55 protein-coding genes and 1 pseudogene are annotated in these 46,237 nt (G+C 67.5%); 26 read left to right on the forward strand and 30 right to left on the reverse strand.

Features of this window, described 5'->3' with window-relative positions; genetic code table 11:
• Nucleotides 1–394: pseudogene (locus A3ES_RS50050) on the forward strand (IS1634 family transposase); the annotation flags it as partial.
• Nucleotides 395–509: 115 nt separating this feature from the next.
• On the opposite strand, the gene A3ES_RS0139420 reads toward A3ES_RS50050, so the two are convergent.
• Genes A3ES_RS0139420 through A3ES_RS50055 form a run of 4 tightly spaced genes read right to left on the reverse strand, consistent with a single transcriptional unit; the run spans nucleotide 510 to nucleotide 4,944 of the window.
• Nucleotides 510–1,367, reverse strand: coding sequence for a MaoC/PaaZ C-terminal domain-containing protein (locus A3ES_RS0139420; protein WP_020392353.1), 858 nt, complete (start codon nucleotides 1,365–1,367; stop codon nucleotides 510–512).
• Between the two features lies 1 nt (nucleotide 1,368).
• Nucleotides 1,369–2,712 (reverse strand): 3-oxoacyl-ACP reductase, encoded by a 1,344-nt coding sequence (locus A3ES_RS0139425; RefSeq protein WP_020392354.1) that lies wholly within the window; start codon nucleotides 2,710–2,712, stop codon nucleotides 1,369–1,371.
• 13 nt (nucleotides 2,713–2,725) lie between these two features.
• Nucleotides 2,726–4,003 (reverse strand): acetyl-CoA C-acetyltransferase, encoded by a 1,278-nt coding sequence (locus tag A3ES_RS0139430; protein WP_020392355.1) that lies wholly within the window; start codon nucleotides 4,001–4,003, stop codon nucleotides 2,726–2,728.
• Complete coding sequence (locus A3ES_RS50055) at nucleotides 4,000–4,944, reverse strand: TetR/AcrR family transcriptional regulator (RefSeq protein ID WP_020392356.1); 945 nt, start codon at nucleotides 4,942–4,944, stop codon at nucleotides 4,000–4,002. The genes A3ES_RS0139430 and A3ES_RS50055 overlap by 4 nt, the downstream gene beginning before the upstream one ends.
• Nucleotides 4,945–5,065: 121 nt before the next feature.
• Between A3ES_RS50055 and A3ES_RS0139440 the strand changes: the two genes are divergently transcribed.
• The 7 genes from A3ES_RS0139440 (at nucleotide 5,066) to A3ES_RS0139470 (ending at nucleotide 11,297) form a co-directional block, all read left to right on the forward strand.
• Nucleotides 5,066–6,382, forward strand: coding sequence for an acyl-CoA dehydrogenase family protein (locus A3ES_RS0139440; protein WP_020392357.1), 1,317 nt, complete (start codon nucleotides 5,066–5,068; stop codon nucleotides 6,380–6,382).
• A gap of 123 nt (nucleotides 6,383–6,505) precedes the next feature.
• A complete protein-coding gene (locus A3ES_RS0139445; protein WP_020392358.1) occupies nucleotides 6,506–7,822 on the forward strand; it encodes an MFS transporter in 1,317 nt (438 codons plus the stop codon).
• Nucleotides 7,823–8,149: 327 nt separating this feature from the next.
• Nucleotides 8,150–8,461, forward strand: coding sequence for a hypothetical protein (locus A3ES_RS0139450; protein ID WP_020392359.1), 312 nt, complete (start codon nucleotides 8,150–8,152; stop codon nucleotides 8,459–8,461).
• Nucleotides 8,462–8,589: 128 nt separating this feature from the next.
• Nucleotides 8,590–9,012, forward strand: a complete 423-nt coding sequence (locus A3ES_RS50060; protein ID WP_020392360.1) for an RNA polymerase sigma factor — start codon at nucleotides 8,590–8,592, stop codon at nucleotides 9,010–9,012.
• On the forward strand, nucleotides 8,999–10,453 hold the full coding sequence (locus A3ES_RS0139460; protein WP_020392361.1) for an MFS transporter: 1,455 nt from the start codon (nucleotides 8,999–9,001) through the stop codon (nucleotides 10,451–10,453). The genes A3ES_RS50060 and A3ES_RS0139460 overlap by 14 nt, the downstream gene beginning before the upstream one ends.
• Nucleotides 10,454–10,635: 182 nt before the next feature.
• A complete protein-coding gene (locus tag A3ES_RS0139465; RefSeq protein ID WP_020392362.1) occupies nucleotides 10,636–10,851 on the forward strand; it encodes a hypothetical protein in 216 nt (71 codons plus the stop codon).
• A gap of 149 nt (nucleotides 10,852–11,000) precedes the next feature.
• The gene (locus A3ES_RS0139470) at nucleotides 11,001–11,297 is read left to right on the forward strand and encodes a metal-sensitive transcriptional regulator (RefSeq protein ID WP_020392363.1); all 297 of its coding nucleotides are present in this window, start codon (nucleotides 11,001–11,003) and stop codon (nucleotides 11,295–11,297) included.
• Between the two features lie 232 nt (nucleotides 11,298–11,529).
• Here A3ES_RS0139470 and A3ES_RS0139475 read toward each other — a convergent pair whose 3' ends face one another.
• Complete coding sequence (locus A3ES_RS0139475) at nucleotides 11,530–12,054, reverse strand: carboxymuconolactone decarboxylase family protein (protein ID WP_020392364.1); 525 nt, start codon at nucleotides 12,052–12,054, stop codon at nucleotides 11,530–11,532.
• A 29-nt stretch (nucleotides 12,055–12,083) separates the two neighbouring features.
• Here A3ES_RS0139475 and A3ES_RS54645 point away from each other — a divergent pair, with 29 nt between their 5' ends.
• Nucleotides 12,084–12,227: a hypothetical protein gene (locus A3ES_RS54645; protein WP_020392365.1), complete on the forward strand. Its 144-nt coding sequence runs from the start codon at nucleotides 12,084–12,086 to the stop codon at nucleotides 12,225–12,227.
• An 8-nt stretch (nucleotides 12,228–12,235) separates the two neighbouring features.
• Here A3ES_RS54645 and A3ES_RS0139485 read toward each other — a convergent pair whose 3' ends face one another.
• Both A3ES_RS0139485 and A3ES_RS0139490 read right to left on the reverse strand, forming a co-directional pair.
• On the reverse strand, nucleotides 12,236–12,484 hold the full coding sequence (locus A3ES_RS0139485; protein WP_020392366.1) for a KUP/HAK/KT family potassium transporter: 249 nt from the start codon (nucleotides 12,482–12,484) through the stop codon (nucleotides 12,236–12,238).
• A 278-nt stretch (nucleotides 12,485–12,762) separates the two neighbouring features.
• A complete protein-coding gene (locus A3ES_RS0139490; protein WP_157630998.1) occupies nucleotides 12,763–13,455 on the reverse strand; it encodes a GntR family transcriptional regulator in 693 nt (230 codons plus the stop codon).
• Between the two features lie 107 nt (nucleotides 13,456–13,562).
• On the opposite strand from A3ES_RS0139490, the gene A3ES_RS0139495 reads away from it, so the two are divergent.
• Nucleotides 13,563–15,458: an alpha-L-fucosidase gene (locus A3ES_RS0139495; protein ID WP_020392368.1), complete on the forward strand. Its 1,896-nt coding sequence runs from the start codon at nucleotides 13,563–13,565 to the stop codon at nucleotides 15,456–15,458.
• Nucleotides 15,459–15,596: 138 nt separating this feature from the next.
• Here the strand turns inward: A3ES_RS0139495 and A3ES_RS0139500 are convergent, their stop codons facing one another.
• From A3ES_RS0139500 to A3ES_RS50065, 7 genes are all read right to left on the reverse strand, one after another.
• Nucleotides 15,597–16,121: a hypothetical protein gene (locus tag A3ES_RS0139500; protein ID WP_020392369.1), complete on the reverse strand. Its 525-nt coding sequence runs from the start codon at nucleotides 16,119–16,121 to the stop codon at nucleotides 15,597–15,599.
• A 51-nt stretch (nucleotides 16,122–16,172) separates the two neighbouring features.
• On the reverse strand, nucleotides 16,173–17,336 hold the full coding sequence (locus tag A3ES_RS0139505) for a nitric oxide synthase oxygenase (protein WP_020392370.1): 1,164 nt from the start codon (nucleotides 17,334–17,336) through the stop codon (nucleotides 16,173–16,175).
• A gap of 183 nt (nucleotides 17,337–17,519) precedes the next feature.
• The gene (locus A3ES_RS0139510) at nucleotides 17,520–18,077 is read right to left on the reverse strand and encodes a hypothetical protein (protein ID WP_020392371.1); all 558 of its coding nucleotides are present in this window, start codon (nucleotides 18,075–18,077) and stop codon (nucleotides 17,520–17,522) included.
• Nucleotides 18,025–19,329 carry a globin domain-containing protein gene (locus A3ES_RS0139515; RefSeq protein ID WP_020392372.1) on the reverse strand — a complete coding sequence of 435 codons (1,305 nt, stop codon included), beginning with the start codon at nucleotides 19,327–19,329 and terminating at the stop codon, nucleotides 18,025–18,027. Before A3ES_RS0139515 ends, A3ES_RS0139510 begins: the two co-directional genes overlap by 53 nt.
• A gap of 305 nt (nucleotides 19,330–19,634) precedes the next feature.
• The gene (locus A3ES_RS0139520) at nucleotides 19,635–19,853 is read right to left on the reverse strand and encodes a hypothetical protein (protein WP_020392373.1); all 219 of its coding nucleotides are present in this window, start codon (nucleotides 19,851–19,853) and stop codon (nucleotides 19,635–19,637) included.
• Nucleotides 19,854–20,059: 206 nt separating this feature from the next.
• Entirely contained in the window at nucleotides 20,060–20,482 is a 423-nt protein-coding gene (locus tag A3ES_RS0139525) for a PPOX class F420-dependent oxidoreductase (protein ID WP_026163617.1), read from the reverse strand.
• A 24-nt stretch (nucleotides 20,483–20,506) separates the two neighbouring features.
• Complete coding sequence (locus A3ES_RS50065; protein WP_020392375.1) at nucleotides 20,507–20,833, reverse strand: hypothetical protein; 327 nt, start codon at nucleotides 20,831–20,833, stop codon at nucleotides 20,507–20,509.
• A gap of 205 nt (nucleotides 20,834–21,038) precedes the next feature.
• Here A3ES_RS50065 and A3ES_RS0139535 point away from each other — a divergent pair, with 205 nt between their 5' ends.
• Nucleotides 21,039–22,280 (forward strand): EstA family serine hydrolase, encoded by a 1,242-nt coding sequence (locus tag A3ES_RS0139535; RefSeq protein ID WP_040456683.1) that lies wholly within the window; start codon nucleotides 21,039–21,041, stop codon nucleotides 22,278–22,280.
• Nucleotides 22,281–22,334: 54 nt separating this feature from the next.
• Here A3ES_RS0139535 and A3ES_RS0139540 read toward each other — a convergent pair whose 3' ends face one another.
• Genes A3ES_RS0139540 through A3ES_RS0139555 form a run of 4 tightly spaced genes read right to left on the reverse strand, consistent with a single transcriptional unit; the run spans nucleotide 22,335 to nucleotide 24,717 of the window.
• Complete coding sequence (locus A3ES_RS0139540; protein ID WP_020392377.1) at nucleotides 22,335–23,096, reverse strand: isocitrate lyase/PEP mutase family protein; 762 nt, start codon at nucleotides 23,094–23,096, stop codon at nucleotides 22,335–22,337.
• A gap of 7 nt (nucleotides 23,097–23,103) precedes the next feature.
• Nucleotides 23,104–23,913: an SDR family NAD(P)-dependent oxidoreductase gene (locus A3ES_RS0139545; protein ID WP_020392378.1), complete on the reverse strand. Its 810-nt coding sequence runs from the start codon at nucleotides 23,911–23,913 to the stop codon at nucleotides 23,104–23,106.
• Complete coding sequence (locus tag A3ES_RS0139550; protein WP_020392379.1) at nucleotides 23,906–24,271, reverse strand: ArsR/SmtB family transcription factor; 366 nt, start codon at nucleotides 24,269–24,271, stop codon at nucleotides 23,906–23,908. The genes A3ES_RS0139545 and A3ES_RS0139550 overlap by 8 nt, the downstream gene beginning before the upstream one ends.
• Nucleotides 24,268–24,717 (reverse strand): SRPBCC family protein, encoded by a 450-nt coding sequence (locus tag A3ES_RS0139555; RefSeq protein WP_020392380.1) that lies wholly within the window; start codon nucleotides 24,715–24,717, stop codon nucleotides 24,268–24,270. Before A3ES_RS0139555 ends, A3ES_RS0139550 begins: the two co-directional genes overlap by 4 nt.
• A gap of 268 nt (nucleotides 24,718–24,985) precedes the next feature.
• Between A3ES_RS0139555 and A3ES_RS55290 the strand changes: the two genes are divergently transcribed.
• Nucleotides 24,986–25,162: a hypothetical protein gene (locus A3ES_RS55290; protein ID WP_020392381.1), complete on the forward strand. Its 177-nt coding sequence runs from the start codon at nucleotides 24,986–24,988 to the stop codon at nucleotides 25,160–25,162.
• Between the two features lie 115 nt (nucleotides 25,163–25,277).
• Nucleotides 25,278–25,547, forward strand: coding sequence for a cytochrome c oxidase assembly protein (locus A3ES_RS55775; protein WP_020392382.1), 270 nt, complete (start codon nucleotides 25,278–25,280; stop codon nucleotides 25,545–25,547).
• A 219-nt stretch (nucleotides 25,548–25,766) separates the two neighbouring features.
• Here A3ES_RS55775 and A3ES_RS0139570 read toward each other — a convergent pair whose 3' ends face one another.
• Nucleotides 25,767–26,438 (reverse strand): response regulator, encoded by a 672-nt coding sequence (locus A3ES_RS0139570; RefSeq protein WP_020392383.1) that lies wholly within the window; start codon nucleotides 26,436–26,438, stop codon nucleotides 25,767–25,769.
• Complete coding sequence (locus A3ES_RS50070; protein WP_020392384.1) at nucleotides 26,435–27,616, reverse strand: sensor histidine kinase; 1,182 nt, start codon at nucleotides 27,614–27,616, stop codon at nucleotides 26,435–26,437. Before A3ES_RS50070 ends, A3ES_RS0139570 begins: the two co-directional genes overlap by 4 nt.
• A 165-nt stretch (nucleotides 27,617–27,781) precedes the next feature.
• Here A3ES_RS50070 and A3ES_RS54650 point away from each other — a divergent pair, with 165 nt between their 5' ends.
• From A3ES_RS54650 to A3ES_RS0139585, 3 genes are read left to right on the forward strand one after another with little or no spacing between them, the layout of a single operon-like run.
• Complete coding sequence (locus tag A3ES_RS54650; RefSeq protein ID WP_020392385.1) at nucleotides 27,782–27,934, forward strand: hypothetical protein; 153 nt, start codon at nucleotides 27,782–27,784, stop codon at nucleotides 27,932–27,934.
• Nucleotides 27,927–28,661 carry an ABC transporter ATP-binding protein gene (locus A3ES_RS0139580; protein ID WP_020392386.1) on the forward strand — a complete coding sequence of 245 codons (735 nt, stop codon included), beginning with the start codon at nucleotides 27,927–27,929 and terminating at the stop codon, nucleotides 28,659–28,661. Before A3ES_RS54650 ends, A3ES_RS0139580 begins: the two co-directional genes overlap by 8 nt.
• Entirely contained in the window at nucleotides 28,658–31,102 is a 2,445-nt protein-coding gene (locus A3ES_RS0139585) for an FtsX-like permease family protein (RefSeq protein WP_020392387.1), read from the forward strand. Before A3ES_RS0139580 ends, A3ES_RS0139585 begins: the two co-directional genes overlap by 4 nt.
• Before the next feature lie 74 nt (nucleotides 31,103–31,176).
• Here the strand turns inward: A3ES_RS0139585 and A3ES_RS0139590 are convergent, their stop codons facing one another.
• The 6 genes from A3ES_RS0139590 to A3ES_RS0139615 all read right to left on the reverse strand — a co-directional run bounded on the left by A3ES_RS0139590 (nucleotide 31,177) and on the right by A3ES_RS0139615 (nucleotide 35,767).
• Entirely contained in the window at nucleotides 31,177–32,223 is a 1,047-nt protein-coding gene (locus tag A3ES_RS0139590; RefSeq protein ID WP_020392388.1) for a cation diffusion facilitator family transporter, read from the reverse strand.
• A 24-nt stretch (nucleotides 32,224–32,247) separates the two neighbouring features.
• A complete protein-coding gene (locus A3ES_RS0139595) occupies nucleotides 32,248–32,634 on the reverse strand; it encodes an ArsR/SmtB family transcription factor (RefSeq protein ID WP_063746045.1) in 387 nt (128 codons plus the stop codon).
• A 98-nt stretch (nucleotides 32,635–32,732) separates the two neighbouring features.
• A complete protein-coding gene (locus A3ES_RS0139600; RefSeq protein WP_020392390.1) occupies nucleotides 32,733–33,305 on the reverse strand; it encodes a dihydrofolate reductase family protein in 573 nt (190 codons plus the stop codon).
• Between the two features lie 89 nt (nucleotides 33,306–33,394).
• On the reverse strand, nucleotides 33,395–34,183 hold the full coding sequence (locus tag A3ES_RS0139605; protein WP_020392391.1) for a MerR family transcriptional regulator: 789 nt from the start codon (nucleotides 34,181–34,183) through the stop codon (nucleotides 33,395–33,397).
• Between the two features lie 15 nt (nucleotides 34,184–34,198).
• Nucleotides 34,199–34,975, reverse strand: coding sequence for an ABC transporter permease (locus tag A3ES_RS0139610; RefSeq protein WP_020392392.1), 777 nt, complete (start codon nucleotides 34,973–34,975; stop codon nucleotides 34,199–34,201).
• Nucleotides 34,976–34,984: 9 nt separating this feature from the next.
• Nucleotides 34,985–35,767, reverse strand: a complete 783-nt coding sequence (locus A3ES_RS0139615; RefSeq protein WP_020392393.1) for an ABC transporter ATP-binding protein — start codon at nucleotides 35,765–35,767, stop codon at nucleotides 34,985–34,987.
• Nucleotides 35,768–35,988: 221 nt separating this feature from the next.
• Between A3ES_RS0139615 and A3ES_RS50075 the strand changes: the two genes are divergently transcribed.
• Genes A3ES_RS50075 through A3ES_RS0139645 form a run of 6 tightly spaced genes read left to right on the forward strand, consistent with a single transcriptional unit; the run spans nucleotide 35,989 to nucleotide 38,909 of the window.
• Nucleotides 35,989–36,444 (forward strand): DUF4383 domain-containing protein, encoded by a 456-nt coding sequence (locus tag A3ES_RS50075; RefSeq protein ID WP_237745182.1) that lies wholly within the window; start codon nucleotides 35,989–35,991, stop codon nucleotides 36,442–36,444.
• A gap of 15 nt (nucleotides 36,445–36,459) precedes the next feature.
• Complete coding sequence (locus A3ES_RS0139625; RefSeq protein ID WP_020392395.1) at nucleotides 36,460–36,696, forward strand: hypothetical protein; 237 nt, start codon at nucleotides 36,460–36,462, stop codon at nucleotides 36,694–36,696.
• Nucleotides 36,697–36,727: 31 nt separating this feature from the next.
• A complete protein-coding gene (locus A3ES_RS50080; RefSeq protein WP_020392396.1) occupies nucleotides 36,728–37,021 on the forward strand; it encodes a BON domain-containing protein in 294 nt (97 codons plus the stop codon).
• A gap of 57 nt (nucleotides 37,022–37,078) precedes the next feature.
• Complete coding sequence (locus A3ES_RS0139635) at nucleotides 37,079–37,780, forward strand: arsenate reductase/protein-tyrosine-phosphatase family protein (RefSeq protein WP_026163619.1); 702 nt, start codon at nucleotides 37,079–37,081, stop codon at nucleotides 37,778–37,780.
• Entirely contained in the window at nucleotides 37,777–38,511 is a 735-nt protein-coding gene (locus A3ES_RS0139640; RefSeq protein ID WP_026163620.1) for an aquaporin, read from the forward strand. Before A3ES_RS0139635 ends, A3ES_RS0139640 begins: the two co-directional genes overlap by 4 nt.
• Entirely contained in the window at nucleotides 38,508–38,909 is a 402-nt protein-coding gene (locus tag A3ES_RS0139645) for an arsenate reductase ArsC (protein ID WP_020392399.1), read from the forward strand. The genes A3ES_RS0139640 and A3ES_RS0139645 overlap by 4 nt, the downstream gene beginning before the upstream one ends.
• Nucleotides 38,910–39,129: 220 nt before the next feature.
• Here the strand turns inward: A3ES_RS0139645 and A3ES_RS0139650 are convergent, their stop codons facing one another.
• Nucleotides 39,130–39,501 carry an ArsR/SmtB family transcription factor gene (locus tag A3ES_RS0139650; protein WP_020392400.1) on the reverse strand — a complete coding sequence of 124 codons (372 nt, stop codon included), beginning with the start codon at nucleotides 39,499–39,501 and terminating at the stop codon, nucleotides 39,130–39,132.
• Between the two features lie 101 nt (nucleotides 39,502–39,602).
• Between A3ES_RS0139650 and A3ES_RS0139655 the strand changes: the two genes are divergently transcribed.
• Both A3ES_RS0139655 and A3ES_RS0139660 read left to right on the forward strand, forming a co-directional pair.
• A complete protein-coding gene (locus A3ES_RS0139655) occupies nucleotides 39,603–41,027 on the forward strand; it encodes an FAD-dependent oxidoreductase (protein ID WP_020392401.1) in 1,425 nt (474 codons plus the stop codon).
• 88 nt (nucleotides 41,028–41,115) lie between these two features.
• A complete protein-coding gene (locus tag A3ES_RS0139660; protein ID WP_020392402.1) occupies nucleotides 41,116–42,366 on the forward strand; it encodes an MFS transporter in 1,251 nt (416 codons plus the stop codon).
• Here A3ES_RS0139660 and A3ES_RS0139665 read toward each other — a convergent pair.
• The gene (locus A3ES_RS0139665) at nucleotides 42,363–42,719 is read right to left on the reverse strand and encodes a YciI family protein (RefSeq protein WP_020392403.1); all 357 of its coding nucleotides are present in this window, start codon (nucleotides 42,717–42,719) and stop codon (nucleotides 42,363–42,365) included. The two genes, A3ES_RS0139660 and A3ES_RS0139665, sit on opposite strands and share 4 nt — an antisense overlap.
• Nucleotides 42,720–42,836: 117 nt before the next feature.
• On the opposite strand from A3ES_RS0139665, the gene A3ES_RS0139670 reads away from it, so the two are divergent.
• Both A3ES_RS0139670 and A3ES_RS0139675 read left to right on the forward strand, forming a co-directional pair.
• The gene (locus tag A3ES_RS0139670) at nucleotides 42,837–43,229 is read left to right on the forward strand and encodes a hypothetical protein (protein ID WP_020392404.1); all 393 of its coding nucleotides are present in this window, start codon (nucleotides 42,837–42,839) and stop codon (nucleotides 43,227–43,229) included.
• Nucleotides 43,162–43,953, forward strand: coding sequence for a tetratricopeptide repeat protein (locus A3ES_RS0139675; RefSeq protein ID WP_020392405.1), 792 nt, complete (start codon nucleotides 43,162–43,164; stop codon nucleotides 43,951–43,953). Before A3ES_RS0139670 ends, A3ES_RS0139675 begins: the two co-directional genes overlap by 68 nt.
• Nucleotides 43,954–44,918: 965 nt before the next feature.
• Here A3ES_RS0139675 and A3ES_RS51945 read toward each other — a convergent pair.
• Both A3ES_RS51945 and A3ES_RS57330 read right to left on the reverse strand, forming a co-directional pair.
• On the reverse strand, nucleotides 44,919–45,908 hold the full coding sequence (locus A3ES_RS51945; protein WP_237745183.1) for an HNH endonuclease signature motif containing protein: 990 nt from the start codon (nucleotides 45,906–45,908) through the stop codon (nucleotides 44,919–44,921).
• The gene (locus A3ES_RS57330; RefSeq protein ID WP_026163621.1) at nucleotides 45,838–46,227 is read right to left on the reverse strand and encodes a DUF222 domain-containing protein; all 390 of its coding nucleotides are present in this window, start codon (nucleotides 46,225–46,227) and stop codon (nucleotides 45,838–45,840) included. Before A3ES_RS57330 ends, A3ES_RS51945 begins: the two co-directional genes overlap by 71 nt.
• Between the last annotated feature and the right edge of the window lie 10 nt (nucleotides 46,228–46,237).

Below are 46,237 nucleotides of genomic sequence, written 5' to 3' on the forward strand. Positions count from 1 at the left end.
CGACCTCGACCTGCGCCCGATCTACCACCGCCTCGAAGACCGGGTCCGCGCCCACGTGCTCATCGTCATGCTCGCCGCCTACCTGACCTGGCACCTGCGCCGATCCCTGGCCCCGCTGACATTCACCGACGAAGATCGACCCACACCCACCGACCCCGTCGCCCCCGCACAACGCTCCGACGCCGCGACCCGCAAGGCCTCCCGCCGAAAAGACCACACCGGCCAACCCGTCAGGTCGTTCCGTGCACTGCTCGACCACCTGGCCACCCTGACCCGCAACGACATCCAATACGGCCCCGACGGACCCGTCGTACCCACCCTGGCCATCCCCACCAACACCCAACGCCGCGCCTTCGAACTCCTCAACACCGTCATCCCGCTGACCCTGAAGTAGACAGAACCCCCACCCGCACAAACCACGAACCCCCTGCTCAGCAGGGGGTTCGCCATGTCACAGCAGACGTAACTTCGGCCTAACCGACGCCCGCGCCCGCCGGTGTCGCGCGGGCTCAGCGTGGCTGGAGTTGGCCGATCAGGTGGGGGAGGGAGCGGTCCTTGTTGTAGAGAGCGAAATCGACCGCAGCGCCCTTGCGGAGTTGGCCGAAGTTGACTTGGGAGGGCAGCAGCAGCGGCTTACGGAAGTCGACGCGGACTGTGTAGGCGTCGGGGAGTCCGCCGGCTCGCTGGACGGAGGCGAGGGCCGCCGCCTTGGCCCACATGCCGTGGGCGATCTGGCGCGGGAAGCCGAATGCCTGGGCGGTGAGCTTGAAGAGGTGGATCGGGTTGCGGTCGCCGGAGGCAGCGGCGTACCGGCGGCCGAGATTCCCATGCAGGTCCCAGACGGCCGTGGGCTCCAGCGCCAGGTCGGGGAGCAGATCGGCGTGGGCCGACGGGGTGCCGGTGGAGCGGCTCAGCAGGGTGGTCGAGTCGGTCCAGACGACCTCATCGTCCACGCTCACCGAGCTGAGGATGTCGAAGACCGTGCCCTTCGGGTGCGGGCGCTCGGGGCTGCTGTGCACGTTGATCGCGAGCTCGGCGTGCATCGGCAGCGGCTTGAGCTGGGTGATCGTGTTCGACAGGTGCACGATGCCCATCGGCTTGTACGGGAACGACGGATCGGACATCAGATCCAGGTGCAGCGGGAAGGCAAGCACGTGTGGATAAGTGACCGGCAGCGCCGGCCCCGCGCTGAACCCCGTCACCTCCCGGTACGCCGCCAGGTGGTCCTGGTCGACGGCCGCGCGCGGCAGCTCCAGAGTCAGCCCATCGATGTCCGGCTCGTACTCCGCTTTGCGCAACGTCGCCTTGACCGTCCGCGCGTATAGCGATCCGAAGCCCGGCGAATCGTCGTACCGGCGGGTGGGCATCTCAGGCTCCGAGCATGCTCTGGCCGCAGACGCGGACCACATTGCCGGTGACTCCCGCCGAAGCCGGATCGGCGAACCAGGCGATCGTCTCGGCGACGTCGACCGGCTGCCCGCCCTGCTGCAGCGAGTTGACCCGGCGGCCGATCTCGCGGATCGCGAACGGCACCCGCGCCGTCATCTCCGTCTCGATGAAACCGGGAGCGACCGCGTTGATCCGGAGCTGCCGATCGGCAAGCCGCGGTGCCAGCGCCTGGACCAGCCCGATCACGCCGGCCTTGGAGGTGGCGTAGTTCGTCTGGCCGTTGTTGCCCGCGATGCCGGCGATCGAGGAGACGCCGATCACCGAGCCGCCTTCGTTCAGCCCGCCGGACTCCAGCAGGTGCGCGGTGATCCGCTCGGGTGCCCGGAGGTTGACGTCGAGCACCGCGTCCCAGGTGTCGGTGCGCATGTTGGCGAGGCGCTTGTCGCGGGTGATGCCCGCGTTGTGGACGACGATGTCGAGTCCGCCGAGGTCCGCGCCGGCCGCCGCGATCCGTTGTGGTGCGTCGATCGCGGTCACGTCGAGCAGCAGTTCGTTGCCGCCGATCTTGGCGATCACCTTGCGGAGATCGTTGGCGTTCTGCGGTACGTCGACGCCGAGCACGGTCGCGCCGTCCCGCGCGAGGGTCTGCGCGATCGCGGCTCCGATGCCCCGGGCCGCGCCGGTGACGAGTGCGACCTTGCCGGCCAGGGGAGCGGCCGGGTCGTTGCCGACCAGCTGGCCGGTACCGATCCGGACGACCTGGCCATCGACGTACGCCGACTTGGCCGACAGGAAGAAGCGCAGGGTCGAGTCGAGCTGGTCCTGCGCGTCCGGCGCGACGTAGACGAGGTTGACCGTGGCGCCGCGCTTGACCTCCTTGCCGAGTGACCTGGTGAAGCCTTCCAGGGCACGCTGCGCGATCTGCTGCTCGGGCGTCGCGGACAGCTCCGGAGTACGGCCGACGACGATCACGCGGCCCGCAGTACCGAGCTGGCGGATGAGTGGGGAGAAGAAGCGCTGCAGGGAGGTGAGATCTGCCGTCGAGGTCGCGCCGGTGGCGTCGAAGACGAGTGCCTTCGGGCGCAGCGTGCTCGACGCGACGCCTTCGGCCGCAGTACTGAAGGAGGCGCCGATGTCGCGCAGCAAGGCCTGGATCGCCTTGCCTGTATCGGTTTCGCCGATCGCGCCGAAGACCACCTGGCCGTCGATCACGGCCGAGCCCTCGGTCCAGCGCGGCAACGGGGTCGGGTCGGGAAGCCCGAGGTTCTTCACCAGCGTGCGGCCCAGCGGCGTACGGGTGAAGGTCTGGTAGCGATCCGTCATCTTCGGTGTGCTCCTACTTCTCGAGGATGGCGACTACGCCCTGGCCACCGGCGGCGCAGATCGAGATCAGGCCGCGGCCGCCGCCGTTCTCGTCGAGCTGCTTGGCCAGTGCGGCGACGATCCGGCCGCCGGTCGCAGCGAACGGGTGACCCGCCGCCAGCGAACTGCCATTGACGTTCAGCTTGTCACGGTCGATCTCGCCCAGCGGCGCGTCCAGGCCGAGCCGTTCCTTGCAGAAGATCGGGTCCTCCCATGCCTTCAGGGTGGACAGCACCTGCGACGCGAACGCCTCGTGGATCTCGTAGTAGTCGAAGTCCTGAAGCGTCAGGCCGGCTCTTTGGAGCATCCGCGGTACGGCGTAGGCCGGGGCCATCAGGAGGCCTTCGGCGCCCTTCACGTAGTCGACCGCCGCGGTCTGCGAGTGGGTCAGGTAGGCGAGGGGCCGGAGTCCGTGCTCGGCGGCCCACTCGTCGGTCGACAGCAGGACCGCGGAGGCGCCGTCGGTGAGGGGAGTGGAGTTACCGGCTGTCATCGTCGCCGTCTCGCCCTTGCCGAACACCGGCTTGAGCTTCGCGAGCTTCTCGATGGTCGTGTCCGCGCGCAGGTTCTGGTCCTTCTCGAGGCCCAGGTACGGCGTGATGAGGTCCTGCTGGAAGCCGCGGTCGTAGGCGGCGGCCAGGTTGAGGTGGGAGCGGTACGCGAGCTCGTCCTGCGCCTCGCGGGTGATGCCCCACTCGAGCGCGGTCAGGGCGGCGTGCTCGCCCATCGACTTGCGCGTCCGGGGCTCGGCGTTGCGGGGGATCTCCGGGACGATGTCCTTCGGGCGCACTCTGCTCAGCACTTTGACGCGGTCCTGCAAGGATTTTGCGCGATTGATGTCCAGAAGGACGTTGCGCAGTGCGTTGTTGACGGCGATCGGCGCGTCGGACGCGGTGTCGACGCCACCGGCGATACCGGCGTCGATCTGGCCGAGCGCGATCTTGTTGCCGACCAGGATCGCCGCCTCCAGCCCAGTGCCGCAGGCCTGCTGGATGTCGTACGCCGCGGTGCTGGGCGCGAGTTTCGAGCCGAGGACGACCTCGCGGACCATGTTCCAGTCGCGGGCGTGCTTGAGGACGGCTCCGGCGACGACCTCGCCGAGCTCCTGGCCGCCGAGGCCGGTGCGGTCGACCAGGCCGTTGAGGGCGGCGGTGAGCATGTCGGAGTTCGACGCGTGCCGGTAGGTCTTGTCCTGCCGGGCGAACGGGATGCGGTTGCCGGCGACGACAGCCACCTTGCGGGTCTCAGTCACTGGTTCTCTCCTGCGGTGCTTGAGGTTGAGCGCCTGGCGGTGGCTTTGCCGGTCGACTTCATACTGCTGGTGTTGCCTGTACTGCCGGTGCTGGTCGTGCTCGTTTTACCGGTGTTGCCTGTACGGCCGGTGTTGGTCGGGTTGCTCGCGCTGGTTGCCTTGGGGGCGGCGCCGGGTTTGGCTGCTCCGTTGGTGGTGCGCTTTGGCGCCGCCTTGGCGGGCGTAGTACCGGCGAGTGCTTTGCGGCCTACCGCGGTCGCCAAGGTGGCGGTGATCGCCGTGGAGCGGACGGTGGCGATGTCGGCGTGGTGCACGACGGGGTGGCCCGGGGCTGAGTCAGTGCCCGACTCCTGGCGCGAAACGATGAGGCCCATCCGCGCCATGTGCATCGCGCCGAGGGTCTGGGTGTAGAGATGGTTGGCCAGGTAGTCGGTGTCGACCTCGTCGAAGACGCCTGCCCGCTGGCCGGCCTTCAGGATGGCCGAGATCCGGTCGAGCGCGCTCGCCATCGCGGCGCCGAGCTTGAGCATCACCGGCTCGGTGATCTCACCGAAGAGTTGCTCGCCGGTCCGCCGCAGCAGGCTCATCGCGCAGTCGGCGAAGGCCGGATACTCCAGGCAGTAGTCGACGAAGACCTCGCTGAGAGAGCGCAATCTGTTCATCGGCGTACGGCGTGGTCCGTCGACTTGCTGGAGGCGCTCGTCCAGTTCGCCGAGGTAGTCGACCAGCGTCAGCGCGAAGAGCTCTTCCTTGCCGGCGAAGTGCCGGTAGATCAGCGCCTTGTTGATTCCGACGCGCTTGGCGATGTCGTCGATCTGGGCGTCGATCGTGCCGCGCTCGTCGAACAGCTCGCGGGTAGCCCGGATGATGTCGCGCTCGCGGTCGCGACGACGCTCCGCCGTGGTCCGGCGGCGTCCGATCGCGAGCAGCGCGGAGCTCATGCACCGATCTTAGTCATACTGGTACCCCTGGGTGCAAACGATAGTTACACTCGTGGGTAACATCACCACCGTTACGCCACCCCTGCAGTGCTTGTCATCGTTGTCGGAGGAATCGCAGATCATGACCGAGTCTCCCGTAGTGTCGGCCGATGTGATGGCCCTGGCCGGCGAACTCGCCGCCGAGCGCTCCAAGCCGGGCTGGAGCACCTTCTCGCTCGCCCTGAACGACGATCAAAAGGAACTCCAGAGCTGGGCCCACGACTTCGCCGAGTCGGTGATCCGCCCGGCCGCCTCCGAGTGGGACGAGCGCGAGACGACTCCGTGGCCGGTGATCCAGGAGGCCGCGAAGATCGGTTTGTACGGGCTGGACGCGAACATCAATCTCTTCATCGACCCGTCCGGCCTGCTGATGCCCGTGGTCCAGGAGGAACTGTTCTGGGGTGATGCTGGCATCGGCATGTCCCTGGTGGGCACCGGCCTCGCCAGTTCCGCGATCTTCTCCAACGGCACCCCCGAGCAGTGGAGCCAGTGGCTGCCCCGCTGCTACGGCACCCCGAACGACGTGGTGGTCGCCGCCTTCTGCTCCTCCGAGCCGGGCGCGGGCTCGGACGTCTCCGCGATCCGCACGCGCGCGACGTACGACGAAAAGGCCGACGAGTGGGTCATCAACGGCCAGAAGGCCTGGGCCACCAACGGCGGCATCGCCGACGTCCACGTGGTCGTCGCCACCGTCGACCCGTCGCTGGGCACGAAGGGCCAGGCGGCTTTCGTCGTACCGCGGACTGAGGTGAAGGGGCTCGTACAGGGCACGAAGCTTCGCAAACACGGCCTGCGCGCGTCCCACACCGCCGACGTGTTCTTCGACAATGTCCGGATCCCCGCCGCCAATGTCCTTGGTGGCAAGGAGAAACTCGACGCTCGCCTCGCGAAGGCCCGCGCACCCAAGGACGGCGACCGCGCCCGCAACGCCTCCATGGCCACCTTCGAGATGACCCGCCACATCGTCGGCGCCCAGGCGATCGGGATCGCGCGCGCGGCGTACGAGTTCGCCCTGGACTACGCGAAGGGCCGCGAACAGTTCGGCCGCCCGATCATCGACAACCAGGGCATCGCCTTCAAACTCGCCGACATGGCGATGGAAATCGACGCCGCCCGCCTCCTCGTCTGGCGGGCCGCCAACATGTCAGCCGCCCTCATGCGCGGCGAAACCCCCGACTACCGCACCGGCGAAGGCTCCATGGCCAAACTCAAGGCCGGCGAAGTAGCAGTCAAGGTCACCGAAGAAGCCATCCAAATCCTCGGCGGCAACGGCTACACCCGCGAATACCCAGTAGAACGCATGCACCGAGACGCCAAGATCTACACCATCTTCGAAGGCACCTCAGAGATCCAGCGTCTTGTGATCTCGCGCGCCATCTCGGGGATGCGCATCCGCTGATGTTCTCACAGGGCTGAGGCCTGATTCCAGCGTTCCGAGACCCACCTCAGCTCGCTCGGATACCCGCATGGGGTATCGTGTGATCGCTCTGACGAGATACGGCAGGAATCCAGGAGATACGTCATGCGCTTGTTCGCCATCCGCGAATATCGTCACTTGTTCAGTGCCCAGGTCATTGCGCTCTTCGGCACGGGGCTAGCGACGGTCGCTCTCGGCCTGCTCGCCTACGAACTGGCAGGTCCGAATGCCGGCGCTGTCCTTGGTACGGCGCTCACGATCAAGATGGTCATGTATGTCCTGGTCGCGCCAGTGGCCGCCGCCTATGCGGACCGCCTGCCGAGGCGGATGTTCCTCACCCTGCTCGACGTGGTTCGTGCCGTGCTGGTACTCGCGCTGCCGTTCGTCAGCGAGATCTGGCACATCTACGTCCTCATCGGCGTCCTGCAAGCCGCATCGGCTGCGTTCACGCCGACGTTCCAGGCCGTCATCCCCGACATCGTGACCGAGGAGTCCGACTACACGCGTGCCCTGTCCGCCTCTCAAGTGGCCTACACGATGGAGAGCCTGCTTAGCCCCGTGCTCGCGGCAGTGGCACTGACGTTCATGTCCTTCGACTTGCTGTTCGTTGGCACGTCGGTCGGATTCCTGGCGTCCGCGCTGCTGGTGCTCTCGACCCGCGTACCCAATGCCCGGCCAAGCGGTCACACCCGAGTTTGGGACCGGTTGGCATCAGGGATCAAGACGTTCGTCACCACGCCGCGGTTGCGGGGCATCATGGCGCTGAATCTGGTGGTCGCCGCCGCCGGGTCAATCGTGGTCGTCAACACGGTCAACTACGTCCGCGACGAGCTCGGCGGCACCCAGGCCGATGTCGGTTGGATGCTCGCAGCCTCCGGCGGCGGCACATTGCTGGTCGCGCTGGTCCTGCCCCGGCTGCTCGACCGGATCGCCGAGCGCACGGTCATGATGGCCGGTGCCGCTGTACTCGTCGTCGGAGTGCTCGCCGCGGTAGCGATGACCGTCACCGGGCTCGCCGCCTGGGCGATCACGGCGCCCATCTGGGTGATCATCGGCGCCGGTATGGCGCTGATCGTCACCCCGACGGGGAGGGTGATCCGCGCCTCGACTACGCCGGCGGGGCTACCCGCGGCGTTCGCGGCCCAGTTCTCGCTGTCGCACTTGGCATGGTTGATCACCTACCCGATCGCTGGATGGATCGGAACGAGCTCCGGCTTTGCTCCTGCCTGGTCCATTCTTGCTATCCTCGCCACGATCGGCGCCGTGACGGCCCTGGCATTGTGGCCGCGCGTTCGCACCGCCGTCGCCGCTCCGCTCGGGGATGCAGGCGAGGCTAGCGGCGGCCGAGCGCTTCGGGAGCGGACGGACAGCATGCAAGGCACCCTCGCGGCCTGCCAGTGCGCGTGCGTGCGCACCGTATAGGTCATCGCCAACGAACTCGCCGCGGCCTGGCGGTGCTTGGCGTGCTCGCTGGTGTGTTGGAGAGCGCGAAGTCCGGCTGCGGGTACCCGACGACCAGAACAAACTCGGCGAGACCCGGCCGCCCGGCTATTGCGGCCCGCGTCAACGCCCCAGGCCAAGCTGCAGAAACCGTGTCGCTAGACGCACAACAGCGGCTGCGATCCAGCGCGTGCCCACCAGGCCTCCCCGTAGCCTCCAGCGCAAAAACAACGATTGGCCAGGTCGGCCGGGATATCCGTGGTCGGGCGGAACTGACCGTTTGGCGCCGGACTGGAATGATTGGGCGTTATGGGCGACCTGGTCATCGCGAGCAACCCGGATCCGGACTCCCGGCTGCCATATGTGATCCAGGCGCCGTACGGCAACGGGCTGGTACTTCGCGCTGGCGACACGTGGCCGCGGACGAAGGCGGTGTACTGCCACCCGCTGGATGAGTGGCCGGCCGAGGCCGTGGTGCTCGAACGGGTGCCAGTCAAGTCCTGCCAGCGCCGCGGCGCGGCCGTCGACTTGGCGCTGGACCGGGCCAGGGAGAACCGGTCGCAGTTTGTGTTCACCACCGCCCGCGGCCGCGAGGTGGTGTTCTGGCAGGGCCCGACTTGACAGACAGCCCAGAACCCTAACTTCGCGGCATTGGGTCTAGACGCTGGTGTGCAGGAGTGTCCGGCTGCCACGCTGAGGGGTGCGGGGGCGGATGTGACACCGCACGCCGGAGATGAAGGGGAGCAGGCATGAAGGGGTGGCTGTCGCGAGCGGTGGCCAACACGGCCCTGCGGGGTGAGGAACGCTGGAACCGGATCGCGCGCTGGAGCCGTTGGCTCCCCGCGAAACCTGCGGTCGATGACGACAAGTTCCGCGGCGCCGATGACCCATATCACCGGCACTGGCGGGAGTTCCCCGACCCGTGGCGGCCGGTCGACCCGTCGGACCCGGCCGTGCGGAAACGGCTCCGCGACGCGATGGAGGAGCTGCCCCAGACGTGGAAGGGGGTCGTGGAGCGACGTGACGTGCAGGACCGCGAGCCGGCCGAGGTCTCGGCCGAGCTAGGGATCACGCCGGAGCAGCAGCGGGCGATCCTGAATCGGGCCCGCGCCTTCCTCCGCGAACGACTCGCGCAACTATTGGCCAGGGACACACCCCGTGAGCGGCGCTGAAGTTATCGCGGCGACGCCCCGCACACTTGCCCGGCGGCTGCTGCCACTGGAGATCGCCGTCGGTTTGCAGGGGCTGATCCTGTGGGTCGCGGTCGAGAAGCTGTTCATGACCCAGATCGGGTTCGACGCCGCCTCGATCGGCGTGATGGCGGCCGCGTACGCCGCTGTCGTCCCGCTGCTGGAGGTGCCGTCCGGCATCCTCGCAGACCGCTGGAGCCGCAACTGGGTGATGGTGTGCGCCAGCCTCGCGCTCGCGGCCAGTTCGCTGCTCGGCGGGCTGAGCACCAGCGTGACCACCTATGTCCTGGCGGCGATGATCCTGGGTGTCTACTTCGCGATGAACTCAGGCACGGTCGACAGCGTCGTGTACGACGTTGTCATGGAGGAGACCGGCTCGAGCGACCTGTACGAGACCTGGATCGGCCGGGTCCGGATGGTGGAGAGCAGCGCATTCGTGGTCAGTGCCCTGGTCGGCGGGGTGCTCGCCGAATGGACCTCCGCCAGGTTCACCTACTTCGCCTCCGTCCCGCTCATCGTGCTGGCAGTGCTGGCCTTTCTGCGGTTCGACGAGCCGCGCCTGCACCGCTCCACCGAGCCGGTCTCGCTGCGCAGCCACGTCGCCCTGACATTCCGGACGATGACCCGGCAACGGGACGTGGTCCGCGTCCTGCTGCTGGCTGCGCTGGTCGCGCTCGTGTCCCAACTGGTTTTCGAGTTCGGCCCAGTGTGGCTGGTCGTCCTCGCCGCTCCGGCGGTGCTCTACGGCCCGTACTGGGCTGGGCTCGTCTCGACGTTGGGCCTGGGTGGATACCTGGTCAGCAGGTTGCGTCTGGAGCGTCGCACCACCGTGGTTGTACTCGCTCTCCTGGGCCCGCTCGTAGCGGCGACGCTCGCTCTGAGCCAGTCGCTGGCCGTCGTGGTAGTCGCTCAGATTGTCCTCGCGCTGGTCCTCGCGGTTGTCGGGATTCACGCGGGCCGCCTCCTGCACGACTCGGTTCCCTCGACGATCAGGGCAGGCGTCGCGTCGGGGGTGGGGACGCTGTCGTGGGTACTGTTTGTGCCAGTCTCCCTGGCGTTCGGATGGTTGGCGCGCGAGCAGGGCGTCCACCGGTCAGGGTGGATCCTGACCGGAACGGCAATGATCGTGAGTCTCCTGCTCGTCGTTTCCGCCGTTCGGAGAGCGCCCGTGGCCGCCGAGGCGGTCGCCGCTACGGAGCGCGCGCCAGCGCCTGAGGACCTGGCCTGTCGGGAGCTGGTGGACCTGGTCACCGACTACTTCGACGGCGTCCTCGAGCCAGGCTGGAGGGCCGGGTTCGAGAAGCACCAGGACGACTGCGACGGCTGCACTGAGTACGTTGCCCAGCTCCGCATCACGCTCCAGGCACTCAAGGGACTGGACCGCGCCGAAGCTGCCCGGCCAGCCGACGATCCCCCTCACTGAGTACCGGGATGAGGCGTGGTCGGAGGACGAGCACCGCCGTCTCCTGGCCTGCTCTCCTGGCCAACTGGCAAACCACTCCCGGTGCTACGGCGCCAGATTCCACGAGGCGCTGACCGGAAACCGCGCATGCCCGGACCGAACGACAACGTCTGGTCGCCCGCATAGGTCTAAGGGTTCGGGGTATGCCCAGATTCGCCGCGTTCGATACCGCGCGCTTGCGCGGGGCCAGCACGCCCGGTCGGCTGCCGTGGTCGGCGCGTGCGGTGACGCTGCTGCGGGTGGACACCACGGGGGTGGTCGATCAAGCCAAGACCCCAGCGGAGAAACGGCTCCTGCTGGTCTCGGCGACCAGCAAGGATCTCGTGCTGGTCGCGTGGCCGGGTCAGTGGAGCCAATAAGTTCCTCCGTACGCCGGCCGACCTGGTTAATCGTTGTTTTCGCGCTGGAAGCTACGGGGAGGCCCACTACGAAGGGGCGAACATGTCGCCGGGATGGTGACTCGCCGGTTGGGTATCGTGCGGTCAGTCGGCAAGAGAGGTGAGTGGGGATGGCGGAAAAGGTGCGGCACGGGTACATCGGGGACAAGGACGCGTACCTGAGGCGGCTGCGCCGGATCGAGGGGCAGGCGCGCGGCCTGCAGCGGATGGTCGACGAGGAGAAGTACTGCATCGACATCCTTACCCAGATCACGGCGATGACCAGGGCGCTCGAGTCGGTCGCCCTCGGCCTGCTCGATGACCACCTAGCGCACTGTGTCGTCGATGCCGCGGCCGCCGGGGGAGCGGAAGCCGGCCTCAAGCTCAAGGAAGCCTCCGACGCGATCGCCCGCCTCGTTCGTTCCTGACTCATCGGTCGAGGGCGCCGTACTGACCCCGGCGGTGTTGCCCTGGGCATGATTCTGGGTGGAGTGTCGACGGGGGTCGTTGTCGTGGCCCTGGGCGTCCTTGCCGCTGCCGGAGCCGTCACCGCGGCTGTTTCGTTGATCTGTTCGCCGCGGTGGCGCCGCCGGCTAAGCGGGGTGGAACCCAACGTGGTGGCGAGCCGCCGAACTGTGGGACGTGCGGTGCGCCTGGTTCTCAGTTCACCGGTGTCAGGTGGAGTCCGGCGAGGAGGTTGAAGGATCCGGTCAGCTGGTTGAGGACGACGATGCCGACGACCTCGGCGAGGATGCGGTCACTCCATCCGGCGGCCTTCGCGGCTTCGATGGTGTCGTCGGTGATGGCGGAGGGCTCGGTCAGGACCTGGACCGCCAATGCGAGCAGCGGGGTCTCGCGATCATCGGTGGAGATGGCCTGGCGGGCCAGCGTGATGTCGGTCTCGGTGAGGCCGACGGACCGTCCGGCGTCGGCGTGGGCCTGCTGGCATACGTCGCAGCCGATCCATTCCTGCAGTGCGATCGAGATCTTCTCGCTGAGTGGCCTGGGGAGTTTCGTCCGCTTCATCGCGCGGGAGAAGTCCAGATAGCCTTGGAGGAGTGCGGGGGAGTGGGCCATGGTGGCGACCATGTTCCCCACGCTTCCCCTGCGCTCGATGATGTCGCTGAGCAGCTCGGCGGACTTGCCGGGTGCTTCGGCTGGTGTCAGTGGCTCGATGCGTGGCATGTCGTCCTTCTTCCTGGTTGCCCGGGGCAATGCACGCGGGGGAGTTGCTGACCCGCCGCGCTGCCACAACTCGCGATCTGCGAGAACTCCAGCGAATCTCCGACGCCGGCTACGACGAGGCCGAGGATGTCCTGAACCGGCTGCTCGCCGCCCCACCGGCGAAGACGAGCTGACCCGCCGATCAGACGTCGATGCGCGAGCCCATGATGACCACGCGGTCGCGGGGTAGCCCGAAGTACTCGGCGGCGTCGGCGGTGATGCTCGAGGTGGCGACGAAGAGGCGCTTGCGCCAGCGTGTCATCCCGGGGGCATCACCGAGCCCGAGCTCGATCGTGGACAGGAAGTAGGACGTGTCGTCAAGATCGATGGAAAGCTCGGGACTGCTCTCGGCGGCGAGCCGCAGGACCGTTGGTACGTCGGGAGCCTGCATGTACCCGAAACAGCGGCACAAAGCCCGCGATCGCCGTCGTGCGAGTGAATCCCGGCTACTCGCCGAGCCCGGGGCACCCCGGCACGGCAACGGTCCTCGGACTCCTGTGCTCATGACCTGACGACAGCTGGGGACCGCACTGCACTCACGCCGTGCGGTCCCCAACCGAGAAGCCGCTTACCGTAAGTGGGTGGTGCTCAGGGGCTTGCGCGCCCGAGGCGGATATCGAACGCTGACATGATCTGTGGCATACGGACTCGAAGCTCGACGCGTTCTGGTCAGTCCTGGTCGTAGGCGGCGAGGAGGCGGGTTCGGGAGTTTTCGAGGTGGATTCGCATGGCTTGTTCGGCGCCGGTCTGGTCGTGGTCGCGGATCATGTCGCTGACGGCCTGGTGCTCGCCGGCAGTGACTTCGGCGATGCCGTGACGGAAGTAGAGCCGGTACGAGTGGACGTGCGCGCGCAACCGGTCCAGGGTCTCGGCGATGAGCGGGTTGCCGCTGGCGTTCGCGATCGTGCCGTGCAGTTTCGCGTCCTCCTCGGCGAACTCGCGGTACGCCTGGTAGCTGTCACCGTGAACGGCAGGCGCCATCGCCCGTACGGCGTCGTCGATGTCCTGGCGGTCGCGCTCCGTCGCGTTGGCTGCGGCGCGGGCGGCGGCCGTGGGTTCGAGCAGGAGCCGGAGGTCGTAGAGGTCGAGGAGCGCGTCGCGGCCGAGCAGCGGTGCGACGAGGTAGCCCGCGTTGGGCCGCCGAACCACCAGGCCCTCGGCCTCGCACCGGAAGAGCGCTTCGCGGACCGGAGTCTGTGAGACCTCCAGTTCGCGGGCCAGGCCGTCGATCGACAGCCTGGTGCCGGGCTCCAGGGCGTTGTCCATGAGTAGGCGTTTGAGTGATTCGTACACGCTCTCGCGCAGCATCAACCGGGGTGCGGGCCGCAACCTCGGCGCCTGATCTTGATCTCGTTCGCGCACGGTCTCCTCCTGCCCCGGCCATTGACACCGGCCTGCGCAGCTTCTAATTTCCAATATCGTATCCGATTTTCGGGTGACTCGCCGTCAGCGACTGAAAGGCCACTCCGATGCCGAAACCTGATTCTCCCGCCGAGGGCTTACGGCGCCGTTCGATCATTCTGGGCGCGCCCGCGATCGGTGTCGCCGCCACTTTGCTCGGCTCGACTGCCACTCAGGCCCACGCCGCGCCGGTCGCGAGCGGGTCCGCCGCGACCGGGCAGCGGGTGGATGCGCAGGAGGCTCTGGCACGACTGCGTTTTGGCTTGTTCGTGCACTTCGGGCCGGCCAGCCTGACCGGTCGGGAGACCGGCTGGGGTCGGCAGGCGTATCGGGCCGGCAAGCCGAACGAGACCGCGCCGTACAACGATCCGACCAAATTGTTCGATCCGGTGTACGACGTGGCGTACAAGTCGTTCCTGCCGGCGAAGGGGTGGGCCGAGGACCTGGCCGATGTCGCCGTGTCTGCCGGGATGAAGTACCTGGTCCTGACCAGCAAGCACCATGACGGATTCCCGATGTTCCGGGCCAGGAACATCGCGGACTCGTTCTATCCGGACCTCGCGACTACTCCACTGGGGAAGTCCAAGCGTGATCTGGTCGACGAGGTCGCGATCGCCTGCCGCTCCCGCGGGATCGAGTTCGGGCTCTACTACTCCGGTTGGGACTGGACGAATCCTCTGGTCGTCGCCGGCAAGCACGCTAGCTACTACGACTACATGATGAGCCATCTGAAGCAGCTGATGAGCGACTACGGCGACATCTCCTTCCTCTGGTACGACGGGATCGCGCCCACCGACCTGAGTGTGTACCGGCCGCCGACGCTCCACTCGGTACCACGCAACCTCCAGCCCGGGCTGCTGGTCAACAATCGCGGCTACGCGCTCAACTGGGCGGATCCGCAACCGACGCTGGCCGGTGACTACTCGACCCCTGAGCAGCGGGTCGGGTCGTTCGACGTGGCGAGGGCCTGGGAGTCGTGCATCACCATCGGGGACCAGTGGTCCTGGCGGCCGAACGAGTCGGTGAAGTCTCTGGAGACGATCGTCAAGACGGTGATCTCGACGGCGACCGGCGACGGGAACCTCCTGTTCAACGTGGGGCCCAAGCCCTCGGGCGAAGTGGACAAGCCGCAGCGCGAGCGGCTGGCCGAGGTCGGTCAGTGGATGAAGTCTTACGGTGCGGCGATCTACGGCACGCGCGGTGGACCGATCCGGCCGAGCGGTCTCGCGGCGACCACTTTCAAGGACGCCACGATGAACGTGTTCTTGTTCAAGCGGCCGGCCAGGGACAAGAATCTCCTGACGGTGCCGAATCTGAACAACCCGGTGGTCTGGGTGAAGACACCCAAGGGCCAAGCTGTTCCGTTCACGGTCAGGAGCGACGGCCAGGTCGACCTCAACCTGACCGGACTCGACATCGCCGCCGGACCGGTGGAACTGGTCCACGTCAAGTACCGCGACCCGCTGTCGCACGAGTACCTGGGCGCCGAGTTGATCGCCGATCCTGTGCGTCCGGGCAACCTGGCCCTGAACAAGCCGGCCACCCAGATCTCCACCGACTACGACGGCGACGCCGCCCGAGCCGTCGATGGCAACACCGACGGCACCTACTTCAACAACTCCGTCACCCACACCACCGTCGACGCCAAGGAAGCCTGGTGGCAGGTCGATCTCGGTGCTTCGGCCCCGATCGGCGACGTCGAGGTCTACAACCGAACCGATGGCGGTTTCGGGTCCCGCCTCAGCGACTTCTGGGTGATGATCTCCGACAACCCCATCACCGCCCAGGACCTGGCCACCGCCCGCACCGGCCCCGGAGTCAGCGCCAAACGCCAGGCCGGTACCGCCGGTACTCCCACTACCCTCAACTTCGGCGGCGCCTCCGGCCGGTACGTCCGCGTCCAACTCGAGAACCAGAGCGGGCCCTTGTCCCTCGCCGAGGTCAGCGTCTACAAGCAGGCCTGACGAGCTGGACACTGCTGGCGAGAGTCAGTTCTGCGCCGCGTCGCAGGTGAGGAGGTCGTTCTGTAGGCGGTCCTGCCGCCGTCGCGGCTCGCTATGGATGGCCGCCGTTGCTGTAAGCAAGCAACGGTGGGTTGGGGTTTAGCGGGCTTGGCGGCGGCGGGTCACGTCGATGATGATCAGCGTGATGCTGAGCAGACTGGCCAGGGCGAATATTCCGACGGCGCGTGCGATCACGGGGAACATCTTGTCGACGGCGGCGCGATCGCCTACGTAGTACGGGATGGTTTTGTCGGCGTTGGTGCAGGTGACTGTGACGGTCTGGGGTGGGACGGCGGACTTGGAGTGGGCGATGACGTAGTAGCTCGGGCCGCTCACGGAGTAGTTCTCGCGTTTTAGCGGGGCCTTCAGGGGGATGTCGGCGCCGGTGGCGTCCTTGGCCTGGCAACTCGGTGTCTGGCCGAGCGCGGTTGTCGAGATGGTCAGGCCGTCATGGTTCAGCCGGATCACGCCGTCTCCGAGCGGCACCGGTTCGTGCGGCATCACCGTCGCCAATCGCGACATGAAGATTCCGCTCACAACAAGGCCCACTGCGAAACAGGCGATGGCGATCCACAGCAGGGGCCGGCGATTCACGGCCGGCTGGACGCCGGGGTGCAAAGTCATAGCCCGAAGACTAGTGCTCTCGCTAAGAGTCGTTGGGGGCGTCTCGGTGGGTCAAAGGAAGGCGGGTGGGCCGCCCTGGAGGGCTCGGTGGATGGCGTCTGGGTCGGCGAAGAAGTTTGGGACAAGGTTCTGGGCGTCGTAGTAGCGGTGGAAGACCGGGGTTTGCGAGCTGGACATCGGTGGCACGATCCAGGTCCAGTCGGCGGGGCAGCGGCGGCCTGCGCGCTCCTCCCTCTCCAGGTGGATGAGGAACCTGCGGGACTCGGTGTGGTGGTCGGTGATGGTCACGCCGCTCACGCGGAACGAGTGCAGTACCGCGCGGTTGATCTCGACCAAGGCCTGGTCTCGCCACAGGGTCGCCTCGTCCGAGGTGTCCAGCCCCATCCGTTCTGCAACCTCCGGGACCAGGGCGTAGCGGTCACTGTCGCCTAGGTTGCGGGCACCGATCTCCGTGCCCAGGTACCAACCGTTGAAGGGTGCAGCCGGGTAGGAGACACCGCCGATGACCAGCCGGTTGTTGCTGATGACCGGGACCGCGTGCCACCGCATGTCCAAGTCGGCGAACCAGGCCAGCTCAGGGTGCTCGAGTGGGACCTCGTGTACCGCCTGTGCGGGGAGCTGGAACAGCTGCGGTCCCTCCTCGACTGTCTCCACTACGAGCGGGAGCACGTCGAACGCTCCCGGGAGTTCGGGCGGCCGCCACCCGCGCTGGATCAGTTCGCTGGTGAAACTTCGGTAGCGGGGATCGCCGAGGACACGCCCGTTGGGTTGCTCGTACCCGGCGTACCGGACGAGTTGCTCGTTCCAGATCCTGGGGGCAGGCCGGAATGGGGTCTCGGGAGCGAAGACGCTGATCATCGGCCGGATCTGTCCGCCGTTGTGAGCCGCGCGTAGATGCTCGAAGCAGTGCCCGGCAACGCCGCCGGCGTCCGAGACGGTTCGCAGGTCGCGCACCTGCAGGCTGCGCCAGTACAGCCGACCGATGCACCGTGCGTTGTTGCGCCAGGCGACGCGGGCGCCGAAGGCCAGCTCCTCGGCGGTGTGCCAGTAGGTTCCGGTCATGTCGATCTCGCGCATCACCGCGGCGACCCGCGCCCCCATCCGTCCGGCCTTGGGGTTCTCGGCTTGAAAGAGCTCGAGGAACTCCTTGGCCGCGGCCCGAACCGTGTCGGTGTCGACGCTCCCGGGGATCGGCTCGGGGACTGGCCGGCTCACCGGATGTACAGGCCTCGCCCGGATCCTCCCGGGACCTGGTGACGCCCGACGGCCGGTCCTGCCCGACGGCCTGTCGCCGACCTGGAGAAGCTGTTCTCCGGCGTGGACCGCAACGATGTGGCAGGCGCAGATCCGAGCGACCAGGAAGAGGATTGCCAGGCTCAGTACTACGACGGTCACCGGTCAGTCCGAGCCCGGGGAATCCGGACCGCTCCCGTTTCGGAAGCGGAGCTGCCGGTCGCTCAAGTCGTCGTGCAAGGGGTCGGTCCGATGGGGCGCTGCGGACCCCGGCTTGCCGGACTGAGGCGTGCTCCCGAGCTGGTCGACCTCGGTGGCGAACGAGTTCACGATCGACTGCATCTGCGCCTGGGCTGTTTGTGCGTACGAGCGAACCTGCTGCCCGGCCGTGTCCATAGCCTCCGCGACAATCCTGCGCTCGTGTTCACGCGCCTGACCGATGCGCTCGCGGGCGTCCTTGCTGACGTCCTGAACCATCTCCTCGACCACGAGCTGTGCTTGGCTGAACATTTGGACGACCTGTTCGTTCACGCGGTCGCCGGCCTGCTCGTGCTGGTCCAGTTCCGCCTGCACGCGCTGCAACTCCGCCCGCCCGCGCTGCAGCTCGGCCTGGAGACGTTCGTTCTTTGCCCAGCTCTCGCCGAGCTGTCTCTGGGTGGCCTGCACCTGGTCAGCCAGCAGATCGAGGTACTCGTAGACCTTGCCCGCGTCGAGGCCGCGCATCCGCCGTTGGAACGCCTTGTCCCTGATCGACTGGGGTGTTTGCTGCGGAGAGTCGTGGCGGCGTTGGTTGTTGATCGTCACTTGCTGTCTCCTGACCTGGTCGCGCCGGCCCGACGGCGTGCTCGCCCGCGGCTGCGTAGTAGAAGTGCTCGTACTTGATGTGCTCGGGATGCATACCGGCCGCGGCCAGCTGCTCCAGCGTGTGCGCGACCATCTGCGGACCACCGCACACCATCGCCGTACGCCCGTGCAGCAGTTGCCGGGCTGCGACCGTGCCGACCTTCCCGCGCGTCCCGGGATAGGACGGGTCGTCGGACACGACTTCCGTGTAGTCGAACCATGGCCGCTTCTGGGCCAGTTCTCGCAGCCGCGGGCGGTCGTAGAGGTGCCAGGGCATCCGGACGCCGTGGAGCAGATGGACCAGAGGCCCAGTGCCCGACCGTTGCCATTCGTGGTCGATCTGTTCGAGGACGGCCAGAAGCGGAGCTAGACCAGTACCGCCGGCGACCAACAGCAACTCCCTCGCGTGGCCTTCCCGCAGAGTCAGCCGCTCGCCGACCGGCGCCCCCAGCTTCACGGTGTCGCCGGCCTTCAGAGACCGCACCACGGTCGGGCTCACCTGGCCGCCGTCGATCTGTTGCACGTGCAGATCGATGGAGCCGTCCGGACGTGGGGCGTTGGCCGGGCTGAAGTACCGCCACTGCCGGGGGCGTTGCGGGATCTCCACGGACACCGACTGGCCGGGGAGGAACTGGAACGCCCGCCTCGGCCGGACAGTCAGCAGCGTGAGGTCCATGGTCCGCCGCTCGGCAGAGATCACGTCGGCGTCCCACCAATCAGGGCTGGACTCCGATGACGTCTCCGCCGCCTCGACCATGATCCGCGCGACGACCTGGTACGCCGCCGTCCAGTGCGCGGCGAGCTCCTCGTCCCACTCGGACCCCAGGAAATGCATCAGGGTCGCGCACAGCGAGGCGCCGACCGCGTTGTAGTGCTCGGCTACGACGGCGTACTTGCGGTGGTCGCGGCCGAGGTGCTGCAGGAAGTCCGCATCATGCTCGATCTGGTCGGCGTGGCTGACGATTCTGCCGAGTGCGCTGACGAACTTGTCCCGCTGGTTGGACATGGACAGCGGGAACATCGTCCGCACCTCGGGATGAGACACGAAGATGTGCGAGTAGAAGTACAGCGGCACCTGATCTCCGTGCTTCGTGACCTGGTCCCAGCTGCGTTGCAGGGCGTACGCGTCCATCGGGCTTCGCTATCCGGCTCGGAACGGCGGCTCCTCGAGGGAAGCGGACGGACCATCAGTGGGGGCCATATGCTCCGGGTCGTCGGCAGCTCGAGCCGACAGGTGGTGCGTTGACAAGGGTTCCCTCCCAATTCAGGCCCCGAGTCCAGTCCTCCGACCTACCCGACCTACCCTCGGGCCAGCGGGTTGAAACCGTTGATCGGACTCAATCGTCTCGAAATCTCGTCACGAGCATTTATAGTTGCCCTAGGCAACTACCTGGCAAAACCGGTATGGTCCGGACGCTCGCGCAGACCTGTCACCGGCTAGCAAACGCTTCCCTGTTGGGCGGACTGGGTTGCTGAGGTTGGGTCGTTGGTGGTGAGGCGTGCGGTGGCGAGGCCGACGAGGGCCCGTGCCTCGATGTAGGGGTAGACGTTGCGGGCGATCGCCAAGCTGTCCTCGAACCACTGGGCGGCCGCGGGCGCGTCGCCGAGGGCGAGGTGGGCTTGCGCGACGGTGGCTGCGGTTTGGGCTGTTGCCACCCGATGTGGTGGTCCAGGTGCGCGGCAGCCGTCGTCCATCCCGTGGCGACCGCGAACTGCCCGCCGGCCAGACAGTCGGAGTGATCCGCCAGGACAGAGCGGGATCCAGCGCCGTTGTCAGCTGATCAAAATGTGCCGGCAGCTCTGGGGCTGGCCTGGACTGGAGATTCATCAGCCCGAGCGCCGTGGCCCGGGTATGGATGGTGTCAGCCGAGGCCGGAGCGGGCTATTACGTTGGTGATGGTGATGTGGACTGCGGTGAAGCCTTCCTGGGCGAATGATTCGGCGATGGCTTCTGCGGGGTGGGTGGGGTAGTAGCGGTCGGCGATGGCTGTGGCGACGTGTTTGAGCTGGTCTGGGTCGGCGGAGACTCGTGCGTGGCCCTCGATGGTCACGAAGCCGTAGGGTTGCTGGTCGTCGCTGACGCAGACCGCGATGCGTTGGTCGCGGGCGAGGCTGTTGCCTTTGACGCTGCCGGGGGAGAGGGCGAAGGCGAGTTCGTCGCCGTCGAGGGTGAAGCAGACCGGGGTGACGTGGGGGCGCCCGTCGGCGCGGGTGAGGGCTATGTGGGCGAGCTTCGTTCCTGTGGTGACGAAGGATCGCCATTCGGTCGTGGTCATTGTTTCCATGAGGTGTGTTCCTTTCGGTCGCAGCTAGGGGCGCCAGCGGGTCGCGATGAAGCCGGATTCCTTGCCGAAGGCAAATACCTGCGCCGGCTCTACGGAGTAGACGTGCCGGTGGTCGGTGGCGTCGCCCGGGTCGTAGAACTCGCCGTCTTTGACGATCGGGCGCCACCACGGGTACTTCGCTGGAAAGAGGTCCGCGACCTGCTGTAGTTGGGCTGCGTTCCGGATGAGGTGGGCGGTGCCTTCGAGAACCAAGTCGACCTCAGGCCCGGGCGCGGTGACCGCGCAACTGAGCGTTGTCAGGGGTGTGCCGCGGGGGCTGGAGAGCTGCTCGGGAGTCGGGTGCGTCGTCATATCAATGACGCTATGGCGCGACGGTGCATTGAGAAAAGCAATGGTTTCCGATCAAGTCGATCGCTATTGACGATGCTGCGGCCCACTTGCTGAACGATGAGTTTCCGCATGGCGTTCATTCTGGTCTAGCCCGGGGTTAAGGAGGCGGGTGCCGTGTCAGCGCGGTGACTGGGTGGTGTCAGGACGGTTGGCGATGGTTGTCGGCATGAACACAACGAGTGGTGCAACCGTGCAGGGACACGTTGAGGACGGCTGGGGGAAGGTCGCGGATGCGTTCCGGGCGAACTTCGACGGAAACCCCGGTGAGGCGGGCGCGTCGTGTTGCGTCTACGAAGGAGGGCGGCCGGTCGTCGACCTGTGGGGTGGCTTCGCCGACACAGAGGCCAAGCGGCCGTGGAACGAGGACACCATCGCCCAGGTCGCATCCACGACCAAGGGTGCCACCGCGATCTGCGCGCACATGCTGGCGCAGCGCGGTGAGTTGGATCTGGATGCGCCGGTGGTCAAGTACTGGCCGGAGTTTGGTGCTGGGGGCAAGGAGCAGATTCCGGTGCGTTGGTTGCTTTCGCACCAGGCCGGTCTGCCGGTTGTCGATGGACCGTTGACGCTCGAGGAGGCGTACGAGTGGGATCCGGTGATCCGGGCGCTCGAGGCGCAGAAGCCGTTGTGGCAGCCGGGAACCGAGCACGTCTACCACGCCATGACGTATGGCTACCTGGTCGGTGAGGTCGTACGCCGTATCTCGGGGAAGTCGCTCGGCACCTTCTTCGCTGACGAGGTGGCTGGGCCGCTCGGTCTGCAGGCCTGGATCGGGTTGCCCGAGGAGCAGGAAGAGAAGGTGGCGCGGATCGAGTACGCCGCTCCGTTCACCCTGGAGGAGATGACCGAAGGCATCCTCGAGACCACCCGGCTGGACGCGGACACGGTCAACCAATGGATGACCTCGGTGTGGGGTGAGGGTTCTGTCCAGGCCAGCGCTGCCACACTTGGCGGCGCCTTCGACCCGACCTCGGACTACTTCACCAAGCGTGCTTGGCGTGCGGCCGAGGTTCCGGCCGCGAACATGGTCGCCGACGCGCGTTCGGTGGCGCGGATGTACGCCGCCACGGTGAGCGATGTCGACGGCATCCGGCTGCTGGAGCCGGCGACGGTCGAGCGGGCGATCGAGGTACAGACCGACAAGACGCGGATGCACGGGCTGCCGCCGGGGCTGGACCTCCCGGCTGACCGCTCCTTCTACATGTCGCTCGGGTTCTGGCGGTCCTGCCCGCCGCAGCCGATGCTCGGCCCGAAGTCGTTCGGCCACCCGGGCTCCGGCGGATCGATCGGCTTCGCGGACCCCGATGCCGGTGTCGGATTCGGTTACGTGATGAACCTCTGGTCGTTCCGGGTCGGCGAGCCACGGGCGTCGAGCCTGGCCAACGCGGTCAAGGTCTGCCTCGGCTGACGGCGTACTGAGGTGGCCGTGGGAGGTGAGCAACACACCTCCCACGGCCGCCCTCTACTTCCGCGCCTCGAGGAGCGTCTGGAGGTCGGTGTGTAGGTGGTCGAGGGCGCTGCGGTACAGCTGAGGACCGACGGAGACCCGGGCTACGCCTAGTGCGCGGAGCTTGGACAGCGAGCCGCCCTTCAGGGGAAAGCCTGCGTTTACCGGTGCGTCGACCTCGGTGAGGATGGCGCGGAGGTCGTTCGGGGTGGCTCCGGGAGGGAAGATGCAGTCTGCGCCGGCTGACCAGTAGGCCTTGGCTCTGGTGATTGCGTCGGGGCGCTGCTGGTTCTCGGGTAGGGGAGAGGTGTGGAAGAAGGAGTCGATTCGGGCGTTGATGACCAGCGGTACGCCGATGCGGTCGGCGGCTGCACGCATTTTGGTGATGTAGGTGGCGCGTACGTCGACGTCGAGTAGGCCGCCGTTGGCGTGATCCGTGTCCTCGATGTTGCAGCCGACTGCTCCGATGTCGATCAGGAGTTCGGCCAGCTCCTCGGCCGGCATCCCGTAGCCGGCCTCGGCGTCGACGGTGACCGGTACGTCGACAGAGGCTGCGATGCGTTGAGCGACGTACAGCATCTCGTCGCTCGGGGCGCCCTCGCCGTCGTCGTAGCCCAGAGCGGCGGAGATCGCGTTGCTCGCGGTCGCGATCACCGGGAAGCCTGCGTCGACGACGGCGCGGGCGCTGCCCACGTCCCAGGCGTTCGGCAGTACCAGCGGGTCGCCCGGGATGTGCAGGGAACGAAGCAGCTTGGCCTTGTCGGCTTGATCAGACATAGGGGCCTCAGTCAACCAGTGCGCCGGCGGACAGATTGGCGATCGTTCCGGTCATGACTCCAGCTCGGTCCGAGGCCAGGAACGCGGCCGTCTCCGCGACTTCGGTGAGCGTAGGCAGCCGCTTGAGCAGCGTCCCCTGCGCCATCCCACCTTCGAGGAACTCCTGGACAGACTGCCCGGCGCCTGCAGCCATTGGCTCGAAGAGGTCACTGGTGTAGGAACCCGCTGCCGGCGCATCGACGACAGCGTGCGGACGGATGCCGATCACTCGGATGTTGCGAGGTGCCAGTTCGGCGGCCAGTACTCGCGAGAAGGCCTCCTTGCCGGCCGCGCTCACGCTATGTCCCAAGATGCCGCCGACAGCCAGCTTGGAACCCGGCTCGGACAAAGTCAGGATGACGCCAGGACGGTCGCCGCCCATGTGCCGCGCTACCGCCTTGCTGGTGATGAACAGCGTCCGCAGAAAGCCATCGACCGGACGCATGAACTCCTCCAGCGAGAGGTCCGCCAGGAAGGTTCCCTGGTCGTGCATCACACTCACGGCGTTCACGGCGATGTCGATACTGCCGGCCGTCGCCGCGACCGCTTCGGCGTGCTTTTCGACCGCCTGCTGATCGAGTACGTCGACTTGCGCGGTCTCGACCTTTCCGCCCGTGGCGGCGATCTCATCCGCCACGGCGTCGAGTTTCGCCTGCGTCCGCCCGGCGATGAAGACCCTCGCGCCTTCCCGGGCGAATACTCGTGCGATCGCGCCGCCGATAGCGCCCCCGCCGCCATAGATGACAGCGTTCTTGTCGCTGAGCAGTAGCTCACTCATCTGTGTTCCCCAAAGGTGATTGATTCTTCGTCTGACGCTGGATCTGTTCCGCCAGGCGCTTGATGCGGTTCAGCCGCGTATCCCAGGTCTTGCCGACCTCATTCAGTTGGCGTACGGCGCGGGCGAGTTGCGCCTCGTCGACCTCGTACCGCCGCTCGCGTCCCATCGGGGTCGCGTGCACGAGGCCGGCGCGATCGAGGACGCCCAGGTGCTTCGTGACCGCCTGGCGCGTGATCGGGAGACAGTCGCTGAGGCTGGTCGGAGTACCGACTCCTTCCGCGAGCAGCAGGTCGAGCAGGCGACGCCTGATCGGGTCGCCGATCGCCGACCAGAGTTCGTCGTCGACGGCAACGGTCATCGCGGCACCACGGAAGGAGCGTAGGTCTGCAGCCTGGGCAGGAACAGGTCCCAGCCGCGCTCGTGGTCGTGGAAGGCATCCTCGAGTACTGCGGCCTCCCAGCCCTTCTCCCGGAAGCCGCTCTCGGTCAGGCGCAGAATCGTGCCGTCGCCGGAAGGCTCGAGCTCGAAGGTGACGAGAAGAGAGTTGCCTGCATCGGGCACCTGACCAGCAGGAGCGACCCAGCGGAACGTGAACTTGCGGGGCGGATCCATGTCGACGACCTTGATCACCTCCACCGCGGCGCGGTCACCCCACACCACTTCGCCGACCGAGCCTGGTACGGGCTCGAACGACGCGTCATCGGGCCACCACATCTTGATGTGCTCGGGACGACTCACCACGTCGAACACGATCTCCGGTGCCGCGTCGATTCGGATCTCGCGCTCCAGCTTTCCGAACTCCACTACAGACCTCCAATAAGCAACCAACGGTTGCGCATGACTGTAGTAGTCGCGCCGGCGATCCGCAACCCAATGTTGCGCGATGGGTGGCGCGGCTGCCCGGGCTCAGAACCCCGCGACATCTAAACTCCTCGAGCGAACGGGACGACAGGAGCGTCCTGGAGGAGAAGGCGGAGGAAGATGCCCTACGCGAACGAGCAGGACCGGTACGACGCGATCCGGGTAGCCACGATCGCTAAGCTGAGGTCGCGGCGGGCGACAGCCTGCCCGAGTGCATGACCAGCGTCGTGATGGCCGCCGGCCGCTCGCAGCCGTGATCAAGCTGGGTGGAGACAAAGCTGCCTCACTCCGCGAAGAGCAGGGCGAGACCTCCGACGGTGTAGGCGACCATGATGCGCCGTCGACCCGGCGTCCGAATGGCGACAGTCTCGCCATCAGGGTCGCGTAGACCTCGAACGGATCGGCCGACGAGAGCCACCGGTCGCCGAACACCATGGCGCCGACGCCGACGATGGCGACGTACAGGGCCATCCAGGCCTGGATCACCGGCAGGATGGCTCGCCGTGGTCCTGGTGCTGACCGGTGCCTATGCGATTGGTGTCGCCGTGCTGCGAAGGAACGGCGTGCAGTGGCCGGTCGGCCGGATCATCAGCTGGTTCGCCGCCCTGCTGACGCTTCTGGCGATGTCCTGCACTGGCGTCGGGAAGCTGGGCATGATGCTGTTCAGCGTCCACATGGCCCAGCACATGGTGCTCTCGATGCTGACGCCGATCCTGTTGTTGCTGGGTGCACCCGTCACCCTCGCCCTCCGCGCTCTCCCGGCCACCAGTTGATGCTGATCCACTTCCTGCTGGTAGGGCTGGTGTTCTTCGGGCCGGTCCTGCGCGTCGACCCGTGGCCACGTCTTACTGCGCGCGCCTCGACCGCCAGGCGACCCGCGACGGCGACGCCGCGCTGGAGGCCTATAACGCCAAGCTTCGCCGTCTCCACGAAGCATCGCCGGTCAGCTGATCGCCCGGCTCACGTCTCCGTCCGGTAGGGCCGTCCGCGACCTAGGACCTCTCCTGGTTCGAGGGGCGGACGAGGCCGGACTCGTAGGCGAGAATGACGACCTGGATGCGGTCGCGGAGGCCGAGCTTCATCAGCAGACGCTTGACGTGAGTGCGGATGGTGGACTCCTCAACGACGAGCTCGGCGGCGATCTCGCGGTTGGTGAGTCCGCGGGCGACCTGGGTGAACACCTCTCGCTCGCGGGGCGTCAAGGCGGCGAGCCGGTCGATGGCCGTGGAATCGGCAAGTGCTGGTGAGCCGGCGACATGGTCGATCAGCAATCTGGTCACCGAGGGGGACAGCAGAGCGTCGCCGGCATGAACCGCGTGCACGGCGGCGATGAGATCTTCGGGCCGGCTTCGCTTGACCAGGAAGCCGGATGCGCCTGCGCGCAGGGCGCTGAAGACGTACTCGTCGTGCTCGAACGTCGTGAGGATCAAGACCTTGGTCTCGGGTGCGAGGCGCAGGACTTCGCGGGTGGCGGTGATGCCGTCGGTGCCGGGCATGCGGACGTCCATCAGTACGACGTCCGGTGCGACGGTCACGGCCAGATCGATCGCTTGACGACCGGTCGCCGCCTGGCCGGCGATTTCGATCGTGGGATCGGCGGTGAGAAGCTCGGCCAGGCCGGCACGCATCAGATCCTCGTCGTCAGCGATCAGTACTCGGGTCATTCCGCGGGATCCCCGATCGGCAGGCAGATCCTCAGTTCGAACACATCCGCGGTACGCCGGGTGACCAGGGTACCGCCCGCAAGCTCAGCTCGCTCGCGCATACCGATCAAGCCGTGCCCGCCGGTCGAACGGGTCTCCCGGCGCCCTGGGCTGATCGGGTTGGTGACCACGAGCTCGACGATCTCGTTGCCATAGGCCACCAACAGCTGAGCGGCCCCGGTGCCGTGCTTGGTGGCGTTGGTGAGGGCCTCCTGAGCGATCCGGTACGCCGCCCGATCGGTTGCTGGTGGCAAGCGCCGCGGCTCACCGGTCTGCCGCAGCCGCACCGGCCGGGCGGACCGTTCCACCAGTTCGCCCAACTGTGCGACGCCGCCGGCCGGCTCGAGGGCGCCTCCCTCGGCGGTGCGTAACGAGCGCACGGTCTGATCAATCTCGGCCGCCGTCTGTCGCGCGAGTTCCTCGATGGACCGCAGCGCAGCCAGGGAGCGGCCAGGATCGTCCGGATGGCGCAGGCGTGCAGCACCGGCTCGTACTGCGATCAACGTGATCGCGTGACCGGCGGAATCGTGCAGGTCACGGGCGATCCGGGCCCGTTCCTCGGCGACGGCCAGCATCCGCTCGCGGGCCGCGTCCTGCGCGATCCGGCCCGCGCGATCGCGAAGCTCGTCGAGCTGCTCGCGGCGCAGCCGGTGCCGATCGCCGGCGAACCAGGCAGCGGCCCAGAGCAGTCCGCTGTGCAGCAGTTCGCTCGTCGGCACCTTCTGCTGTGCTAGCCCAGTGGCGACCAGGAAGGGCGTCAGGAGCAGCACGGTGACCGCGGTGGTCGATCTGGTCCAGCGAACCTGCGGAGTCCGGCTCGTCGCCACGAGGAACAGGGCGGCGGCTGGTCCGGGGTTGAGCTCGATCCCTCGGCCCGTGGCGGCGAGCAGTGCGCTGAACGCCGCCGTCACCACGAAGACACCGATGGGGGACCGGCGCCACATCGACAGCGGCAGCGTCGAGCCGGCCAGCAGGACGAGATGCCACGTGCCGAGCTCGACGGGTCGAGTGGATGGGCCGACGCCGTGCTGCAGCTGGATCAGGGCGAGGGTTGCCGCGATCGTCGCGACGGCGAGATCTATCGCCCACGGAACCCATGGGCTCACGGGCAACCTGCGGTGCGCGGTCAGGCCGGTCATCGTCTGTCGAGCTTAACCAGGGCTGAGCAGAACCGGCGTCACCCCGCAGGGGGATGTTCGTCGACTCAGGGGGGAGAGCGAAGGATCCCCCTGCGAGGCGATTCGGGCGACGGCCGGACCAGGTGAATCTGGCCGGACAACACCACTTCGTGGAAGGACCCGCTGATGAATGCTCCACCTCCCGGGCGAGAGACGCGCGACCGATCGCGGCGGTGGCTGATGATCGTCCTCGCTGTCGTGGCGATCGTGGGTCTGCTCCTCGTCGTTGCGGCGCTCGCCGGCGGCGGAGACGGACACGGCCCGCAGCGACATGGGTGAGGTTGTCGTGATCGGGAGCGAGAAGGGGTCGGAAGCGATCAGGCTGAGTGCCGTCGGCAAGAGCTACCACACCAGCGCGGGCGACTTCGTCGCACTGCGATCGGTTGACGTTCAGGTGGCGGCCGGTGAGTTCGTCGCCGTGGTCGGCAGGTCTGGCAGCGGGAAGACGACGCTACTGAACCTGCTTGCCGGTATCGACCGACCCACCACCGGCACGGTTCGGGTCGCCGGGACTGAGCTGGGGACGTTGTCGGAGTCCGACCTCGCGGTCTGGCGCGGAGCGAGCGTCGGGTTGGTGTTCCAGTTCTTCCAGTTGCTGCCGACGCTGACAGTGCTGGAGAACGTCATGCTTCCGATGGACTTCGCATCCCGGCTCACCTCCGCGGAGCGGTACGAGCGGGCCCGGGAGCTTCTCGATCGGGTTGGCATCGGGGACCAGGTGGACAAGTTGCCGATGGCACTGTCGGGTGGCCAGCAGCAGCGTGCGGCGATCGCGCGGGCGCTGGCGAACGATCCTCCGCTGGTACTGGCCGACGAGCCGACCGGAAATCTGGACTCGGCAACAGCCGACGCCGTACTCCGGCTCTTCGCGGAACTGAACCAGGAGGGGCGCACCATCGTCGTCGTCACTCATCAGACCGACATCCGCTCCCTGGTGAGCCGTGAGATCACGCTGCGGGACGGCCTTGTGGTCAGCGATGTCGATGCCGCGGGAGTGGCCCGATGAGCGGGTTGTTGTCGCGCAAACTGCGGCGCGACGTCCGAGCCGGATGGTCCCGCTTCGTCTTGATGGTCGTCGCCCTCACGGTCAGCCTGACGGTCTTCGGCGGGATGCTGTTCGCCTGGAGTGCGATCGGCCGCGAGACCGGCGGCGCCTACGCGGCGACCGAACCGGCCTCGGCCACGCTCGTGTTCCGTACAGGTCTGGGCACCAGCACGATGTCCGCCGTCGTGGCTGCCGCTCGGAGCCGGCCGGGAGTGATCGCGTCGGCCGGCCGGGCTCAGTTCGACACGGAGGCGGCCATAGCGGGCAGCGCGCGTCCCTACCCGATGCAGGTGTTCGTCGCCGCACCCGACGACCCGATGCGCTTGGCGAAGTTCGACCTCGGGGGACCCGCTTGGCCGCCGGCACCGGGAGAAGTACGGATCGGACGCGACTCGCTGTCGCTGCTCGGCGCGGCTGTCGGCGACCCGATCCGGCTTCGGCTGCCGAATGGCCGGACAGCCAGCCTGCGGATCGCGGGAACCGTCTACGATCCGAGTCTCGCCCCGTCGCCGCAGGAACAGCGTGGCCGCGCCTACGTGTCCCTGGCGACGATGGTAGGAGCGGGTGATCCGGCCGTCCTCGATCAGCTGAAGATCCAGGTCGCCGATCCCGGCGGGACGCTCCCGAGCCGTGACCGCGATCGGGTCGCCGCAGCCGCCGAGGACGTCGGCGAGTTCGTGCAGCGTCAGTACGGCGCACAGGTCGCGGAGATCCAGGTCCCGGAACCTTTCGCGCATCCGCATCAGTGGCAGGCCGATCTCCTGCTCGTCACCCTGCTGGTCGGTGCGGCGGCGGCTTTGCTGCTCAGCGCGATCCTGGTCGCGTCGATGCTGAACAACCTCTTCACCCAGCAGATCCCGCAGATCGGGATCCTTAAGGCGATCGGCGCGGGATCGGCCCGGATCAGCCGGGGGTATCTCGCGTTGACGCTGCTGATCTCCACCGCGGCGACGCTGATCGCGTTCGGCCCGGCGATGCTGATCGGCCGGATCTTCCTGCAAATGCTGCTGGACATGCTCGGCGTCCAGCCGGCCAGCGTGGCCCCGCCCTGGTGGGCAACGGCCGGCACCATCGGAGTGGGCGTCGGCCTGCCACCGTTGATCGCCCTCGTCCCGCTGGTGAAGGCAAGCCGGATCACGGTGCGAGCTGCGATGGATCACAGCGGTACCGGTCGTGCGGCCGGCCGCACGACCGGCGTCGTCGCCCGGCTGAGCCGGCTCCGCACCGTCGACCGCAGATTGCTGATGGCTCTGCGCAACACCTTTCGCCGCCCGGCCAGGTTCTGGCTGTCCGCGGGTCTGCTGGCTGGCGCCGGCGCTGTCTTCGTCAGCGGTCTGTCGTTGATTGCCGGCACGAACGCGGTCAACGCCCAGCAAGCCGCGCAGCGCGACTGGGATGTCGAAGTACGGCTCGCCAAGCCTACGGAGGTGAACGAACTGTCGGCGCTGGTGAGATCCGTTCCCGAGGTGGTGAAAGTGGCGGGCCTGAACATCATGCCCGCCGCCGTCGCACCGCCAGGACGGATCCCGCTCACTCGGACCTATCCCGACCAAGGACACGACAGCACCCGGCTCATCACCGTGAGCGGTGCCGGAGCGTCGCCTGGGAAGTTGCTGGAAGGCCGCTGGCTGGCGCCCGGCGAGACAGGCGCCGTAGTACTGAATCAGATCACCCGGAAGACCACGATTCCCGGCCTGGTGGTCGGTGACACGGTACAGCTCACCCTGGGCAGTACGACGACCGACTGGCGGGTGGTCGGCGTGGTCGAGGAGCGCGGCGACGCAGCGGCGTACGCCACGAGTGAAGGTTTAGCGGCCGCCACGCGGCGGCCGGTCGAAGCGAACCAGCTGCGCGTCTTCACCCAGGGGAAGGACGAAGCGGCGCGTACCCGGACAGCGGAAGCTATCGGTCAGGCGCTCGCCGCCGCTGGAGTGCAGGTGGTGTCGTCCGCGTCAATCAGCCGGAGTGAGGCGATCGGCACCGGCCATACCGGACCGGTGATCCTCGTCCTGGTCGGCGTCGCTTTGCCGCTGGGCCTGCTGGGCATTATCGGATTGGCGAGTACGACGTCGGCGAACGTGCTCGACCGGACGCGGGAGTTCGGCGTACTGCACGCGATCGGCGCCAAGCCGCGCGTAGTCCGCCGCATCGTCTTGACCGAGTCGATCTTCCTGGCTGTCGCGAGCTGCCTGCTCGCTGTCGGGCCCGCCCTCGCGTTGACCGCCGTACTGGGAAATGGCCTGGGAAACCTGTTCATGTCAGCCCCGCTGCCGTTCCGGGTGTCCGGTAGCGGCCTGGCCATTTGGTCCGCGCTCGCTGTTCTGGGTGCCGTACTGGCTACCGAGGCAGCCGCGACACGCGCATCCCGGATCACCGTTCGCGAGGCACTTGCCTCACTGTGACGACGAAGGAGTAATGCGATGGGACTCGGACAAACGGATTCTCGGCGGCCGGAACGGCCCGGCGAATGACAGCGTCATGCCGGGCTGCTGGTCAGGGGATGGGTGACGCCGGCGGGGTGTACGTGGACGTTCACCTCTTGCAGGTGGGGGGTCTCGAGGAGGAGACGGTGTTCCACGGTCTCGGCGATGGTGTGGGCCTCGGCCACCGAGAGATTCGGCTCGACGGTGATCTCGGCGTCGGCCACCAGGCGGTGGCCGCTCCAGCGAGCGCGCAGGGTCTCGACGTCGGTGACGCCTTCGGCCGTGCGGGCGGTGTGCGTCATCTGGTCGATCACGCCGTCGTCCACGCCGTCCATCAGCCGGCGGATCGTGATCCGCAGCGAGCTGACCAGGATGCCGAGGATCGCCACGGCGATGAACAGCCCGACGATGGCGTCGGCGCGCGCGAACCCTAGCCAGACGCCGACGACACCGAGTACGACGGCGATCGAGGTGAACCCGTCGACCCGGGCGTGCTGGCCTTCGGCGACCAGAGCAGCCGAGCCGATGCGCCTTCCCGCGCGGATGCGGTAGATCGCCACGATCTCGTTCCCCGCCGCACCGACGATGCCGGCAGCGAAGACCCAGCCGAGGTTGGTCAGCGGGCGCGGATCGACCAGCGCGTCGACCGATTCCCAGATGATGAGGCCGGCCGAGGCGGCGATCACGAGGGAGACTAAGAGCCCGACCAGGTCCTCCGCACGTCGATAGCCATAGGGGTAGCGCTTCGATGCGGCACGCTGCCCGATCTTGAAGGCGATCACCAGCGGGATGGTGGTGGCTGCGTGGCCGAGGTTGTGCAGTGTGTCTGCGAGGAGGGCGATCGATCCGGACGCCCAGACGATGACGACCTGGAGCAACGCGGTGATCATCATGCCCGCCAGGCCGATCCAGGCGGCGCGGATGCCTTCCCGGCTGGCTTCCTGAGCGGACTGGATCGCTTCGTTCGAGTCATGGGCATGGGGGACGAGGGCGTGCTTGAGCTTCGCCCACAGTCCGTCGCCGTGGTCGTCCTGGTGGCCGTGACCATGGCCGTGTTGGTGTGCGTGGGGGTGCTCGCGGTCGTGCTCTGGGCCGCTCATCGACTCTCTTCGTTCCCTGCCCTGTCAGGCATCGTTGGCTGGGTCGAGGTGAGTCACGGCGCCGGACGCCCGGTGATGTTCGGGAATTCCGTCGCTGGAGTGCTCGGCGTGGTAGATCGCGTCTTCGACGAGCTGGCCGGCATGAGAGTTCTCGATCCGGTAGAAGGCCTGGTTTCCCTGCTTCCGGGACCGGACGAGTCGTGCCAGCCGCAGCTTGGCCAGGTGCTGCGAGACCCCGGCCGGCGACTTACCGACCGCTTCGGCCAGGTCGTTGACCGTCATCTCACCGTCCAGCAGTGCCCACAGCAGCCGGACGCGGGTGGCGTCGGACAACATCCGGAAGACCTCTACGGCGAGTGCGACCTGCTCGTCGCCCGGCGTGTATCTCCGTGGCTGCGTATCTGCGCACATACGTAGATATTAAACAAAGTGTCGTCGCTTCGGCAAACCAGTTCACTGAGAGTGCGCAGTACCGCGGCGGAGGCAGCGGTGCCGAGCAGTACGGCGAACTAGACGTGCAGGGTGGGCCGGTAGGTGAGTTCTTGGGTGTTGCCGTCGAGGGTTCGGCTCTCGATCAGCTCTAGGTCGAAGTCGGCTCCGCCGTGGAAGATGGGGCCTACTCCGGTTTGACCGGTGATCACGGGGAAGACGGTGAGCTGGACACGGTCGACCAGGCCGGCGGCCATCAGTGCCCGGTTCAGCGAGAGGCTTCCGTGGGAGCGCAACGGGACAGCGGACTCCTCCTTGAGCCGGGCAACAATGTCGACGGCGTCGCCGGTGACGAGGGTTGCGTCCGGCCAGTCGAGGGGGCCTTTGAGGGTGGACGACACGACGGTTGCCGGCAGGTCCCTCATGCGGGCGACCCAGGGGTCGAGCACCTCGTCGGGGAGTGAGGCCAGCATCGCGGCGTTCGCCCGGTGGGTGTTGGCTCCGAAGACCATCCGCTGCTCCTCGGCGTACAAGGCGAGACGGCGGTCGAGCAGTTCGGGGCCTTGCTTGCCCCAGTAGCCGCCCCAGTCGCCACTGTGGGAGCCGTAGCCGTCGAGGCTGGAGAAGACGTCGAAGGTGTAGGTGGCGGTCATGATGTCCTCCTTGAGTATGGTCGGCCCTCGTGGGCGACGCTCACTCTTGCTACGAACACCTCGGCCCCGATCCGACACCGCCTCCCGGACTACTTGATCCTGTCGGCCGGTACTCGTTCGATGCGGGTCCAGCCTTTCCAGCCGCGTTGCTCCAGGATCGAGAGGACTCGCTCGGCGTGCGGTGAGGATTCGATCATGGTCGCGTCGAGCAAGGCGACGACCTGGTCGTCCATGGTTTCGTCGCCCAGTTCGCCGGCCTTGGCGGCGCGGATCAGCAGGCGCTCCACGATGTCGGCGACCTCGACGACCCGCCGGTCGTCGACCGGAGAGTCGGCCGCGCCGCTGGCCAGGTGGTCGCTGGCCAGTCGGTAGAGCCGCACCATGTCCGGGTCGTCCAGGTCCTCGTGCTTCTTCGCCATCACAGCATCGATCTCAGCCGGAATCTGGGCGGCGACCAGGATCCAGGCGTCCCGCTCCAAAACGATGTACTGGTCCTCGACGCCGAGACCACGCAGCCGGTCGAGGTACTCCACGACGCTCGGCGGGAGCGCCAGGTGGTCTCCAGCGGCGAGCCTGGCGAGCCGTTTGCGGGTGTTCTGCAGCCGCCGGATCTCGGCGCGGAGTTCCTTGTCGATGTCCTGAATGCCATCGGTGAACTCCTCCGCGCCGGCGTCGAGGAGTTCCTGTACGCGGGCCAGCGGTACGCCGGCATCGGCCAGGGTGTGGATCTGGATGAGTCGCACGACCGCGGTGGCGCCGTAGATCCGGTACCCCGAGTGGTCGCGCTCAGGCTCCGGCAGCAGCCCGATCTGGTGGTAGTGGCGCACAGCGCGCACCGTCACCCCGGCGTACCCCGCTAGCTGGCTGATGGTGAGCATGACTCTCAGACTGCCTCAGGCGATCTTCCGACGATAGGCGACCATCGCGAAGACGTACGCCACGACCAGGATGCCGACGCACCAGGCGAGGGCGGTCCAGATCTCGTTGCCGACCGGCTGCTCGGTGAAGAGGGCGCGGAGCGTGTTGACGATGGAGGTCACCGGCTGGTTCTCGGCGAACCACCGCACCGGGCCAGGCATGGTCTCGGTGGGCACGAAGGCCGAGCTGAGGAACGGCAGGAAGATGAGCGGGTAGGAGAACGCGCTCGCGCCTTCCATGGTCTTCGCGGTGAGACCGGGGATGATGGCGAGCCAGGTGAGCGCCAGAGTGAACAGGAGCAGGATGCCGGCGACCGCGAGCCACGCCGGTACTCCGGCCGCCGAGCGGAAGCCCATCAGGAGAGCGACGGCCACGACGATCACGAGCGAGATCACGTTGGCCACGAGCGAGGTCAGAACGTGGGCCCACAGCACGCCAGACCGTGCGATCGGCATGGACTGGAACCGCTCGAAGATCCCGCTCTTCATGTCCATGAACAGCCGGAACGCGGTGTAGGCGACGCCCGAGGCGATGGTGATGAGCAGGATGCCGGCCAGCATGTAGTTCAGATACGAAACCGAGCCTGTGTTGATCGCGCCGCCGAACACGTAGACGAACATCAGCATCATCGCGATCGGCATGATCGCGGTCGTGATGATCGCGGTCGTGATGATGGTGTCGACGCTGCGCGTGACGTGGCGCATGGTCCGTCCCGTGAGGACGGCGGTGTCGCCGAAGAAATGCGTAGCCATAGTTGTTCCCTACTTCCTGTTCGGCCCGGACTCGTTGCCTTCGCCAACGACCGCGAAGAAGACATCCTCGAGCGAGGGCTGCTTCTCGACGTACTCGACCTTGGCGGGCGGGAGGAGCTGCTTGAGCTCGGCGAGGGTGCCGTTCACGATGATCCGGCCCTGGTGCAGGATCGCGATCCGGTCGGCGAGCTGCTCGGCCTCCTCCAGGTACTGCGTCGTGAGCAGCACCGTCGTACCGCGTCCGGCGAGACTCCGCACGGTGTCCCACACCTCGATGCGCGCTTCGGGGTCGAGCCCGGTCGTCGGCTCGTCCAGGAAGACCACCGGCGGATCCCCGATCAGGCTCATCGCGATGTCGAGGCGACGACGCATCCCACCCGAGTACGTAGACACCTTGCGCGCACCCGCGTCGGTCAGGGAGAAACGCTTCAGCAACTCATCCGCGATCGCGCCCGGGTCCTTGAGGTGGCGCAGTCTCGCGACCAGTACGAGGTTCTCGCGCCCGCTGAGGATCTCGTCGACGGCCGCGAACTGCCCGGTGAGGCTGAAGGACTCCCGCACGTCTGACGGTTGCGTCGCGACATCGAATCCGTTGACGACAGCCGCTCCCGCATCGGCCTTCAGGAGCGTCGCCAGGATCCGCACGACCGTGGTCTTGCCCGCTCCGTTGGAGCCGAGCAGGGCGAAGATACTGCCCGGTGCGACGTCGAAGTCCACACCGCGCAGTACCTCGAGCTTCCCGTACGCCTTCTCCAAACCCTGCACGCGAATCGCCGGCTCCGCGGCCGTCATGAGCGATTCCAGTCATCTACCAAGAAGTTCATGCCCCAAGGGTTGACGTTACGTCAGGGTCAAGCCGTCGTCCTGCGTAGTGCTTGCGCCGGCGGGGTACCGGTGGTGTGCGCCGTCCGGTTGGCGGCTCGCGGAGCTGTTTCCGGCCGGGGCACCTATTCACCTGTACGAGGGAAGTGGTGAAGATGACCAGCCACGCTGCGCACAGCAGGACGATGAGGATGGCAAGCCCGGTGCAGACCGTGGCCACTGTGATAGGTGCAGGATTCCTGGTATTCGGGATCCTGGGGTTTGTTCCCGGTATCACGACCGGCTACGACACCATGACGTTTGCCGGGCACGAATCCGAAGCGATGCTGCTCGGCGCGTTCCAGGTGTCGGTGCTGCACAACGCCGTACACCTGCTGTTCGGTGTCGCGGGCCTCGTGCTCGCGCGGACGGCGACGGCGGCCCGCGGGTACCTGATCGGCGGCGGGATCATTTACCTGGCGTTGTGGATCTACGGCGCGATCATCGACCACGACAGTACTGCGAACTTCGTTCCGGTCAACATGGCCGACCAGTGGCTGCATCTGGGCCTTGCCGCGGGCATGGTGCTGCTCGGCATCGCCCTCGGGACCCGCTCGACAAAGACGGTCTCCGACCCAGACGAACCGGGGCCGGGCCCGATCATCTGACCTAGGGAGAACACGATGGCAACGTGTGAGGTCTGCAGCAACGAGTACGACGCTGCCTTCACCGTGATCCTCGCGGACGGGAGTTCGCACGTCTTCGACAGCCTCGAGTGCGCGGCCCACGGGATCGCCCCGACCTGCGCGCACTGCGGTTGCCGGGTGCTCGGTCACGGCATCCAGGAGGACACCGCGATCTACTGCTGCGCTCATTGCGCCCAGCTAGCCGGCGTAGACGGCGTCCGCGACCGCGTCTGACGGCGGGCACATTCTCTCGGAGGAGGTCGCGATGATTGATCCGTGGAGCTACCCACAGGACCGGTACTACTACAACTGGTGGGAAGGTCCGGTACCGCCGGGTCATCCCAGCGATCGTGAGATCAAGTCGACCGTGGTGAAGCGGCTGAAGGAGAACCCGCACACCAAGGACGACGACATCCAGGTCGATGTCAAGCAGTCCGTGGTGATCCTCGGCGGCGAGGTGTCGTCCTGGCTGGCCAAGCGGGCGGCCGGCGACGATGCCTGGGACACCGTCGGCGTCGTTGACGTCAGCAACCAACTGAAGCCCCGCCAACCCGCCTGACCGAACGCGACCCGTTCGGCTTGACATTGTGCCGTTCGCTCAGTGAATATTGAGTCAATGAGTGCTGAGCGAATGGCCATAGCTGATCGGGCCCGGATTCACGCGGCGCTTGGTGATCCCGCGCGGCTGGCGATTGTGGACACCCTGGTCGCGGGAGATGCCGCGCCGGGGGAGCTCGGGATGGTGCTGGAGATGCCTACCAATCTCATCGCCCATCATCTGAAGGTTCTGGAGGATGCCGGGCTGGTCATCCGGTCGCGGTCCGAAGGGGATCGCCGCCGTACCTACGTGCGGTTGGCGACCGAGGTTCTGGCGTCGGTCGTCACGCCGTCGTTGACCGAGGCTCCTCGAGTGGTGTTCGTGTGTACGCAGAACTCGGCCCGCTCCCAGCTGGCCGCTTCGATCTGGTCGCGGCGCAGCCACATCCCCGCGCTGTCGGCCGGCACCCAGCCCGCGGCAAAACCGCACCCGCGAGCAGTACGGGTCGCTCGTAAGCACGGACTGGATCCCGCCGCCTGGCGCACAAGCCACGTGGACGACGTCGTGGAGCGCGAGGACCTGATAGTCGCGGTGTGCGACGTCGCCTACGAGCACCTCCCGGCCGATGCGCGGCCGCGGCTGCACTGGTCAGTGCCCGATCCCGCGGCTGTCGACAACGACGCGGCCTTCGAGGCTGCCTACAGCGAGCTCACCGACCGCATCGACCGGCTGGCGACCGTCCTGTCGTCGGCGTCGAGCACGACCAGGCGCGGCCGATGAGTAGCGTTGTGCCGCTATGGCGACGAGCGGTCGCCGAGGCCGTCGGTACGGGGCTGCTGGTCACCGTCGTCGTGGGATCAGGGATCGCGGCCTCGGCCTTGTCGCCCGATGACGTCGGCCTGCAGTTGCTGGAGAACGCGTTCGCGACTGCACTAGGACTCGCAGTACTGATCCTGATGTTGGGGCCCGTGTCCGGCGCGCACTTCAACCCGGTCGTCTCGGCTGTCGACTGGTGGCTCGGGCGTCGGGCCGGCGCTGGCCTGACGCTGCGCGAGCTGGCGGCGTACATCCCGGCGCAGATTTCCGGTGCCATTGTGGGCGCCGTGCTCGCCAACCTCATGTACGCGAAAGCCGCCGTGTCCTGGGCGACCACCGACCGCAGTACCGGGCCTTTGTGGCTGGGCGAGGTGGTCGCGACCGCCGGACTCGTCGTGCTGATCTTCGCGCTGGCTTCGTCCGGTCGTGCCGCGCTGGCACCCGTTGCCGTCGGCGCCTATATCGGCTCGGCGTACTGGTTCACCTCATCGACCTCGTTCGCCAACCCTGCCGTGAGTATCGGCCGCGCGTTCAGCGACACCTTCGCCGGGATCGCGCCCGGATCCCTGCCTGGCTTCATCATTGCGCAGTTGATCGGTGCCGTCGTCGGAGTCGGGCTGCTCGCTGTTTTGTACCCCGAGGCGGCGCGGGCCGCCGACGAGATCGTCATCCCAACCTCCGGAGTAGCCAAGTGAGCAAGCCTGTCGTCCTGTTCGTCTGCGTCCACAACGCGGGCCGTTCCCAGATGGCCGCCGGCTGGCTTCGCCACCTGGCCGGCGACACTGTCGAGGTCCGTTCGGCCGGCTCGGCGCCTCGCGACCAGATCAACCCGACCGCTGTCGAGGCGATGCGCGAAGTCGGCATCGACATCACCGGCGCCATCCCGCAGTTGCTCGAGTACGACACCGCCCGTACCAGCGACGTCATCGTCACGATGGGCTGTGGGGATGCCTGCCCGGTCTTCCCCGGCAAGCGCTACGAGGACTGGGTACTCACAGACCCCGCAGGGCAGCCGATCGAGGTCGTCCGCCAGGTCCGCGACGAAATCCGCGCCCGCGTCGAGAAACTCGTCGGCGAGCTACGGATCGCCTGACGCCAGACGTGCCGAACCCACCACTCGTGGGCTCGCGCCCAGAACGGCGACCTCGGACAAGGTGTGCGGTGTCCGAGGTAACCGCTTGGGGTCCGAGCCCACCACTGGTGGGCTCGGACCCCAAGCGGCTGGTGCGTGTCGAGCGCGCGTTGGGGGAGGAGCGGGCCGGGGGCACCGATGACCGGCGCGCGTAACTGGCGGGGTGGTGCCACGATCGGGCTCAGCTGGCTGTGCCAGTGCGGGTGGCGGCGGGGGCCGACAGAAGCGTGGAGAGCCACTCGAGGCGTTCGGGCAGCGGCCAGTAGTAGACCCAGGTGCCGCGGCGTTGGCAGTCGACCAGGCCGGCTTCGCGGAGTACCCGCAGGTGGTGGGAGATCGTCGGACCGCTGACGTCGAACAGCGGAGTGATGTCGCAGACGCAGACCTCGTCGCCGGCCGAGGCGATGACCGACATCAGCCGCAGCCGGACCGGGTCCGCCAGTGCCTTGAAGACCGTCGCGCCCTCGCTCGCGGCTGCCGGGTCCAGCGCGGCGTCGGAGATCGGCGTACAGCAGCCACCGCTGAGCTCGAGGACGATCTTCTGTTTCGACATGCGTCTATCTTGACTCTTGTCGAATCAGGATGCAAGCTGGGCATCGCTGATTCGATGACTGTCGATGCAGCCAGATCCTTTGCAACCCTTGGAGAGCTCCGATGATCGTCCCTTCGAAAGACCTGCCGGTCGTGGTGATCGGTGCCGGCCCGGTGGGCCTGGCCGCTGCGGCGCACCTGGCGGACCGCGGTGTCGACTTCGTTGTCCTGGAGTCGGGTCCCAGCGCGGCCGCCGCGATCGAGGAATGGCGGCACGTCCGCCTGTTCAGCCCGTGGCGTTATGGCGTCGACTCCGCTGCCCGGCGACTGCTCGACGAGGCCGGCTGGACCGAGCCCGACCCGGACATGCTGCCGACCGGCGGCGACCTGATCGACCAGTACCTCGCGCCACTGGTGAAGACCCCGCAGCTAGCCGACCGGATCCAGTACGGCGCTGAGGTGGTTGCCGTGACCCGCGCCGGATTCGACCGGATCCGTACTGCGGGCCGCGACGACGCCCCGTTCCTGATCCGCCTGGCCGACGGCGAAGAGCTCACCGCGTCCGCTGTCGTGGACGCAGCGGGGACCTGGCGCAAACCCAACGTCCTGGGCGGATCCGGCATCCCCGCTCGCGGCGAGACCGATGCCGCCGACGCGGTCGCGCACGCGCTGCCCGACGTACTGGGCCGAGACCGCGCCCGGTTCGCAGGCCGCCGTACTGCGGTAGTCGGCGCGGGCCACTCCGCATCGACCACGCTGCTCGACCTCGGCGAACTGGCCGAGCAGGAACCCGGCACGGAGATCGTCTGGGTCGTCCGCGGAAGCAGCCAGGAACGGACCTATGGCGGCGGGGAAGCCGACGAACTGCCGGCCCGCGGCGCCCTCGGCGAGCGTGTCAAGAAGCTCGTTCAGTCCGGCCGAGTCGAACTAGTCGGCGGCTTCCGCACCGAAGGAATCACCCGTACTGCGGACGGCCGGGTTCAGCTCGTCGCAGGGGAGCAGGCCGTCGTGGCCGACACCGTGGTGAACTCGACCGGGTTCCGGCCGGACCACGGGGTCGTCGCCGAACTGCGCCTCGACCTGGACCCGATCCTTGGCTCGACCCGCGCGCTGGCGCCGTTGATCGACCCGAACAAGCACTCCTGCGGGACGGTCCCGCCGCACGGCGTCGACGAGCTCGCGCATCCCGAGCAGGGCTACTACGCGATCGGCGCCAAGTCGTACGGTCGCGCTCCGACCTTCCTGCTGGCCACCGGCTACGAGCAGGCCCGCTCGGTCGTCGCCGCGCTGGCCGGCGACTGGGAGGCTGCGCGCGACGTACAGCTCGATCTGCCGGAGACCGGCGTGTGCTCGTCGAGCTTGGCCTTCCCTGGCGAAGAAGCCACGGCGAGCAGTGGCTGCTGCGGTCCTGCTCCGCAGGCGACCGCGGGCAACTCGGCGGCGGAGCCGGCGCGGGCGACTTCCCGTGGATTGGCGACTGGCATCGGCGGCGGTCTGCTCACCGTCCTCGACCCCCCGAAGGTCACGCAATCCGGCTGCTGCAGCTGATGCACTCTCTGATCATTCGCCCCCTTTTGACCTCCTGTGGAGACAGCCCGGAGTTGCGGGGTCAGCGGCGTGGGTCAAAAGGGGGCGAATGATCAGGGGGATTCTGTCGACGGCCGCCGCTCCCGATCTCAAGCCGGGTAGCGGTGGCCGTTGGCGGTTGATCGCAGCGCTCGCAGTGACCCAGACGGTCGGCTACGGCGTCTTGTACTACGCGTTCAGCGCCTTGATCGGCCCGATGAGCAGCGATCTGCAGATCTCGACCGCGACGGCCGCGGGTGCGCTGACCATCGCAGTACTGACGACTGGGGCGATGGCGATCCCGGTCGGGCGTTGGCTCGATGCTCGTGGTGGGCACGCCTTGATGACCGTGGGGTCGGTGCTTGGTGCGATCGCTCTGGCTGCTTGGTCGCAGGTCCAGACAGCACCGCAGTTGTATGCGGTGTTCGTGCTGATCGGGGTCGCGTCATCGATGGTGCTGTACGGGCCGGCCTTTGCGGTGATCGTGGCCGTCACCGATCCAGTACGCCGTACTCAGTCGTTGCTCGCGGTCACGTTGGTTGGCGGGTTCGCCAGCTCCATCTTCATCCCGCTGACCGGCCGGCTCGTGGACGCCTACGACTGGCGCACCACCCTTCTGATCCTGCTCGCTATCTATGGCTTCCTCGCCATTCCCTTGCACGCTGTCGCTCTGCGGCACACCGGGCCCCGCCGTGTGTCTGCACCGGAGCGGGCTTCGCCGTCCCATGTACTGCGAGATCCGGGGTTCTGGCTACTCGCTGGAGCGTTCGTTCTGCACAGTGCTGCCCTGGCCGTGATCGCGATCCACCTCGTGCTCTATCTGATCAGCCTCGGTCACCCGCCAGCCATCGCGGCCACGTTGGCAGGCCTGCTGGGCTTGCTCTCGGTCACCGGTCGGGTCGTGACCACGGTGTCGCTCCGCTGGTTGCCGATGGCCACTATCGCGGCCGTCATCTTGATGGTGCAGGGCATCGCGATCGCCCTGCTGCCCTTGTTTGGAAGGCATCTGCTCGGCACGGTGGTGTGTCTGGTCCTGTTCGGCCTGGGCTTCGGGGTTGCTTCGATCGCCACCCCGGCCATCCTCCTCGACCGCTACGGCTCCACCGGCTACGCCACCATCGCAGGAACCCTCGCAACCCCCGTCCTCATCTCCCGCGCCTGCGCCCCGCTCGGCGGCGCAGTACTAGCCGCCGCCGTCGGCTACACCACAGTCATCCTGCTGGTCGCCGCAGCCTGCATCACCGCGGCGAGCTTCCTCGCCCTGACCCGTTGGCTCCCGGCCCATCACGCCGATCCGGCCGCAGCCTGCCCTGGGGCTTAGTCGGCCGTTGCCTCGGCGATCGATCTGGGCGCCCGCACCTTGGTGAACTGGATGTTGCCGGCGGGCATCATCCACGTCATCACCTCGACTGCCAACCGGCCGACCTGTACCGCGGGATCAGCCTCGGCATGTGCTCGAGCGGTAGCCGGGTCGACCGACCAGATGGAGAAGCCACGAAAGCGCTCGTCGTCCTGATCTGTCAGCGGTCCGCGAGCCAAGATCAGCCCGCGATCCTGCAGCCCGGCACCATGCGTCAGGTGCCGATCCTGCAGCTCGGCCGCCTGCTCCTCCGTCATGACAGGCGCATCCGGCCGCAACGTCAACAGAATCACGGTGTAGCTGTCGAATCGCATATGCCCAACCTACAAGCCGCTCACCGTCGAGGTGCAGACTCTGGATCTGGACGAGTAGAGAACCTCCGGCCGATCCGCGCATCAAGGTCTACAACGGGTGATGCGAGGGGATGAACCATGGCCAGTACGCCGGACAAGCTCACGATCGTGTCTGTCCGCCGGGTCATGGCGCTGGCGGGTCTGGGCGGCGCCCTGGCAGGCGGGGTCGCCTGGATCGCAGGGTGGCCGTACGCTCACGCCCTGACCACCGTCGGCCTGCTCATCATGGTGATCAGCTACGACTTCATGATCGAGCTGCGCGCTGGTCTCGGTGCGTTCCACACCCGCAACATCCAGAAGTTCAGCGACAAGTTCGATCCCGAGCAGGCCCTGGACTCCGCGGGCACGGCCGTGCACCACTTCCGGAAGCTAGCCGCCAAACACCCCGCCGAAAGCTGGCACCTTGCGCGCCGGCCACTTTTCGATCTCGCTCAACCGCGTCGCCGTCACCCTCGGCCGTCTGGACCGTGAGGCCGAGGCGATCCCTCACACCACGGAAGCAATCGCCCTCACCCGCCAGCTGGTCGCGCTGCACGAAGGCAGACTCGCCCTGAATCTGTCCAACCTGACGATCTCGCTGTTCGATGGCGAGGAGTGGGACCGCGCACTGCCGGTCGCGGAGGAAGCCTGGGAGATTCGCCGCCGCCTGGCCGCCACGGATCCAGAGCTGCGTGACGAGGCTGTCCTGGACGCGAACCAGTTGAGGACGATCCTGAACCGGCTGGATCGGCCGGGGCAGATCCAGCGCGTGTCCGAGGCGGTAGTCGGGTACGAGCGCGCGCTGCTCGCCGACGATCCCGCCCGGCTGCCTGAGTTCGCCGACGCTGTCCGGATGCTAGGCAACAGCCTGGTGGCCGAGGGGCGGGTCCCTGAAGGAAAGGCGCGCTGGTACGAGTCGCTCGAGCTGCAGAGGCGCTTTAGCGAGAACAACGACGATGGCCGCTCCGGCTACGCGGCCGCCTGCGAGGCGGTCGGCCACAGTCTGGGCCGACTCCGCCACGCCGAGGAGTCACTCACCGTCCACCGCGACGGCCTCGCCGTACGGCGAACGCTGGCGGCATCAGACACCCGGCACCACGAGCAGCTGGTGAGAGCACTGGCTAGTGCTGCTGCGCGACTCAACCGGTCCGAGCAACCCGAGCTGGCTAGGCAATTCGCAGCAAAAGGGCCTAGCGCTGTACCGCGAGCGCCCTGACTCCAGCGGCCCACCCGAGTTGCAGCAAGTCCTCCAGGAACTCGCGGAGGACCCCAGACGCGATGCGGATCAGGAGCCGTAGGGCGCGGAGCCGGTCAGGCATGGGCTGATGAAATCTGCTGCGTCCTGGCTGACCATGCCATCAACAAGAATCCTGCTGTCGAGAGTGCGGAGTGACATGAGCGAGCTGACCACCGATCGCCTGCTGGCAAACAGGGTGGGTTCACTCGTATATCCACCACGAGCGCCGGCGCCAGCCGGCATCAACGGTTGGGGAGGATGCTCGCGGGGGACCTGGGGCGGGTTTTAACCCGATCTGGGGGCAATTTCCTCCCCGCCCCGGCGAGGGTTGGTCGGCTTTGGGCACGGGCTAGGGCCGCCCGGGGCGGCTTGGGTGGCCGGCCGGTGCCCAAGGTGGCTGAGGCGGTCGACTTGGGGCACGGTGTGGGCGTCGAAAAGGCGGCAGCGGCAGGTGTGGGCGTCGTACAGCGGCAGCGGGCTGCGGGCAGGACCCGACCCTCACCGTTGGCGCTCGGCCCATTGACAGGGGACAGCCGGGGCGGGGCAGGACCCGACCTTGACCGTCGGCGCTCGGCCCATTGACAGGGGACAGCCGGGGCGGNACAGGGGACAGCCGGGGCGGGGCAGGACCCGACCTTGACCGTCGGCGCTCGGCCCATTGACAGGGGACAGCCGGGGCGGGGCAGGACCCGACCTTCACCGTTGGCGCTCCGACTATCGATAGCGGGCAGCCGGGCAGCGGGCATGGCGAGGAGCCCTCGGTCGGTGGCCGAGGGCTGGAGAGCGGGCAGTTGCCGGCGGCCACTGGGCGCTGCAAGCCTGCCGGGCGGCGAAGTCGAGGTCGATCCGGCGCTCGACCGCGGACAGGCAGAGCTCGGTCAGCCGCGGGCCCTCGACGCGGCTAACCAGGCCGACGTGCCGGGCCGCCGGCGGTGCGGTGGATGTTACGGGCCGGCGGCGGGATTGCTGTTGTCGCCCCAGGGATCAAGCAGGGCGACCGCCTCGGGGGTGAGCCAGGACAGGCCTCCGGTACCGGCTTGCACCTTCGGGCGCGGACTGGGCGGGGAGAAGAACCGGCCGGGATGGTCGTGGTCCAAGGCGCTGCCGGAGCCGGTAGAGGGCGGGCCGAAGTAGCGGGTCAGGTTGGTGAGGTTGGCTAGGTCGGCGGGGGTGGTGGGGCCGGGGCTGGTCCAGCCGGGGCGGGTGACCTGGACGACGCCGCGGGTGATGGTGATGGCCCAGTGGCCGGCATGCACCGCGCGGTGGTGGCCTGCGCATAGCAGCGCGAGATTCTGGATGGCGGTGGGGCCACCGTCGATCCAATGGATCAAATGGTGGGCGTGGCACTGCCAGGGCGGGGCTTTGCAGATCACGCAGCCCTTGTCGCGTCTGATCAGGGCGCGGCGGATCGCGCGGGTGACGTAGCGCTGTTCCATCCCGACATCCAAGGGTTGGGAGTCCGAGCCGAGCACGATGGGGATGACGACGGCGTCGCAGGCCAGCCGGCGTACGGCCGAGGCGGACAGGTTGTCGCCGTAGACCAGTTCGCCGACTGCTTGGGAGGTGGCGTTGCGGAGGTCTTCGAGGTCGATGGTGATGGTGATGTGCGGCACCCCCGGCCCACCCGACCCATTCGAGGCGCCGCACGTCCCGCAGGCACCCGACGTCTCGGACGCACCGGGCAGACCCGAGGTACCCCAGTCGTCTGAGTCGTCGAACGTTTCCGATGCACCGGACGCACCCGAGCCACCGGACGTACCTGGCGTACCGGACTCACCGGACATACCCGAGCCACCCCACGCATCTGAGCCATCGAACAGATCCGACGTACCGGCGCCACTGGACGTATCCGGGGTACCGGACTCACCGGACGTGCCGGAGTCGCCGGACGTGCCGGACCCACCGGCTGTACCAGGGGTGCGTTTGCGGGGCATGGTCGCGGCCGCTGCATTCAGGATGGCGGTGAAGGGCGTCGGCCTGGCGCTTGGCGTGCGGGCGCGGATCCAGCTCGCCATCAACAGTTCGGCGGGGCTTCGAGAGACGGTTGATCTGGACCCGGAGGAGTTCGGCGTTNTCGCCGGACAGGTAGCCGCTGATCTTCACACCGCCGTCGGCGCGCCGCAGCGACAGGGTTTCGTTGGCGTGGGCGTCGTCTTCGGCCGGTTCGGGGCCATCGGTGTCCAGCCTGTTCAGGACCTCGCGGCCGAAGTCCACCAAGCCGTCCGGGCTCAACAACCGGGCGGCTTCGATCATTTGTTCTTCG

The organism is Kribbella catacumbae DSM 19601, assembly GCF_000372465.1.
GTDB classification, from domain to species: Bacteria; Actinomycetota; Actinomycetes; order Propionibacteriales; family Kribbellaceae; genus Kribbella; species Kribbella catacumbae.

Bases quoted from the DNA above. Each gene is read 5' to 3' on its own strand.
- A3ES_RS54645 (WP_020392365.1), top strand. From the start codon at position 12,084: ATGCACGCGGGGGAGTTGCTGACCCGCCGCGCTGCCACAACTCGCGAT.
- A3ES_RS0139615 (WP_020392393.1), bottom strand. From the start codon at position 35,767: ATGACGGCCGCGGAGCCGGCGATTCGCGTGCAGGGTTTGGAGAAGGCG.
- A3ES_RS0139670 (WP_020392404.1), top strand. From the start codon at position 42,837: ATGGCCAGTACGCCGGACAAGCTCACGATCGTGTCTGTCCGCCGGGTC.
- A3ES_RS0139425 (WP_020392354.1), bottom strand. From the start codon at position 2,712: ATGACGGATCGCTACCAGACCTTCACCCGTACGCCGCTGGGCCGCACG.
- A3ES_RS51945 (WP_237745183.1), bottom strand. From the start codon at position 45,908: ATGCCCCGCAAACGCACCCCTGGTACAGCCGGTGGGTCCGGCACGTCC.
- A3ES_RS0139440 (WP_020392357.1), top strand. From the start codon at position 5,066: ATGACCGAGTCTCCCGTAGTGTCGGCCGATGTGATGGCCCTGGCCGGC.
- A3ES_RS0139500 (WP_020392369.1), bottom strand. From the start codon at position 16,121: ATGACTTTGCACCCCGGCGTCCAGCCGGCCGTGAATCGCCGGCCCCTG.
- A3ES_RS0139610 (WP_020392392.1), bottom strand. From the start codon at position 34,975: ATGGCTACGCATTTCTTCGGCGACACCGCCGTCCTCACGGGACGGACC.
- A3ES_RS0139595 (WP_063746045.1), bottom strand. From the start codon at position 32,634: ATGTGCGCAGATACGCAGCCACGGAGATACACGCCGGGCGACGAGCAG.
- A3ES_RS0139465 (WP_020392362.1), top strand. From the start codon at position 10,636: ATGCCCAGATTCGCCGCGTTCGATACCGCGCGCTTGCGCGGGGCCAGC.
- A3ES_RS50070 (WP_020392384.1), bottom strand. From the start codon at position 27,616: ATGACCGGCCTGACCGCGCACCGCAGGTTGCCCGTGAGCCCATGGGTT.
- A3ES_RS0139540 (WP_020392377.1), bottom strand. From the start codon at position 23,096: ATGTCTGATCAAGCCGACAAGGCCAAGCTGCTTCGTTCCCTGCACATC.
- A3ES_RS50060 (WP_020392360.1), top strand. From the start codon at position 8,590: ATGAAGGGGTGGCTGTCGCGAGCGGTGGCCAACACGGCCCTGCGGGGT.
- A3ES_RS0139625 (WP_020392395.1), top strand. From the start codon at position 36,460: ATGGCAACGTGTGAGGTCTGCAGCAACGAGTACGACGCTGCCTTCACC.
- A3ES_RS50065 (WP_020392375.1), bottom strand. From the start codon at position 20,833: ATGACGACGCACCCGACTCCCGAGCAGCTCTCCAGCCCCCGCGGCACA.
- A3ES_RS0139600 (WP_020392390.1), bottom strand. From the start codon at position 33,305: ATGACCGCCACCTACACCTTCGACGTCTTCTCCAGCCTCGACGGCTAC.
- A3ES_RS50075 (WP_237745182.1), top strand. From the start codon at position 35,989: ATGGCAAGCCCGGTGCAGACCGTGGCCACTGTGATAGGTGCAGGATTC.
- A3ES_RS50080 (WP_020392396.1), top strand. From the start codon at position 36,728: ATGATTGATCCGTGGAGCTACCCACAGGACCGGTACTACTACAACTGG.
- A3ES_RS0139535 (WP_040456683.1), top strand. From the start codon at position 21,039: ATGAACACAACGAGTGGTGCAACCGTGCAGGGACACGTTGAGGACGGC.
- A3ES_RS0139655 (WP_020392401.1), top strand. From the start codon at position 39,603: ATGATCGTCCCTTCGAAAGACCTGCCGGTCGTGGTGATCGGTGCCGGC.
- A3ES_RS0139585 (WP_020392387.1), top strand. From the start codon at position 28,658: ATGAGCGGGTTGTTGTCGCGCAAACTGCGGCGCGACGTCCGAGCCGGA.
- A3ES_RS50055 (WP_020392356.1), bottom strand. From the start codon at position 4,944: ATGAGCTCCGCGCTGCTCGCGATCGGACGCCGCCGGACCACGGCGGAG.
- A3ES_RS0139650 (WP_020392400.1), bottom strand. From the start codon at position 39,501: ATGTCGAAACAGAAGATCGTCCTCGAGCTCAGCGGTGGCTGCTGTACG.
- A3ES_RS0139660 (WP_020392402.1), top strand. From the start codon at position 41,116: ATGATCAGGGGGATTCTGTCGACGGCCGCCGCTCCCGATCTCAAGCCG.
- A3ES_RS0139515 (WP_020392372.1), bottom strand. From the start codon at position 19,329: ATGGACGCGTACGCCCTGCAACGCAGCTGGGACCAGGTCACGAAGCAC.
- A3ES_RS0139570 (WP_020392383.1), bottom strand. From the start codon at position 26,438: ATGACCCGAGTACTGATCGCTGACGACGAGGATCTGATGCGTGCCGGC.
- A3ES_RS0139445 (WP_020392358.1), top strand. From the start codon at position 6,506: ATGCGCTTGTTCGCCATCCGCGAATATCGTCACTTGTTCAGTGCCCAG.
- A3ES_RS0139545 (WP_020392378.1), bottom strand. From the start codon at position 23,913: ATGAGTGAGCTACTGCTCAGCGACAAGAACGCTGTCATCTATGGCGGC.
- A3ES_RS0139510 (WP_020392371.1), bottom strand. From the start codon at position 18,077: ATGCGCGGCCTCGACGCGGGCAAGGTCTACGAGTACCTCGATCTGCTG.
- A3ES_RS0139485 (WP_020392366.1), bottom strand. From the start codon at position 12,484: ATGCAGGCTCCCGACGTACCAACGGTCCTGCGGCTCGCCGCCGAGAGC.
- A3ES_RS0139590 (WP_020392388.1), bottom strand. From the start codon at position 32,223: ATGAGCGGCCCAGAGCACGACCGCGAGCACCCCCACGCACACCAACAC.
- A3ES_RS0139525 (WP_026163617.1), bottom strand. From the start codon at position 20,482: ATGGAAACAATGACCACGACCGAATGGCGATCCTTCGTCACCACAGGA.
- A3ES_RS0139420 (WP_020392353.1), bottom strand. From the start codon at position 1,367: ATGCCCACCCGCCGGTACGACGATTCGCCGGGCTTCGGATCGCTATAC.
- A3ES_RS0139550 (WP_020392379.1), bottom strand. From the start codon at position 24,271: ATGACCGTTGCCGTCGACGACGAACTCTGGTCGGCGATCGGCGACCCG.
- A3ES_RS0139640 (WP_026163620.1), top strand. From the start codon at position 37,777: ATGAGTAGCGTTGTGCCGCTATGGCGACGAGCGGTCGCCGAGGCCGTC.
- A3ES_RS0139450 (WP_020392359.1), top strand. From the start codon at position 8,150: ATGGGCGACCTGGTCATCGCGAGCAACCCGGATCCGGACTCCCGGCTG.
- A3ES_RS0139470 (WP_020392363.1), top strand. From the start codon at position 11,001: ATGGCGGAAAAGGTGCGGCACGGGTACATCGGGGACAAGGACGCGTAC.
- A3ES_RS0139605 (WP_020392391.1), bottom strand. From the start codon at position 34,183: ATGCTCACCATCAGCCAGCTAGCGGGGTACGCCGGGGTGACGGTGCGC.
- A3ES_RS54650 (WP_020392385.1), top strand. From the start codon at position 27,782: ATGAATGCTCCACCTCCCGGGCGAGAGACGCGCGACCGATCGCGGCGG.
- A3ES_RS0139580 (WP_020392386.1), top strand. From the start codon at position 27,927: ATGGGTGAGGTTGTCGTGATCGGGAGCGAGAAGGGGTCGGAAGCGATC.
- A3ES_RS0139495 (WP_020392368.1), top strand. From the start codon at position 13,563: ATGCCGAAACCTGATTCTCCCGCCGAGGGCTTACGGCGCCGTTCGATC.
- A3ES_RS0139475 (WP_020392364.1), bottom strand. From the start codon at position 12,054: ATGCCACGCATCGAGCCACTGACACCAGCCGAAGCACCCGGCAAGTCC.
- A3ES_RS0139635 (WP_026163619.1), top strand. From the start codon at position 37,079: ATGAGTGCTGAGCGAATGGCCATAGCTGATCGGGCCCGGATTCACGCG.
- A3ES_RS0139665 (WP_020392403.1), bottom strand. From the start codon at position 42,719: ATGCGATTCGACAGCTACACCGTGATTCTGTTGACGTTGCGGCCGGAT.